We start from the raw sequence: 57,671 nt of genomic DNA, 5'->3' as shown, positions 1-57,671 counted from the left end.
TGAACAACTGGATGCGGCAGCCATCATGGCGCGCTGGCCAGAGATTCGTGTACCTGACAACTATATCGGTCTGTTTGAAGCAGAGTCCGGTTTTTTACGCAGTGAGTTAGCAATTAAAACCTGGATCCGTCTGGCGGAAGAAGCCGGCTGTGCGCAACTGTTTAAATGCCCGGTCAGCGCAATTCATCACGGTGATGATGGCATCACGGTAGAAACGGCTGACGGTGACTACCACGCGAAAAAAGCAGTGATCAGCGTCGGCACCTGGGTGCAGGCTTTAGTCCCTGAACTACCGATACAACCGGTGCGCAAAGTGTTCGCCTGGTATCAGGCCGATGGGCGCTACAGCGTTAAGAATAACTTCCCAGCCTTCACCGGCGAGCTGCCAAATGGCGATCAATACTACGGTTTCCCGGCAGAAAACGACGAGCTGAAAATTGGTAAGCACAACGGCGGACAAGTCATTCACTCTGCTGATGAGCGTAAGCCATTTGCCGCTGTAGCCAGCGATGGTTCTGAAGCCTTCCCATTCCTGCGCACAATTCTGCCGGGCGTTGGCTGCTGCCTGCACGGCGCGTCCTGCACTTACGATAATTCACCGGATGAAGACTTTATTATCGATACTCTGCCAGCGCACGACAACACGCTAATCATTACCGGGCTGAGCGGACATGGCTTTAAGTTTGCCTCTGTTCTGGGAGAGATTGCGGCAAACTTCGCTCAGGACAAACCGTCTGACTTTGACCTGACCCCCTTCAGGCTAAGCCGTTTTAAGTGATAATAAACGAATGGCCTCGACGGTGAGGCCATTTTTAATGACAGGAATAACGTCAATGCGCCGTATCTTTCACTATCTGGTTAATAATATTCGCGAGCATCTTATGCTCTACATTATTTTATGGTCGCTGCTGGCCATTATGGATGTAATATATATTATGTTTTTCTGATTCCTGCGCGCTGACAATAATTGACAAAAATTGAAATTAGCTTAATTTCATTGCAATAAACTGAACAATAATAAAAATCATAACTACCCATAAACCAAGCACTCCCACCTATTCTCACACTAATCCCTTGATGATTAATTCAATAATCAGTCAACTTTACTGAACAAAAAATAAATATCATCACCATTGTTATTTATTAGTTGCATTAATGTCTTATACACGCCATTTTCATTCACTTCTGAAATATAAATCGGTGTGCTTATGCAATTCAAAAATAGTTCACAGCGCTATGGCGTAGTGTCAGCCACATTACATTGGCTGGTTGCGATTGCTGTATATGGCATGTTCGCCTTGGGCTTATGGATGGTCACGCTTAGCTACTATGACGGCTGGTATCACCAGGCCCCTGAACTGCATAAAAGCATCGGCATCCTACTCATGATGGGACTGGTTATCCGCGTTATCTGGCGGTTGTTCTCCCCTCCGCCTGCTGCGTTGGCAAGCTACTCCCGTTTAACCCGCATCGCAGCGGCAATGGGTCACCTCGCTCTTTATTTGCTGCTCTTTTCAATTGTCATCAGCGGATATCTAATTTCCACCGCAGATGGCAAAGCGATAAGCGTCTTTGGTTGGTTCGACATTCCAGCCACCGTTGCCAACGCAGGTGCTCAGGCCGACCTCGCCGGTAGCTTGCACCTGTGGCTTGCGTGGACCGTGGTGATTTTATCCCTACTGCACGGACTGATGGCCCTGAAACATCACTTTATTGATAACGACGATACCCTCAATCGCATGTTGGGAAAATCGTCATCTGACTATGGAGCTTAAAATGAAAAAAAACCTGCTGGGACTTACACTCGCCTCTCTGTTATTCACCACCGGGTCGGCCGTGGCGGCAGATTACAAAATTGACAAGGAAGGACAGCATGCCTTTGTTAATTTCCGTATTCAGCATCTGGGTTACAGCTGGCTGTACGGCACATTTAAAGATTTCGACGGTACGTTTACCTTTGATGAGAAAAATCCCGCAGCCGATAAGGTTAACGTAACCATCAACACCAACAGTGTTGACACTAATCACGCCGAACGTGACAAGCATCTGCGCAGCGCAGATTTCCTTAACGTAGCGAAATTCCCGCAGGCGACCTTCAGCTCCACCAGCGTGAAGAAAGAAGGTAATGACCTGGATATCACCGGTAATTTAACCCTGAACGGCGTTACCAAACCGGTTACGCTGGACGCGAAGCTCATCGGCCAGGGCGGCGATCCTTGGGGCGGTACGCGCGCTGGTTTTGAAGCGCAAGGTAAGATTAAGCTGAAGGATTTCAACATTACCACCGATCTCGGTCCGGCGTCGCAGGAAGTCGATCTAATCATCTCAGTGGAAGGTGTGCAACAGAAGTAACGCATGAATGGCCGGATGGGGTTCAAGCCACCATCCGGCATAGCGACTATTGCGCAGGGTCTGGAATACCCAGTTTGGTATTCAGGTGACCACGTGATTTATTAAAGATTTTATTGCCATTTTCACGCCCAGCGCGACGACGCCGTTGTTCCTCTTCCGGCAACTCACTCTCTTCGCTACACAGCTCGCTACAGCAGCCATTATATTTCTGCGCACAAGCCGGGCACTGAATAAACAACAGATGGCAGCCATCATTTTTGCAATTAGTATGGCTATCGCACGCCGTGCCGCACTGATGGCAATGTGCGATAACATCTTCAGAGATTCTTTCGCCCATGCGCTCATCAAAGACAAAGTTTTTACCGATAAAACGCACCGGAAGTCCCTGCTCACGCGCCTTGCGGGCATACTCAATAATACCGCCCTCAATGTGCCAGACTTTGCTAAATCCATTGTGTTTCATCCAGGCGCTAGCTTTTTCACAGCGGATCCCACCCGTGCAGTACATCACGATTTTTTTATCTTTATGCGCCTGCATCATTTCAACAGCTTTCGGCAACTGATCGCGGAATGTGTCTGCCGGGATCTCCAGCGCATTCTCGAAGTGACCCACCTCATATTCATAATGGTTGCGCATATCAATGAATACCGCTTCAGGATCGTCAAGCATGGCATTCACCTCTGCTGCCTTGAGATAATCCCCCACGTTGCTGGCGTCAAAGTCTGGATCGTCAATACCATCCGCCACGATACGTTCACGGACTTTCATACGCAGTACCCAGAACGATTTACCGTCATCATCCAGCGCAATATTCAGACGTAAATCGTTCAATGCAGGATCAAACGCATAGAGTTGCTGGCGAAATGCCTCGACGTTGCTTTGCGGTACGCTGATTTGCGCGTTAATTCCTTCATGGGCAAGATATACTCGCCCGAAGACGTTCAATGCGGTGAACATCTGGTACAGTGCATCACGTGTGTGCTGAGGATTGGCAATGGTGAAATATTTATAGAATGAGATCGTCGTACGCGGCTCGGTCTCGGCCAGCATTTTGGCTTTGAGGGCGTCGTTCGAAATGCGGTTGTGTAACACTGGCATGGTGTACGTATCCTGCAAATAGGGAATAAATGAAAATCGGCGGCATAATAAAGCAAACATCGCCAATTTACATCCACACATTTTACGCTACATTTCATACTTCACTATAAAGTTGCAACAACAATTGCGGAATTAATCACCGTTCTCCCGTCACAAATTTTTGATACGCGCGAAAAAATGCGACAATACAGGGAATTGGTCGTTTGAAGACAGGATAGACATGACGAATTTACCCAAGTTTTCGGCTGCGTTACTGCATCCACGTTATTGGTTAACCTGGCTGGGTATTGGCATCCTTTGGTTAATCGTGCAGTTACCCTACCCCATCCTCTTTAAGTTGGGCTGTGCATTAGGTCGACTGGCGCTACGTTTGATGAAACGTCGGGCAAAAATTGTTTCCCGAAATCTGGAACTGTGCTTCCCGCAGATGAGTGAGCAGGAACGCCAGCAGATGGTCGTCAAGAACTTCGAATCCGTGGGCATGGGCGTAATGGAAACCGGGATGGCCTGGTTTTGGTCCGATAAGCGTATTTCACGCTGGACTGAAGTGATCGGGATGGAACATATCCGTGACGTTCAGGCGCAAAAACGCGGGATCCTGTTAGTGGGTCTGCACTTTCTGACTCTGGAACTGGGTGCGCGTCAGTTTGGTTTGCAGGAACCGGGTATTGGTGTGTATCGCCCTAACGACAACCCGCTTCTCGACTGGCTACAAACCTGGGGCCGTATGCGCTCGAATAAATCAATGCTCGATCGTAAAGACCTGAAAGGGATGATTAAAGCGTTGAAAAAGGGCGAAGTGGTCTGGTACGCGCCGGATCACGATTACGGCCCTCGTGCCAGTGTGTTTGTACCACTTTTTGCTGTTGAACAAGCCGCAACAACCTCTGGGACCTGGATGCTTTCACGCATGTCCAATGCCTGCCTGGTACCGTTTGTTCCTCGCCGCAAACCTGACGGTAAAGGGTATCAATTGATTATGCTGCCTCCGGAGTGTTCACCGCCTTTGGACGACGCAGAGACCACTGCTGCGTGGATGAACAAAATTGTTGAGCAATGCATCATGATGGCACCAGAGCAGTATATGTGGCTGCATCGTCGCTTCAAGACGCGCCCTGAAGGTTCTCCTTCCCTGTACTAAAACACTGTTGCAGTCCTGTGGGCTGCAACACCTTCCCTGCCTGCTTTAGGTTTAACTGCTATCCGCATTGCAGCAATTATCAACCAGGCGCATAATTAGCCTGCTTACTTATATTCAATCGATAGCGCAAACAGCGCGCCACAATGCGGAACGCTATGTCACCCTCAGATGCTCCCATAAACTGGAAACGCAACCTCACCGTTGCCTGGTTAGGTTGTTTTTTAACCGGCGCAGCATTTAGCCTGGTCATGCCTTTTTTGCCCCTTTACGTCGAGAGTCTCGGCGTCACGGGACATAGCGCATTGAATATGTGGTCAGGCCTGGTCTTCAGCATCACCTTTCTTTTTTCCGCCATCGCCTCTCCTTTCTGGGGTGGCCTTGCCGATCGCAAGGGGCGAAAAATCATGCTGCTACGGTCTGCATTGGGTATGGCTGTTGTGATGCTGCTGATGGGACTGGCGCAAAATATCTGGCAGTTCTTGATCCTGCGCGCCTTGTTGGGGCTGCTTGGTGGATTCATCCCCAATGCGAATGCACTGATCGCCACCCAGGTTCCACGCAATAAAAGCGGCTGGGCACTGGGAACGCTTTCCACCGGTGGTGTTAGTGGCGCACTGCTAGGGCCGCTAGCGGGCGGCCTCCTCGCGGATCAGTACGGACTGCGCCCCGTATTTTTCATCACCGCCAGCGTGCTGCTGGTCTGCTTCATCTTGACGCTATTTTTTATCCGCGAGCGATTCCAGCCAGTGAGCAAGAAGGAAATGCTGCACATTCGTGAAGTCGTGGCCTCTTTAAAGAACCCCAAACTGGTGCTGAGCCTGTTTGTCACCACTTTGATCATTCAGGTAGCCACCGGTTCTATCGCGCCAATACTGACACTGTACGTTCGAGAGTTGGCTGGCAACGTCGGCAATATTGCGTTTATCAGTGGGATGATAGCCTCAGTCCCCGGCGTTGCGGCATTAATCAGCGCCCCTAAACTTGGCAAATTAGGCGATCGGATTGGCCCGGAGAAGATCCTGATCGTCGCGCTGATCGTTTCCGTGTTACTGCTAATTCCAATGTCATTTGTCCAGACGCCCTGGCAGCTTGGTATTCTGCGCTTTTTATTGGGGGCGGCCGACGGCGCTCTGCTCCCGGCGGTACAAACGCTGCTGGTCTATAACTCGACTAATCAAATAGCTGGACGTATTTTCAGTTATAACCAGTCATTTCGCGACATTGGTAACGTAACAGGGCCTCTAATGGGGGCAGCGATATCCGCCAACTACGGTTTTCGTGCTGTATTCTGTGTGACCGCAGGAGTCGTACTGTTCAACGCCCTGTACTCGTGGAATAGCCTGCGCCGTCGTCGGAGTACAGAGGTCGTGGGATGATTTATATATTTATATTCTTAGGTTCAGAATAAAAATTATCTCACATGACATATATTTCAGTCTTAATGATAATAGTAACACACCTTATTTCTGCCAGAATTTTTGGCTTCATACAAAGCGGCATCAGCATATGAAACAACTTTATCCGCTGATTCATCATCAATTTTACTGCAATATACACCGATACTTATCGTCATTTTTTCTTTTAAATCATATGAATTTGGTATTGTCGTACCATTCTCGACATTTCGCCTAATTCGTTCTGCAACAACAATTGCCTCATCTTGATCGTTACACTTAAGAAGGATCGCAAATTCTTCGCCACCTACTCTGGCAAAAATATCCGTATCTCTGATTGATTTATTGATAATATCGACAATGCTGATTATTACTCTGTCACCTTCCTGATGACCGTAGGTATCGTTAATCCGTTTGAATTTATCAATATCCAGAACCATTACACACACTGCACCTTTTGCTAAGGATGATTTTAATGACTTATAGAATAATTTACGATTATATATTTTAGTCATTGCGTCTTTGATAGCTGAATCCGTTTCTTTTTTTAAGATGATGAAGGTGTTGTACATCAGTATTGAGATTATACACAGGGCACTTATCACCTCAATCCCCCGGCTAACATACCAAATATACATGCTATATTCATCCAGGCTCAGAAGTAGTACATTGGTCAATATTGCTGAGCAACACAGTAGCCCTATACTTTTCCACAAGATGTTGTGCGTTTTGGTTTTAATGATTAAATACAACAGGACCAGTCCCCAGGATACAATAAGCGAATAAATGTACCCAATATGCCAGTGCACCGTGACATTATCAGGCTTCAGGCTTGTTATCTCGAGTGTAAAATTAGGGTTGTAACTGGCCAGAGTGTGCGCCATCACCGCGATCACTAGCATAATTAAAAATGACAGAACGATATAGCAAGGTTCTCTTTCTTTGGTTTCAATAACTGTCGATGATATTTTATAAGATTTCAATGAAACAAATAGCAGAGCGATGAAACTAATCTGCCGAAAGTAATAGAATATAGCTATATCGTTAGTTCTTTTTTCGATTGATGCATGATCATTAATCAAGTCCTGAACGATGTAGATAGTCTCGACGAAAAATATGTTATTGCCAAGAAACGCCATGCCTAATATCATAAGGCAGGTGAGATCTTTTCTACAAAGATACTGAAATAACATAAACAGGAAAATTATTCCATATAAAAAGAACAACCCTACAATTATAATCAGATATACAGTTTGTGGGACACTTTGCATCGTTAATTTAAATTGTGTAAGACACAAACCACCAAGAACATAGCTAGCCAAACAGATTATATAGAAAGCCATTAACCTTCCATTATTTGAATTATAGTTATCCATAACAACCTTAAGGTAATTCTTAATTTTGCATTTTATATAATAAAGCATAAGATTTTGCAAACTATTATACCCGCACAATTTCAATAACATTAATTCATTTCTTATTTAATGGTTTCTTATAGATTTATAACCTTTGTCATTAATAATATTTTATTATGTATACTATTTTAGTATCACTCACACCATTCACAACCTCTATACACAAAAGACACTTTGTCACTTCCAGAGACACCACTAAGTTTAGCCACTTTCATTGATTACCTCTGCAACACTTCCGTATTGGGCATTAATTTTCTCCTTTACTTTGATTGAGTTATGCAATATTAATTCATAAGCGCTCGCATCCCCCCTCTAAAACACATAAAAAATGGTGTTTAAAACTGAAGATTTTCTAATATAACGCCAGATTTTATTTATTTGATTTTCATTACTGCATTGCAAACCACATACATTACTATTTTTTCTTGAATTTTTTTCCTGATATTACGTAGGCTTCAGTATCTGCCAATGTAAATTTTTTCATAAACTACCGAAGTTACTTTCACCTGCTCTCGTTGGCATTGCAGGCAGTAATCATCTGATTGAGTTAGCCACGCAGCTAACGGGTTTGACGCTCTGCGGATCGCCGTCTATAGATTGAATCATCCCCCTTTATTGTTCGCCTTAGGAGAAGAAATATGGCAAAGAATGACATGAATTTTTATGCCACGTTGGAAGAGGCTATTGATGCGGCTCGTGAAGTGTTTCTGGCTGATAACCCTGACCTTGAGTCAGACGATGCCAGCGTTCAACAGCTAAGCATCCAAAAATACGTGCTACAGGATGGCGACATTATGTGGCAGGCGGAATTCTTTGCTGACGAGGATGATGTAGATGGTGAATGTCTACCAATGCTGAGCGGAGAAGCGGCTCAGAGCGTTTTTGATGGCGACTATGATGAAATTGAAATTCGCCAGGAGTGGCAGGAAGAAAATACGCTTCACGAATGGGATGAAGGTGAATTCCAGCTGGAACCTCCCCTTGATACCGAAGAGGGGCAGACCGCAGCCGATGAATGGGATGAGCGATAATTACTCGTAAGGTCCATGATGTATGTCGAGCGGTAGCAGCAACGTATCAAACACCAGCGAAAATGGCAGATCGAGGATCGTGACGTAGCGCCATGCCGAGTCCCGAACATCCCATTGCACGCCAGGATAGTATTGATTTCCGTGTCCTTGCCCTGGGATGGTACGACTAATAATGCTGCCGCATCCGCTCAGGAAGAAGATCATTATTCCTACAGCCAATATTCGCACCTGCTACCTCACGACTCATTCTATTCAATATAAAAAAATACCGGCACCAGGCCGGTATTTTCACGTTACAGAACGCTTATTTTTTCCTGAGCGCCAACGGGTTCAGAGTCAACCCCTGATAGTAGTTCACCCACGAAGAATACTTATCAGGTGAATTCCAGACGCGATAATGTAAACGTGCCATGGTCACCGGATCGCTCAACAATACAAGGCGGCGATCGCGATTCAGTTTCTCCGGCGTTTCGTTCAGCGCCTGCTCCACATGGCGATCGCGTGCAATCTCCAGCACGTTGCTGGCGCGGTGGCGAGCAGTCGCCATGGCCGTGGCCAGTGCGTTAAACGACGGGTTAAACACCGCATGCATAAAGCCATCGTCCAGCGTACGTTTACGGTTCATCACCAGATAAGTATCGGTATCCACCAGCACCTGCGGCGGGGAATACTCTTCCGGGATCAGGAACAGCTTCCAGCGCTTGGTACGTAACCCCACCGTGGAACGACTGGAAATCACGGAAACAAACGGCGACAGGATCAGCGAGAAGACAATCGGTGCCAGCCAGAACAGGAAACGCAGATCCAGCCAGGCCATACCCACAGCCCACACCAGCCCCAACAGTAACTGAGAACCGTGACGCATAAACGCTTCACCCCATGGGGTGGAATCGTCATCGCGCTGCGGCGAATTCCACACCACTTCCCAACCGAGGAAAGCGCTCACGACGAAGACGGTATGGAACAGCATGCGCACCGGTGCCAGCAGCACGGAGAACAGAACCTCCAGCAGCAGCGACAGCGTAACGCGGATGAACCCACCGTACTCTTTCGTCCCTTTACACCAGATGAGCAAAATACTCAGCAACTTCGGCAGGAACAACAGCACCATCGTTGAAGCAAACAGCGCGATCGCCAGTTCAGGTCGCCATTGCGGCCATACCGGGAATAGCTGACGCGGTTGCAGGAAGTACTGCGGTTCCGTCAACGCATGTACCACCTGCAATGCGGTAGAGAGCGCGAGGAACATAAACCACAGCGGCGCGGACAGATAGGACATCACACCAGTCAGGAACACCGCACGGTGAACCGGGTGCATCCCCTTAACCAGGAACAGACGGAAGTTCATCAGGTTGCCGTGGCACCAGCGACGGTCACGCTTGAGTTCATCCAGCAGGTTCGGCGGTAGCTCTTCATAAGAGCCCGGTAGATCGTAGGCAATCCACACGCCCCAGCCAGCGCGACGCATCAAGGCCGCTTCCACGAAGTCATGGGAGAGAATCGATCCCGCAAACGAACCTTCGCCCGGTAACGGCGCGAGCGCACAGTGCTCGATAAACGGCTTCACGCGGATAATTGCGTTGTGGCCCCAGTAGTGCGATTCGCCTAACTGCCAGAAGTGAAGCCCGGCGGTAAACAGCGGCCCATAAACACGGGTCGCAAACTGTTGGCAGCGCGCATACAGCGTATCCATACCGGAAGCCTTCGGTGAAGACTGGATAATCCCGGCATTCGGATTCGCTTCCATCAGGCGCACCAGGCCGCTCAGACAGTCACCGCTCATCACTGAGTCCGCATCCAGCACAACCATGTAGCTGTACTGATTTCCCCAGCGACGGCAGAAGTCATCAATGTTGCCGCTTTTACGCTTCACGCGACGACGACGACGGCGGTAGAAAATCTGTCCTTCGCCCTGCACTTCGGCAATCAGCTCCATCCACGCTTTTTGTTCTGCCACGCAGATATCTGGATTGTAGCTGTCGCTCAGAATGTAAACATCGAAATGCTCAGCGTTGCCCGTTGCTTTGACCGACTCCCACGTGGCGCGAAGTCCCGCGAATACGCGATCAACGTCCTCGTTACAGATAGGCATAATCAACGCCGTACGGTGTTCAGGATTCAACGGTTCATCCCCGACCGTTGAGGCCGAGATACTGTACTTATCCCGTCCAATCAGCAATTGCAGGAAGCCCATCAGCGCGGTCCAGAACCCCGCTGATACCCAACAGAAAAGTACGGCAAACAAAATAAGAATGCCGGTCTGGAGCATGTAGGGCAGCAGTTGCATAAAGGAGACCCACAAATCCTGCCCCATCATGTCTGCAGGATTAATGAATGCCCACCCCTGATAAGGAAGGATCGTCTTCATATACCAAGTTGCAACGACCGTTTGCGCCAGCGTTAAGATCAACAGCGTATAGCGGCGGATGGTGCCTACGGTACGCCATTTTTGCTCGCTCTCTTGTTCTTCTTTCGTCAAACGCGAAAGATAACGCGGAGTCACATCGCGCCCACGCAGACGATCCCAAAAACGGCCAACCGGGTTGGTACGCCAGGGATCGGGGAACATAGAGGTACGCGTTGCTTTTGGCATCGCCTGTAGCTGATCGCGCCCCTCATCGTCCTTAACCAACTGCTCTTTAGCCAGAGAATCCGGCCATGCTTGCTCAAGACGAGCTTTTACAGAACCCTGCGGTGAATCATCTTCGCGCGAGTACGTACGATGCTCAGCATCCAGCGCCTGATGAACGGCGCGGATGTCAGTTTTCGGCAGTGCCGCTTTTTCGATATCCGAAAGCGGCATTGCGTCAATATACTCAGTTGTCTTATTCATTGGCAGGTAACTGGTAGCTCCAGGTTTCACTCAGCGTCTGATCGGCATTGACCAGGGCAGCACGCATTTCAGTGGTTTTCTTCACGTCTTTCACTTTCACGCGCAATACCAAACGCCAACCTTTAGTAACCGGGTTGTAGCGCACGGTGTTTTCAACGATTTCACCGTTGTCACCAATACTGGTTTGTGCGGTAACCGGCGTATCCTGCGGCAGCTTTTTCATATCGGTGCCGGAAAAGTCCACCACAAACGCGATGGTACCGTCAGGCTGACGAATGAGATTGGACTGTTTAACATCACCGGTAGAACGACGTGTCTGCTGTACCCAGGCGTTATCAGGCGCATGAAGCTTGTCTTCATCACGCGTGAACGTCAGGGTATATTTAAAGTTCATTTCTTTACCGGCTTCAGGCAGCTGATCCGGGGTCCAGTACGCAACGATGTTATCGTTCGTTTCATCGTTAGTTGGAATTTCAACTAACTCAATCTTACCTTTGCCCCAATCGCCTTTTGGCGTGATCCAGGCGCTCGGGCGCAGATCGTAACGATCGTCGATGTCTTCAAAACGCGAGAACTGACGGCCACGCTGCAACAGACCGAAACCTTGCGGATTTTCCATAGCAAAGCTGCTCACCGCGAGATGTTTCGGGTTATTCAGCGGACGCCAAATCCATTCGCCGTTGCCAGCGTGGATGGACAAACCGTTAGAGTCATGCAGTTCTGGACGATAGTTAGTCGTCAGAGAAGGCTGGTTAGGTCCATACAGGAACATACTGGTTAACGGTGCCACGCCAAGTTTGCCCACTTTGTCGCGCAGATAAACTTTGGACTGAACATCGACTACCGTGTCACGACCAGGAATGATGACAAAGCGATACGCTCCGGTTGCACGCGGAGAATCCAGTAAGGCATAAATGGTTAAACGTTTATCAGTTGGTTTCGGACGCTCGATCCAAAACTCACGAAAGCGGGGAAATTCTTCACCAGAAGGCAGAGCGGTATCAATCGCGAGACCGCGCGCAGAAAGGCCGTAGACCTGGCCTGCACCCAGAACACGGAAATAGCTGGCACCGAGCATGCTGACGATTTCGTCGTTTTTATCTTTGCTGTTGATCGGATACAGCACTTTGAACCCGGCGAAACCGAGATCTTTTACCGTGTCTTTATCATGCTGAACATCGCCGAAATTAAAGTAATCCGGGCTGTATTTGATTCTTTTCACCGCAGTAGCGGTCACTTCGTTGATTTTGACCGGCGTGTCGAAGTACATACCCTGGTGGTAGAACTCGAGCTTAAATGGGGTCTTGAGATTGCTCCAGTAGGCTTTATCGCGATTAAACTGGATCTGCTGATAATCCGCATATTTCATGTCGCGGAAAACGGAGGGCAAGTTACTTTTTGGCGCCTCATAGCCTTTATCGGCTAAGGATTGAGCTTGTTTTGCAACATCATCAATGCTGAATGCCCAGCTTGATGATGTGTACAGCGTTAACATGACTGCTGCACCCAACCAACGCATTTTCATCATTTGTAGTTTATGTTTCATAATTAGTAAGCACTTCCCCCTTTGTGTGCTTATATTGATCCGATCCATTTTAATGGATAATCGGGTATTCCGACAACTGAATCCCTGTATTGTTCGCGCGCTGGCTCATGGTTTAAGCAGGTTCGTCTGCCTGTTTTCACTTTGCGTGCTTATCCTGGAGACAGGTTGTTAGACTTCGTGTAGGGTTGCCCTCGAATGTAACCATTATTCGTCTTAGGGATAAGACGAAAAGTCTGAGAATACATAACTGTCTATGAGCTCTGTATCACCACCACGCGAATATTTTCTTGACTCCATCCGTGCCTGGCTAATGTTGTTAGGGATCCCGTTTCATATTTCATTGATCTACTCCACCCACACATGGCACGTGAACAGCGCAGAACCATCGTGGTGGTTGACCTTGTTCAATGACTTTATCCATGCTTTTCGCATGCAAGTCTTCTTTGTCATTTCGGGTTATTTTTCCTACATGCTATTTCTACGCTATCCGTTAAAGCGCTGGTGGAAAGTGCGTGTAGAACGCGTGGGGATCCCTATGCTGACCGCGATTCCGCTGCTTACGCTGCCGCAATTTATCATGCTGCAATACGTGAAAGGCAAAGCAGACAGCTGGCATACCCTCAGCGGCTACGATAAATACAACGCGCTGGCCTGGGAGCTGATTTCCCATCTGTGGTTTTTACTGGTTCTCGTGGTGCTAACGACCCTGAGCATGTGGGTGTTTACCCAGATGAAACACAGATTGACGCAAAGCGACGTCGGCAGCGCGCCTGCGGTGTCAATGACGAAGTTAACGCTGATTTTTGCAGTGCTGGGTTTCGGTTATGCCGCCGTCAGAAGGACGATTTTCATCCTCTACCCTTCGATTCTCAGCGATGGCATGTTTAATTTTATCGTTATGCAAACGTTGTTTTATGTGCCTTTCTTTATGCTCGGTGCGCTGGCGTTTATCAATCCTAATCTGAAAGCGCTGTTTACCACGCCATCGCGCGGCTGCACGCTGGGCGCCGCATGCACATTTGTCGCATACCTGCTCAATCAACGTTACGGCAACGGCGATGCCTGGATGTATGAAACCGAATATGTTATTACCATGGTCATGGGCCTGTGGATGGTGAACGTCGTCTTTTCACTTGGTCACCGTTTGCTGAATTTCCAGTCAGCCCGCGTAACCTATTTTGTCAACGCATCTCTGTTTATCTATCTGGTGCATCATCCGTTAACGCTGTTTTTTGGCGCTTACATCACACCGCATATCAAGTCGAATTTGCTGGGCTTTCTCTGCGGTCTACTGTTTGTAGTCGGGATTGCGGTAATACTGTACGAAATCCATTTACGGATCCCGGTGCTGAAGTTTCTCTTTTCGGGTAAACCACCCGTCAGGCAGGATAAAAACAAGGCCGTGGCCGGTTAGTTTTCCGCCAATCATTGTGTGGTTCAGAGCAACCACTCAATGGGTAACACGGACGCCAGCTTTACCAGAACCCGCTTCCAGAATCCTGTGGCGGGTTCTTTTTTCAGTACCTGTTCACTGCCAGAAAGTCTGTCGACCCAATTGATTCTTCCCCACCGATCAAGACGTAGTTGCCAAGCCATTTCACGCTGGCTTTGCATAAAACGTTTATGAATCAACTCGGCCAGTACTTCACTCTCAATCACAAACCCCATTTCCGTATTGAGCAGCGTTGAACGGGGATCAAAATTAAGCGAGCCGATAAACACTTTACAACCGTCAATGCTGAAGGTTTTCGCATGCAGGCTGGAGCCTGAATTACCGGTTAATCCCCGGTCATGTACTGCTGAAACGCGATCGCGAGTTGGTTTGAGCTCGTATAACTCCACACCGTAGCGCAAGAGCTTTTTTCGCCAGCGTGCATAGCCTGCGTGAACGACTGCGACATCATTCGCCGCCAGAGAATTAGTTAAAATCGCGATCTTAACGCCTTTTCTCACCAGTCTCAGGAGCTGCGCCACACCGGCGCGAGTTGGTACAAAGTAGGCGGAAATAATATCAATACGCTCGGTGGGAGATCCCATCACGTCAAACAAACGCTGCGGTAATAGTGAGTGGCGCGGCGCTTTCCCCTCTCCTTTTGCGGGATCATCACTCAGCAAGCGCGTTCTCGCCCAAATCAGCGGTAGCGACCTCTGATCGAGGTGGGTCATAAACTGGCTGGTTTCCAGCTTATGTAGATAGCGACGCGTGATGTCATCGTTATACCAGGATTCTGGAAGTTCGATTTTTTGCGTTGAAGCTGGCTCAGCCACCTCAAGTACGTTTTGCAATGTTGAAACCGAGCGGCAGTGCCAGTAACGCTCGAAGTCGTCAGCAACATCCTGGACCACCGGCCCGATAGCCATAACATCCAGATCGGAAAACAGCGGTTGTTCGCCTGTGCCAAAATAGGCATCGCCGATATTTCGCCCGCCCACGAGAGTTACGACGCCGTCAGCGGTATAACTTTTATTGTGCATACGTCGATTCAACCGGGCAAAATCGGTTAAATAGCCTAGTGCACGCAGGATACGAAAGGAAAAGGGATTAAACAGACGGATTTCTATATTAGGGTGATTGTCCAGCAAGCGCAGCGTGTCATCCAGACCTGGCGTGTTGTTATCATCCAGCAACAAACGCACCCGGACGCCCCGCTTCGCCGCGGCCAGCAAAACGGAATCTATGGTCACTCCCGTTTTTGCAACACCGATTTTGACGACAAGTTGGCTTGCTTGAATCTATCCGGCGTCTGAATGGGATTTTATTCCCGCGCCTCGATGAGTTCCGCGCCTGATGAACCTCCAGAAAATATACGGCTTCAATGAGCCTTTCCGTTTTACAGGTTCCTCAACAGGCCGGTGGGCCGTTAGTATCATCAATATCAGTATTCGCAAAACCAGATGAATGATTGTTTAAACTGGTGTATTTCTGCCTTTATGCTTCGTAAGTTTGCTGTCGCGCCGTCAGTGCCCAGGCTATTCTGGCCAGCTTGTTTGCCAGAGCACAGGTGACGACAAAGTTGCTTTTCCGACACAACAACTCCCTGACCCAGTCGGCCAACTTGCCAGACTGGTGTTCCAGTTTTTGTATGAATACCCTGGCACACTGAACCAACAAAGTTCGGATCTTTTTGTTGCCCCGCTTGCTAATCCCTAACAATGTCGTCCGACCTCCCGTGCTGTACTGTCGGGGTACCAGCCCTGTTGCCGCCGCAAAGTCACGGCTGCTGGCGTACTGCTTCCCGTCGCCAATCTCAGTTGAAATAGTACTGGCAGTCAGCGTTCCAACGCAGGGAATACTCAGCAAGCGCTGTCCAACCTCATCTTCGTCCAACTTTCGTTTCAACTGAGATTCCAGATCTTTAATCTGCTCAACAAGATAGTGATAATGCTGTTGTAATTTCAGCAGTAACTGGCTGAGATAAAGAGGCAAACTACTGTCCTCAAGAAGGGTACTCAGTCGACTAATAACGGCAGCACCTCGCGGAACGCTGATACCAAATTCCAGCAGAAAAGCATGCATCTGATTAGTTGTTTTCACCTTATCCTGAACCAGGGATTCACGGACACGATGCAGAGCTCGCATTGCCTGCTGAGATTCGGTTCTGGGCTGCACGAAACGCATAGATGGACGTGATGCTGCTTCACAGATAGCTTCAGCATCAACGAAGTCATTTTTGTTGCTTTTAACGAATGGGCGGACAAATTGCGGTGATATCAGCTTTGGAAAATGCCCTAACTCTGCCAGCTTGCGTGCCATAAAGTGAGAACCGCCACAGGCTTCCATCGCGATGGTTGTTGCCGGGCATGTCGCCAGAAATTCGATTAGCTTTGGTCGGGTGAATTTTTTACGGTAAACGGCCTTCCCACGATGATCCTGACAATGAATATGGAAAGAGTTCTTACCCAGATCGATACCAATAAGCGCAATGTTTTCCATGATGGTTCTCCGAATGAAAGCCTGTCCTCAGCATAGTACTGGGAAGGAGGGAGTGACCATCTCATTAAATAGTAATAGCCCGGACATGTCGCTTTCCCAGATGTAATACTGAACATCCAGGGTACGTTCCGCCATTTCCGTCAACCGATAGCGAGCAGCAAATGCATCCAGGCTGTCATCCAACGTCAGAATGCCGCATTCTCCCGGGTGGTTTTCACAAAGTGGCGTGATGGCACGCTCAAGTCGCGTCATATCAGTCCGTGCGTTCATCGCCTTGCTGGGTAAGTAATCTCTTGTATAGCCGAGCGTTTTCTTCATCAAAGCACACGAAGTATATTTGATCGGGAAGCGCACGTCGGGTGATAAATTTCAACACCGTTTTCACCGCGATCTCTGCCGCTGCAGCGCGGGGATAACCATAAGCCCCGGTGCTAATCGCCGGAAAAGCAATGGACTGATAGCCATTGGCTAAGGCCAGTTGCAAGCTATTAAAGTAAGCCTCTTCGAGGCGTTCAGCTTCATGATGATCGCCTCCCTGCCATACGGGCCCCACGGTGTGGATTACTGCCCTGGCGGGCAAGTTTCCCGCCAGGGTGATAACCGCATGACCGGTTGGGCATTCGCCCTGTTGCTGGATAACCTGTTTGCAGGCCGCCAGCAACTCAGGCCCTGCAGCGCGATGAATCGCTCCATCGACGCCACCTCCGCCCAATAGCGATGGATTCGCCGCATTGACAATCACATCAACAGCGATCGTCGTAATATCGCCATGTAACACATGAACACGTGATTGCATAAGTTCCCCCTGACCAAACACTATTTGTTAAGTGTACAGCAGGGTTTTCCCGGAAATCTCACTTTTTAACCAAACGTGTGCATATGTACGCCGGAATGATTCATTTATATTCAATGTTAAGAATTGCCATGTTTTTCTGTTCATTGAGATAGTGCATTTTGACTGTGGCAATTTGCTGCACATTTTGAGGGGAAGTCGCGACCTGTTGCTGATTGTAGAGACTATTACGGGTGGTGCCGTCGCGCATACATGACAATTCAATTTGCTGCTGCCGAGCGTTAACATCGCAAGGTGATTCAACTATTGCACCGCGAAAATGAATAACCCCGCCGGTTGAGATTTGTTGCGCCATTGCGGGGAGGGTAAAAAGAGAAATACTGCACAAGCTGATACTTAAAAAACGCTTTAATAATGTACACATAAGGGTTGGCTTTGTTGAATAAATCGAACTTTTGCTGAGTTGAAGGATCAGATCACGTATCTTCCCGACAACGCAGACCGTTCCGTGGCAAAGCAAAAGTTCAAAATCACCAACTGGCCCACCTACAATAAAGCCCTCATCAACCGTGGCTCCATAACTTTCTGGCTGGATGATGAAGCTATTCAGGCCTGGTATGAGTCAGCAACACCTTCTTCACGAGGCAGACCTCAGCGCTATTCTGACCTTGCCATCACGACTGTGCTGGTCATTAAACGCGTATTCAGGCTGACCCTGCGCGCTGCGCAGGGCTTTATTGATTCCATTTTTTCTCTGATGAACGTTCCGCTACGCTGCCCGGATTACAGCTGTGTCAGCAGGCGGGCAAAGTCGGTTAATGTCAGTTTCAAAACGCCCACCCGGGGTGAAATCGCACACCTGGTAATTGATTCCACCGGGCTGAAGGTCTTCGGTGAAGGCGAGTGGAAAGTCAAAAAGCATGGCCAGGAACGCCGCCGTATCTGGCGTAAGCTGCATCTCGCCGTTGACAGTAAAACACATGAAATCATCTGCGCTGACCTGTCGCTGAACAACGTTACGGACTCAGAGGCCTTCCCCGGGTTAATCCGGCAAACCCACCGGAAAATCAGGTCAGCCGCCGCCGATGGCGCTTACGATACCCGGCTATGTCACGATGAACTGCGGCGTAAGAAAATCAGCGCGCTTATCCCTCCCCGAAAAGGTGCGGGTTACTGGCCCGGTGAATATGCAGACCGTAACCGTGCAGTGGCTAATCAGCGAATGACCGGGAGTAATGCGCGGTGGAAATGGACAACAGATTACAACCGTCGCTCGATAGCGGAAACGGCGATGTACCGGGTAAAACAGCTGTTCGGGGGTTCACTGACACTGCGTGACTACGATGGTCAGGTTGCAGAGGCTATGGCCCTGGTACGAGCGCTGAACAAAATGACGAAAGCAGGTATGCCTGAAAGCGTGCGTATTGCCTGAAAACACAACCCGCTACGGGGGAGACTTACCCGAAATCTGATTTATTCAACAAAGCCAACTGCGTTATTACAGCATTTAAAACAATCGCTGGCGTTAACCGGAAAACTACATAATATTCAACGTTCTCTGGATGATATTTCCTCCAGCTGCATTGTTCTACTGGACATGATGGAGGCAGACAAAAAACTGATCCATTACTGGCAAGATAATTTGAGCAGAAAAAACAACAATATAAAGACGTTATTGTTGAATACCCCAGATGATTATCCTTATCGGGATATTGAAAACTGGCCGCATATCAATGGCGTATTCTACGCAACGGAAGATGAGCAGCGTGTCGTCAGCGGATTGCAAGGTGTGTTGCGTGGCGAATGCTACTTTTCACAAAAGCTCGCCAGCTACCTGATCACGCATTCCGGGAACTACCGCTATAACAGCACGGAGTCGGCATTACTTACGCACCGTGAAAAAGAGATCCTTAATAAACTGCGTATTGGCGCCTCAAATATTGAAATCGCGCGTTCACTATTTATTAGTGAAAATACGGTTAAAACACATCTTTATAATCTTTTCAAAAAGATAGCTGTCAAAAATCGTACGCAGGCGGTCTCGTGGGCCAATGATAACCTCAGGCGATAAAGCCATGAAAAGCTATTTGTCCTGGATTGTGGCAGCAAATTTGTTCCTTGCTGCCGGGAATCTACACGCTGCTGTAGAGGTGGAGGTTCCCGGACTGTTGACTGACCACACTGTCTCTTCCATTGGCCATGATTTTTATCGTGCCTTTAGTGACAAGTGGGAAAGTAAGTACACAGGAAACTTAACCATTAATGAAAGGCCCAGTGCACGTTGGGGAAGTTGGATCACCATAACTGTCAATCAGGACGTTATCTTCCAGACTTTTTTATTCCCGACGAAAAGAGACTTCGACAAAATTGTGGTCTTCGCATTGGCAGAAACTGAGGAAGCATTAAATCGTCGGCAAATAGATCAAACGCTATTAAGTACGAGCGATTTAGCGCGCGATGAATTCTAAAACATGATTTAGTCCGGAGGCTTTCATGCGTGTCAAACATGCAGTGGTTTTGCTCATGCTGATTTCACCATTAAGTTGGGCCGGAAATATGACGTTCCAGTTCCGCAACCCTAACTTTGGTGGCAACCCAAACAACGGCTCTTTTTTACTGAACAGCGCTCAGGCGCAAAACTCGTATAAGGATCCGAGTGCTGGCGATTACGGGATTGAAACCCCATCAGCACTGGATAACTTTACCCAGGCAATACAGTCGCAAATACTCGGTGGCTTGCTCACCAATATCAATACCGGTAAACCGGGGAGGATGGTAACCAGCGATTTTATCGTTGATATCGCCAACCGGGATGGGCAACTGCAACTGAATGTCACGGACAGGAAAACGGGGAGAACGTCGACTATTGAAGTGTCGGGTTTACAAAATCAGTCGACCGATTTCTAAATTATAGCCACGAAAGGAAAAAATCATGCAGCGCTTACTTATCATGGTGGCAGTAATTTTACTCAGCGGATGTTTAACAGCTCCGCCTCAAGAAGCCGCTAAGCCGACATTAATGCCCCGGGCCCAAAGCTATAAAGATTTGACGCATCTGCCTATGCCTACAGGTAAGATCTTTGTGTCGGTATACAACATTCAGGATGAGACTGGCCAATTTAAACCTTACCCGGCAAGTAACTTCTCTACCGCCGTCCCGCAAAGCGCCACGGCTATGCTTGTCACCGCATTGAAAGATTCTCGTTGGTTCGTCCCTCTGGAACGTCAGGGGTTACAGAACTTGCTGAACGAACGTAAAATCATTCGTGCTGCTCAGGAAAACGGTACGGTTGCGATTAATAACCGGATCCCGCTACAGTCCCTGACCGCGGCAAACGTCATGGTGGAAGGGTCAATTATCGGTTATGAAAGCAACGTTAAATCGGGTGGTGTCGGTGCGCGTTATTTCGGTATTGGCGCCGATACGCAATACCAGCTCGACCAGATAGCGGTAAACCTGCGCGTAGTTAACGTCAGCACCGGTGAGATCCTGTCGTCAGTGAACACCAGTAAAACCATTTTGTCTTATGAAGTACAGGCTGGAGTGTTCCGCTTTATTGACTACCAGCGTCTGTTGGAAGGTGAAATTGGCTACACCTCTAACGAACCGGTTATGCTTTGTCTGATGTCAGCGATTGAAACAGGCGTTATCTTCTTAATTAATGACGGCATCGATCGCGGATTGTGGGATTTGCAGGATAAGAAACAAGTTGATAATGACATTCTGGTTAAATACCGCCATATGTCGGTACCGCCAGAATCCTGATGGATCTTTACTGCATAAAAAGCGTGAGGAAAACCCTCACGCTTTTTTATTTACTGGTCAGCGTCGGCGATATTCGATTTTCACGGCGAGACGCCAGCCACAGACCACTGTTTTTCATCGCATAGCCGAATACCAGGCCCAGTACCAGTGAAGGTACAACCAGTCGCCAGTCGCCCTGCCCTGCAAATGTTGCACATGCGCCAATAAACGTGCCCGGTACAAATGAAAGCAACCATTGCTTTGCCTGGATACACATCAGAAACGCGACAATTCCCGTCATGACATAACCAATAATGTCCATATGCGGGGCAAGCGCGCTACCGTTAATAATCACCAACGCCCACACCACACCGCTTAGCAGCGTACACGCCGAGATCCACAGTCCTTTTAGCCCACCTTGCGGGCAGGCGAAATAGGCCGTGCAACCCAGAAAGCCAGCCCAACTGAGTAAGCCAAGAGAAACGGCCACCCATCCCCAGATCCCAGAGAGAATGCCCGTTGTGATTGCAATTGAGAGAAGTATGTTCATGCCGCGTATCTTAGCAGAAAAACGGCATAGGAATGAGATCGTGCACACAATTTATGCAAGCATGTAATTTGCGTTGCAGATTAAAGTGATTTAAATCACATTTATTCGTCAGTATCTTCCTGCAACTCATCCCACATTGCACTAATAGCATCACGTGTTAGCGGCGCCATGGTACGCCAGAACGGCGTGTTTGCGTGCGCCTCAACTTTGCCAAGGAACGTACCACACCAGGGCAGCAGGTAGTCTACAAACAAGGTTTCAAGCGCCTCACTTTCATCTTCCGCAGACTGGTCTTCAAGCCATGAAGCCGCCAGCAACAGCGTACCAATGTGATCTGCCGGCGTATCTGCCAGCGGCATACCGCGGGCAGAAAGAAATGCACGAACATCCGATTCTTTCGCCCCTTCTACCCAGGCGCTACGATAAGGCGGCACAGCACACTCTTCACCGACAAACAGCGCGTTGTAATCTGCAGCCAGTTGGGGCATATCGCAGTTCTTCTGCAGACGAGTGAGCAGTTCGTCCTGTTCCAGCGGCCAGTTGGCGGACAGTTTACCTTCACTAATTAAGGTAAACAGGGGAACCAGTAAAGGGTCCTGCGGTTGGCGATAAAACAGCGAGCCCAGTACACGACACAGGATAGAAAACTCGTTCATTGATATATTCCAGTTAGTAACAATTACAGTTCAGCAAATTCCGCGATTGGCTCCATGCCTCGCGATTCCAGAAACGCCAACAGGCGTTTAGGTGTGACGTTTAAAATTCTGTCTTCAGGGAAATTAACATCATCCAGGATTTTACGGCATTCGCCAAATTCTCCCAGCGTGAAAGCAGTATGTGAATCCGACCCTAATGCCACCCAGCCGCCAGCATCGCGCACAGCCGCAGCAACCGCACGACAATTATCCTCACTGCCCTTACGCGAATGCAAAAACGAAGAGTTATTGATTTCCAGTGCAACCTGGTACTTTGCCGCCGCCTGGGCAATTGCAGTAATATCAACCGGATACTTGGGATTTCCCGGATGGCTAATGATGTGCACATTACCGCTGGCCATCGTGGCTATCATTGCCTGGGTATTGGTTTCTTTATCGTGAGGTGCAAAAACTGGCTCATGGAAGCCCGCAATAATGAGGTCCAGAGAGGTAAACATCGGACCTGAACAGTCAATTTCGCCTTCAATATTCTTAATATTCGCCTCAATGCCGCGCAGGATCCCTACGCCATCTACAACACGTGGCCAAATACGCATATTGATAAAGTGCCAGTGGTGAGGCGCGTCCGCCATGTCCGGTCCATGATCGGTAATGGCAAACAGCTTGATGCCTTTGCGACGGGCTTCAGCGATGTAATCACTTAAGGTGCTGTAGGCGTGGGTGCTGGCGACGGTATGCATATGCAGGTCAACGGGATACATAACTCTCTCCTGTAGTCATTTTTCGTCAAGGATAGCAGGTATCGCCGCTATTTATTAGCTGAAACCCGGCATCCGCCGGGTTAGCATTAGTATCCCCGTACGCGATCGACCTGACCCGTAACGGATTTCCCGCTCTCAAGATCCAAAATCGTGCGGGAGATATAGTCCACCGCCTCCGCCGGGCGCGTTACCGCGGCAATATGCGGCGTCATTGCCACACGCGGATGTTTCCACAGAGGACTGGTTTCCGGCAGCGGTTCACGGCTATAGACATCCAGCATGGCACCTTTCACCTTGCCGCTGTCCAGCGATGCCAGAAGATCGTCTTCATTGAGATGAACACCACGCGCCAGGTTCAGCACGTAGGCGCCATCCAGCAATTGGCTAAGTAAATCAGCGTTAATAATACCTACGGTTTCTGCCGTATTAGGCAGGAGGTTGATAAGCACACGAGTTTGGCTCAAAAACGCGCCCAGTTCCTCAGTACCGGCGAAGCTTTCCACGCCAGACCAGGATTTACGCGAACGGCTCCAGCAGCGCAGTGGGAACCCCCATGCTTGCAGGCTTTCGGCAACTTTTGCGCCCAATACACCTGCCCCCATGATCCCGACGGTAAACTCCTCACGAGTATATTCTGGCAACGGTTGCCATTTTGCCTGATTTTTCAATGCCTGATAATCATCAAAGCGACGAAACCAGTGCAGCACCTGACTGACCGCATATTCCTGCATTTGCAGGCCCATACCCGTATCTTCCAGACGGAAAAGCGGGATCGACGCATCCAACATTTCCGGATGAGCATTGAGTTTACTGAGAATAGAATCGACGCCCGCGCCCAGCGCAAATACGGCTTTTAATTTTCGTCCTGCGAGCATTTCAACCGGCGGATGCCAGACCAGCGCATAGTCAGCATGTGCATTATCACCCGCTTTCCACTCACGTACGTTTGCACCAGGTATTGCCTTTGCCAACGCATTAATCCACCAGGTCGTATCGAATGTTGGGTGATAGAAAATTATATCCATAGTGTCTCCTGAACATTGTTATGCGGAACTTTCTCGCACTTATAATCATCATTTTTCGAGGGAACATCAGAGTAGCAAATTTTAGGATGCTGGCAAAAAAAACAATTCCCGCTTATTTATGCTCCATGTTGCTTGAAGTTTGTGTAAATGCACATTTTTTTCAAAAAGTTGATTGACGACGGGGCGGTGTTTCCCCTACATTAGCGCCCGTTCCGGTAGCACAGGAACAACAATATGGTGAGGTGTCCGAGTGGCTGAAGGAGCACGCCTGGAAAGTGTGTATACGGCAACGTATCCGGGGTTCGAATCCCCGCCTCACCGCCATATCTTAAGAAGAGCTCGTACGCAAGTACGGGCTTTTTTTTCGTATGTTGCACAGCATGGCGGGTATGAGAAGCCCGGACCGGGGTTCGACTACTGGCGCAGCCAGTTGGACAGACTGTGAGCACAGCGAACAGGCTGCCCGCAGGGCGAGCGAAGCGAGTCAATCCCCGCCTCACCGCCATATTTAAAGAAGAGCTCGTACGCAAGTACGGGCTTTTTTTTCGTATGTTGCACAGCATGGCGGGGATATCGCCCCGCTCAAGGTTTCTGCTCTACTTATCGCTGGTAGCGGCATGCATGAGACTTATCATGCCGGATTTCTTCATCAAATCACGCCAGATCCTCCGGTCCAGATTGCAGGTAATGACCTTCATAGCGGTTTACTCTTTCTCAAGCGACCAGCAGCGGAAGCCATCACCCATTGCCCAGTCCTGCGCAGTTTGCCCGCCAATACTCCCGGTTGTGCTGAGATATCAGCAAGCTGGTGGAGCATCGCTTTAATTTATTCCAGCGCGGCATTGCACCCGGTAATGATACGCTTAAGCAAGGAATGCTGGCCAGGTGTTGTGAGTCCGGCAGCATCACGAATGGTGTGTAATACAGGGGTGTAAGCATCGATCGATTTCGTCGATCGATTACGTAAAAATTGATCTGCAAAATGAATTATCCCGCATGATTGTCCCTGTGCCACAATCTCTAAAACGAATTTAACTGATTGTTTATAAATCTAATTCCTGTCTTATTTAGGAGCGAGCACCTTTTGTCCTGGAAGCTCGGCAGGGAAATAGCATAAAGGATGATGTGATGAAGAGATGCGCACGGTGTAATAAGAAAAGGAGCGTCTTTGAACAGTGGCTCTCACTCGATACAGAATTCTGCGACGAGTGCTTATTTGATATTGACGAGGAAATCAGGGAAAGGCAAATACTCCCCGTCAGACGTCTGAAAGATGATCCAGCCCGCAATACAAATCGGAAGTCTTCCCGTTGATTTTTATCATCATTTTATAGATACGATCATGATAAATTTCACCTTGTTTTTTATATCACCCTGACTGTAAATGAGATTGAGTACTGTAACAGCACACGTTTCTCTTAAGAGCAGGTACATGCCAGAGTGAAGGGTTGACAATGCTCTTCAGAAGAACATGTCAGTATGGCAAGCAAGGATACACATAAATGGTAAAGTTTCTGCGAAATGGACCCGCAGTTGTTGTTCTGGCATTTATATTATGGGGCCTGATCCCATTGTTTTATCAATATCTATCTGGCGGAGCCCTCGCTGAAATTTTGATGTACAGAGTTTTCTGGTCTATACCTCTATTACTGCCAATAAGATTATTATTTCGTAAGAGAACGTTTTTTCGCGATTTACTGAAAGATAAAACCTCCTTCATATCCTGCATGATAGCAGGCTTGCTAATGGTAATTTCGTGGTCAGCTTTTATTTATGCATTAACAAATCATAAGGTACTCGACGCCAGTCTGGGATATTTTATCAACCCACTTATTGTCATTTGCCTTGGCTGTATTTTTCTTAAAGAAAAACCATCATTATTTCAACTTATAGCAGTAATATCCGGCGTATGTGGTCTTGGCTATCAGATTATTTCCGCAAACAGTTTTCCTTCACTAGCGTTAATCATGGGGTTTTCATTTGCATTGTACGGACTGGCGCGAAAATTTATCCATTACGATGCAATAACCTCAATCACGCTTGAAACATTCTGGGCTCTACCTGTTGCTCTTTTCATCTTTATCTATACTGGCTCGAGTATAACTACATCATCTGACATCTCTCTGTTCCTTTATATATTAACCGCTCCCGTTACAGTAATTCCGTTAGTGTTATTTGCAGTAGCGCTAAATCGTACATCTCTTATTGTGACAGGTCTTGCTCAGTATATAGAACCATCTTTGCAATTTCTCATTGCCATACTTATATTTGGAGAAGTTATTAATTACTCCGAGCTATTTTGTTTTTCAGCGGTATGGTTTGGATTGTTGCTATGTATATTTGAGAGTCTTTACTATCATTACCGACGTAATCCTCCACGGTCTGAAAGTAATCATCCTGCAGGCACTTTACGGTGATGTACATGCAGAATATAAAACTCAGTACGCTTATTCGTTTCCCTGGAACACGCGCTCAGGTATGAATGAGTAAACAACTCGAGTTTGTTTATTCAAGATTACCACGTCATTTAGGTACATAGGACAGTTGACTGCATGTTCATGGTTAAAGCCGGACAAAAAAATTTTTCCGATACCTTTATACAGATTGGCACTGTTCATCACCGGTGAATCCCCCGGAACACTGCCGCACTGCAACCAGGCATCGAGCTAGTGCATTTCTCTGAGAACGTGAGTGACCAGAGAATGTTGCGGCCGATCGGTAAAGTCTCTGTATCCGGAAATATTCTTAACGGCAGTACCCTATTCGTGCGTCAGCCAGCGAATCAGGTGCCCCTTGGTATTGTTTTGCGGGCCTGTTTCATAACCATACAATGCAAACTCCTTTTCAGTACAAAAGGTTACCAAAAATATACTGGGCATTATATCTGGAAAGAAAGTCAGGAATGTGTATATCCCAATTTAAGTTATTCAATTTGACAATAATCCACGAAAACCGGCGTATTGCGCGGGAATACAGCCAATTGTGATAGCTGTCATCGTTCAAAATTTGTCCTGACGTTCAAAGTCGTGCGTTTTCCAAACACCCATGGCTCGCTGAATCACATGATTTACTTCGTTATGTGGTTGACAAGTCAACCTACCAGTTTACTCAATGAACATCGGTATGTTTGTAAAGTATACTTTGTTTAACAAATATATATGTTCTTCTCTGTAGAATGAAAAAAAATTTGTTTTCATCAGGATATGCAAACGAGAGAGCGCCTAATGATTATCAACAAAACTGGCATGTCAGACATGAATTTATTTTCAAAATGTTTCGCATTAACAAAACAGCGTCAGAGATTCCAGTATTTACACCCTGCACGTAAATAAATTTAAACACCCTGAATTAATAATGAATACTTATGAAAAACACATCATATCTAAGTTTCTTTAACCAAATTCTATTGGCACGTGGACCTTTGCATAGCAAATGGAAGAACAAAAAATTTCGACTCATGTATCTTTTACGATCTATGATAAGTCCTGTCTCCAGTATTCGGTATTATCAAGAATTACATTCCCTTAAATCAATTGATAAGATTTTAGAGATGCAACCTACGTTACCAGCCAAAATTCATCGTCCCTATTTACATAAAGGAGGGCTGGCATGGAATCGAAGGAAAAACATTATTGGTCACTACCGTTTTGTCCAGAGTTTACCAGTGAAACACCAGGCGTTATTATTACCCGACAGAGATGTGCTTTTGGTCCATTTCACCGGAAAAAATGGTGAGGATTTTGATATTCACTGTTCTTCAGGCGGTTTTGATCGTGAAGGAGAACTGATGTTATCTCTGAGTTTTAACAACACCCCGGTGGCCCGATTGTCCTTCTCGGTTATCCCGTCAAAAAAAGGACATTGTGCATTTATTGGCGGTCTGCAGGGGGCACCAAAAAATATTGGCCCAGACATTATTCGTGACGCTACTAAAGCCTGCTATGGACTATTCCCTAAGCGGATCGTTTTTGAGGTTCTTTGTTCATTGATGCGTTGCTGTGATATCACTAATATTTTAGCAGTTAGTGAACAGAGCCATGTTTTCAGGCAATGGCGATACCGGTACAAGAAACGTAAATACTTTGTTGCCCTGTACAGTGATTTTTGGGAATCAGTTGCTGGTCGTCCATACGGTAATTGGTATAAGTTGCCAATTTATGTAGAGCGTAAGTCATTTAATGAGCTTGCCAGTAAAAAACGCGCGGAATACCGGAGACGGTATGACCTGTTGGATCATATTAATGAGGAAATCATGATTCTTCTGCAAAATCAGATGTAACATAATGTCGTAACTCAGCTCAGAAACTGGCTGATGAATGCGACATCTCGATAAAAGCGTAGCTATCGTTCCGCGTTGGCGAATCATTACACGAACGTCCGCTGAGTGCTGTGAGCTCAACGGGTCGCTGATCCGCGAGACGCATTCATCACTGGATAAACGCATGAGTCTAAAATAAGGTGTTCTCTATTCCACAGTTCATAAATCAAGCTTTTGACATATCTCAAGTCAGGCAAGGTTCCCCCTCGACTTCAGATATCCTGGTTTCTACTCGTTTTCGATGTTCTATTTCATCAGAGCATACTATTTCAATTTCTAAAATTTACTTAATAACACACAAATAACAAAGCCCGGCTTCCCGGGCCTTGAAGACGGAGTACTTCTCAGTTGTAAGCGTTGAGCGTCCGCTGACAGAGCGCAGAGCGGACGCAATCGTCTTTATTGAAACGAACAATCCCAACCATATCATCTTCTTCGAAACGGGCCAGCGCATCGCTAAGCCCTGAGCGAACGTGAGCTGGAAGATCGCACTGGGTCACATCCCCATTCACAATCACCGTCACATTCTCCCCGAGGCGGGTCAAAAACATCTTCATTTGCGCAGCAGTGACGTTCTGAGCCTCGTCAAGAATGACCACTGCATTTTCAAATGTACGTCCACGCATATAGGCGAACGGCGCGATTTCCACCTTACCAATCTCAGGTCGCAGGCAATATTGCATGAAGGAGGCTCCCAGCCGTTTCACCAGCACGTCATACACGGGGCGAAAATAAGGAGCGAACTTCTCGGAAACATCTCCAGGTAAGAAGCCGAGGTCTTCATCAGCTTGCAGAACTGGACGGGTTACAATGATCCGGTCCACGTCTTTGTGGATCAGAGCCTCTGCAGCTTTTGCCGCGCTGATCCAGGTTTTACCACACCCGGCTTCACCGGTGGCGAAGATCAGCTGTTTACTCTCGATAGCATTCAGGTAGTGCGCCTGAGCTTCATTCCGCGCCGTGATTGGCGTGGCGTCGCGACTGTCACGCGCCATACCGATCGCTTCTACGCCGCCCATCTGCACAAGCGAGGTGACCGATTCATCTTCACGTTGCTTATGACTACGCGAATCCCGCCTCAGCACACGTTTTGCTTCACGACGAGCTTTGATCACTGCTTTTTGTCTTCCCATGGATAGCACCTTGAGTTGTAGGTATACATCACACGCGCCGTTGGCGGCACGATTATGCGCACGAACATCTGAGGGTTGGCTTCCTTGTAAGCCATTGCTTGCTTTCGGATAAGACGCCACACACGGCTACGCGCACCGTACAGGGCGTCAGTAACAAGGATAAGAAGTGAATGAGAGAGAGATTTAGCGGTGACGAGGTGGCTACCGGAAGAGAAACGTCCGCGTAAGGTACTGCTGTTACTGTGAAAAACGTGTCCAGTACAGGACTTTTCCATTCGCGATCTCCATAGTGAATGACTATCACCGCCGGGAACTACCGCTATTACTTATAATTACATCATAACCTTTCGCTAATGCAACAATATTTTTACTTATTGTTAACTTAAATTCTATCTTATCACCAGAGACAGTCTCTTGCAGAGAGATGACAGAATTATTTCAGTCGCATACCGATCATAAAAAATAGTTTGTTCCTTCATCAAGATGTCAGGAAAAACCCCGCTGTACTGCGGGGCATCATCATCAGGCTTCGAGCAGAGACTGTCCCAGATAATTGTCTGCTGTTTTAACGCCCGGCAAAGCAAAGAAATATCCCCCACCAATCGGTTTGACATACTCTTCGAGCGCTTCACCATTCAGACGTTTCTGCACCGCCAAAAATCCTTTTTCCAGATCGTGTTGATAGCAAACAAACAACAGCCCCATATCCAGTTGACCGGAATTGGTCACACCGAGCGAATAACTGTAGCCACGACGCATCATCAGGCTCGAGTCGGTCTCTTTCGTGCGCGGGTTTGCCAGGCGGATATGACTATCTAGCGCAATCACCTCACCTTCAGGATCACTGGCATAGTCAGGCACATCATGCTCATGCTGCATACCCAGCGGCGCGCCGGTGTGTTTATCACGACCAAAAATCGTTTGCTGCTCTTTCAGCGGCGTACGATCCCAGAACTCAACGCGGAACTGAATGAGCCTGACGGCCTGATAACTGCCACCTTGCGCCCAGGCAGGTTCGCCCTGCCCATCCGTCACCCACACCACGTCTTGCATCAACTTCGCATCCGTAGCGTCCGGATTCGCGGTGCCGTCTTTAAAGCCAAGCAGGTTGACCGGGGTCTCTTTGCCTTTGCTGCGCGCGGCGTGGTCAGAAATAAACCCTTCACGTTTCCAGCGCACGCTGAGGAGATCGGGCGTATGTTTAATAATATCGCGCAACGCGTGGATGACCGTGTCCTGGGTGTTGGCACAAATCTGCAGCAGCAAATCGCCATGGCACAGCGCCGCATCCAGCGAATCATTCGGGAAGCGGGTCATTTTTTGCAGCTTTTTCGGCATCTGCGATTTCAGGCCATAACGTTCATCGAACAGCGATGAACCAACCGACAACGTCATCGTCAGGTTGTCTGGCGCAATGTAAGCGCCGAGGATACCTGAATCCATAGGAGGGAGACGCGGATTGGGCGTATCCGGTGCCGGTCCACCGGTGGTCAGAAACGCAAATCGGCTAGTCAACAACCGGAATAAACGCTCAAGATCGGCCTTATCGCTGGCGAGAACATCGAATGCCACCAGCATCATTGATGCCTGCTGCGGCGTCAGGATCCCCGCCTGATGCTGACCATAAAACGGTTGCGTTTCACTACGCGCATCCGGAGACAGCGTACCCGGCGCGCTTTGTGGTTTTTGCGCGTGGGCAACCGGACACCCACCCGCCAGCGCCAGCGCCCCACCCAGGGCGCCCATCCCTTTCAATAAACGTCGGCGTGACGGTTCGCTCACGCCGTTTTCATTATCTTGCTGCATAGTGCTTAATCCAGACCCAGAACACCGCGTAATTGCGACAAGTCTTCCGCCAGCGTCGTGATTGGCCCTTTCAGCGCATTACGATCGGCATCAGTCAGTTTGTCATAGGTTTCAAAACCGTCTTTGGTACGGTACTTGCTCAGAATGGTATCGACCTTTTTGAAGTTCGCATCCACCTTTGCCAGCAGCTCAGCATTGGATTTTTGTAACTGAGGACGCAGGAGATCGACAATTTTCTGCGCGCCATCGACGTTAGCCTGGAAATCCCACAGATCGGTATGGCTGTAGCGATCTTCTTCCCCACTGATTTTGCTGGCAGCAACTTCTTCAATCAGTCCTGCTGCCCCGCCAACAACTTTAGACGGTGGGAAAGCCAGCTCGCTAATACGCGTTTGCAGGTCAAGAACATCGCTATTTAATTGGTCGGCGTATTTATCCATACCTTTGGTGGTATTGTCGCCAAACAGCGCTTTCTCCAGACGGTGGAAGCCGGTGAATTTTGGATCGGCGGCTTTTTGCTCGTAATCGTCTTCACGCGCATCGATGCTGCCGTCGAGATCGGAGAACAGTTCAGCAATCGGTTCAATACGCTCATAATGCTGACGGGTTGGCGCATACAGCGATTTCGCTTTTTCCACATCACCGGCTTTAATTGCATCAGTGAAGGCTTTAGTGCCCGCAACCAACTGCGCGGTTTCAGCTGTCACATAAGCTTTATATTCGGTAATCGCGCCGCTCAAACTCAGCAGAGCATCGCTCTGTGCGGCATCCGCCGTTGCGCTGCCTTTTACGATCAGTTTGCCTTTCGGGTTAGTCAACAGACCGCAGGTCATATCATATTCGCCTGGCTGCAGGTTAGCGGTCATTTTCTGGCTAAAGCCTGGTGCAATGTTTTCGCGCTCTTCAACCACCATAACGCCTTTAAGAATTTCCCACTCCAGCGCTTTCTGGCTGTGGTTCTGGATGATGAACTGCGTTTTCCCGGCGTTAACCGTGATCGTCATCGGTTCACACTGTTTGTCGTTAACCGTGACTTTCACCTGCGGAATATCGGCGGCTTGTGCAGAAAAAGCGGATGCAAACAGCGCGGCAATACCCAACTGCAGCGCACTACGGCGGAAATTAAACGTCATAACCTATCCCTATAAATAAGTATGTTGTAACTAAAAAGTATTCTGCATCGCGTCTTTATCAAGGTGCGGTACGCGATGCCGTAGTGCCTGAACGCGGCGGTAGTGCAAACATAATCAACGCCGGAATCAGGTAGATAAACCAGACAGCGACTTCACTAACGCTTGGCGCTTCCTGATAGCCGAAAATACCTTCCATCAATGTGCCAAACAGCGAATGCGTCGACAGCACACTGCTCAGGTCAAACGCCACATCCTGAAAATGATTCCACAACCCAGCTTCGTGGAAAGCGCGGATCGCCCCAGCGGCAAGACCGGCAGCTACCAGCAAAATGAACAGGCTGGTCCATTTAAAGAATGCCCCGAGGTTGAGGCGAATGCCGCCGAGGTAAATCAGGTATCCCAGTACTACTGCGGTAGCCAGTCCCAGCATCGCGCCTAACGGCGGCCAGATGCCTACATCCTGCTGGAATGCCGCCAGCAGGAAGAACACCGATTCCAGCCCTTCTCGCGCAACAGCAAAAAAGACCATCATCACCAGCGCCCAGCCGTGATGATTACCGCGTTGCAACGCGTTATCGACAGCCTGTTCAAGCTGGACTTTGACGTTGCGGGAAACTTTACGCATCCAGAACACCATCCAGGTGAGGATCACCACGGCAATGACCGCCACGATGCCTTCAAACAGCTCCTGTTCTTTTTGCGGAAATTCACCGGTGGTTTCGTTGATGAAAATCCCTAACGCCAGGCATAACGCCGCCGCCAGCAGAACACCAATCCACATAACACCAATCCATCGACCACGCTGAGTCCGTTTCAGGTAGCTGGCAATCAGGCTGACAATCAGCGCGGCCTCTAACCCTTCGCGCAACATAATTAGAAATGGAACAAACATGCGAAGAACCCTTAAACGTTATTCTCGGTCAATTGATGAAAAGAAAAGTAAATTACAGTGATAGTGATTATCATTACAGCAAAGAAAAACTCAAGCAGAATGTTTTGAGAATGATGACTTAATGTAAACAGTTAGGCGGGTAATGGTTATGCAGGTTTGCGGGGGCGCAATAAAAAGCCCGCGCACGACGGGCTTCAGGGACAGGAGATAAATTATTCTGCCTGTAAACGCGATGGCGGAGCTGAGTGATAATGCGCGTCAGCCTCGGCAAAACGTTGCTGCATAGCAGTTGAAGGTGCTTTACCCAACAGGCTGAAGACCACAATACCGATGCTGCCGAAAACAAAGCCCGGGATGATTTCATACAGACCCAGCCAGGCGAACTGCTTCCAGACGATTACCGTCACCGCACCGATGATCATCCCTGCCAGCGCGCCGTTGCGGGTCATACGCGACCACATTACCGAGAACAGAACCACAGGGCCAAACGCCGCGCCGAAGCCCGCCCAGGCGTAGCTTACCAGACCCAGCACGCGGTTCTCCGGGTTCGCCGCCAGCGCGATGGACACCAGCGCCACGACCAACACCATGATGCGGCCAATCCATACCAGCTCTTTCTGGCTGGCATTTTTACGCAGGAATGCTTTGTACAAGTCTTCGGTGATTGCGCTGGAGCACACCAGCAGCTGGCAGCTCAGGGTCGACATAACCGCAGCGAGGATCGCAGACAGCAGAATACCGGCAATCCACGGGTTAAACAGGATTTGCGCCAGTTCAATAAACACACGCTCGGCGTTCTGGTTAACGGCACCGGCAAGCTGCGGGTTGTTGTTAAAGTAAGCAATACCAAAGAAGCCCACAGCCACGGCACCCGCCAGACAGAGGATCATCCAGGTCATACTGATGCGGCGAGCATGAACAATGCTATGGTGGGAATCTGCAGCCATAAAGCGCGCCAGAATATGCGGCTGACCAAAGTAGCCCAGACCCCAGCCCATCAGGGAAATGATGGCAACAAAATTCAGCCCTTTGAACATGTCCACGTTCTCAATGCTCTTTTGTTTAATCACTTCCAGCGAATCCTCGAACCCACCCACACCAATAATAACCATCACCGGCGTCAGGATCAGGGCGAAGATCATCAGGCTGGCCTGGACGGTATCGGTCCAGCTTACTGCCAGGAAACCACCGATAAAGGTATAGATGATCGTCGCGGCCGCGCCCGCCCAAAGTGCTGTTTCGTAGCTCATGCCAAAGGTACTTTCAAACAGACGCGCCCCTGCCACAATCCCTGAAGCACAATAGATGGTGAAAAACAGCAGAATAACCAGCGCGGAGATAATACGCAGAATTCGACTTTTATCTTCAAAGCGACCGGTAAAGTAATCCGGTAACGTCAGCGCATTGTTATTGTATTCGGTGTGTACGCGTAAACGTCCGGCCACCAGCTTCCAGTTGATCCAGGCGCCCAAAATAAGGCCGATGGCGATCCAGCTTTCTGAAATGCCCGACAGGAAAATTGCGCCAGGCAGACCCATCAGCAACCAGCCGCTCATGTCAGATGCCCCAGCGGATAACGCGGTCACGAACGGACCCAGACTGCGTCCCCCCAGAATGTAATCGTCAAAGTTTTTGGTTGAACGCCATGCAATAAACCCTATCAATATCATGCCGAAAATATAGACACAGAATGTCACTAACATCGGTGTGCTAATAGCCATCAAAACTCTCCAAAATTATGTATCAGCAATGCCGTGGCTTGCCGTTTTATTACCCTGCCGGAACGTGGCAAAGATATCTATGTTGACCAGGGCGACCGTATCCTGCCGGAAGCGATGGTTATTCACAATCGATTTAACACACCATTTACATCAAATTTGATCCAGAGTAGATAGCATTTTTCTGTAGGTTGCACTCTCTCACATTTTTTTCGGTTGCACCTTTTAAAAGTGTTAACTACCGCAGAGAAAAAGATTCTGTAATTTTTACAGCCCACATCATAAGACTCATATTTATTAACATCTCATTCATTTCCAAGCTTGCAAACCAAGTCACATTTAACACGGTTGCACAAAGTTGCAACATAGTGGATATTTCTCGGTAACTATCAGACCCGTATTTCAGTACAACAGGAGTAAACGGCATGGGAACCACCACGATGGGGGTTAAGCTGGATGACGCCACTCGCGAGCGTATTAAAACAGCAGCATCACGAATCGATCGCACGCCACATTGGCTGATCAAACAAGCCATCTTTAATTATCTCGAAAGACTGGAAAATGACGACGCGCTTCCTGAACTACCGGCCCTGCTGGCGGGTGCCGCGAATGAGGGTGAGGAGTCAACCACGCCGCAGAATGAAGCGCATCAGCCTTTCCTGGAATTTGCCGAACAGATCCTGCCGCAGTCAGTTTCCCGCGCAGCAATCACCGCCGCGTACCGCCGCGCCGAAACCGACGCAGTGCCGATGCTGATGGAGCAGGCTCGTCTGCCGCAACCCATCGCTGAGCAAGCGCACAAGCTGGCGTACAGCCTGGCCGACAAACTGCGTAACCAGAAGACCGCCAGCGGCCGCGCCGGGATGGTACAAGGTTTATTGCAGGAATTCTCCCTTTCTTCACAGGAAGGCGTCGCGCTGATGTGTCTGGCGGAAGCCTTGCTGCGTATTCCTGATAAGGCAACCCGCGATGCGTTAATCCGCGACAAAATCAGCAACGGCAACTGGCAGTCGCACATTGGACGCAGTCCGTCACTTTTCGTCAACGCAGCGACCTGGGGGCTGTTGTTTACCGGTCGTCTGGTTTCTACGCATAATGAAGCCAGCCTTTCACGCTCACTCAACCGTATTATCGGCAAGAGCGGTGAACCACTGGTGCGTAAAGGCGTCGACATGGCAATGCGCTTGATGGGCGAGCAGTTCGTCACCGGAGAGACTATCGCCGAAGCGCTGGCTAACGCGCGTAAACTGGAAGAAAAAGGTTTCCGCTACTCTTATGACATGCTGGGCGAAGCGGCTCTAACCGCCGCTGATGCCCAGGCTTATATGGTTTCGTACCAACAGGCAATCCACGCCATTGGTAAAGCCTCAAATGGTCGCGGCATCTATGAAGGGCCGGGCATTTCTATCAAGCTGTCGGCGTTGCATCCGCGTTATAGCCGCGCGCAGTATGACCGCGTGATGGATGAACTCTATCCGCGTCTGAAGTCGCTTACTCTGCTGGCCCGCCAGTACGACATCGGTATCAATATCGATGCTGAAGAGGCAGACCGACTGGAGATCTCCCTCGATCTGCTGGAAAAACTGTGTTTTGAACCTGAACTGGCGGGCTGGAACGGTATCGGCTTTGTAATCCAGGCCTACCAGAAGCGCTGTCCGTATGTCATTGATTATCTGATTGATCTGGCTACACGCAGCCGCCGTCGCCTGATGATCCGCCTGGTTAAGGGCGCCTACTGGGATAGCGAAATCAAACGTGCGCAAATGGACGGTCTGGAAGGTTATCCGGTCTATACCCGTAAGGTGTACACCGACGTTTCCTATCTGGCCTGTGCGAAAAAACTGCTTGCGGTACCGAATCTGATCTACCCGCAGTTCGCCACCCACAACGCCCATACGTTGGCGGCGATTTATCAATTAGCCGGTCAAAACTACTATCCGGGTCAGTACGAGTTCCAGTGCCTGCACGGTATGGGCGAACCGCTATATGAGCAGGTCACCGGTAAAGTTGCCGATGGCAAACTGAACCGTCCATGCCGCATTTATGCACCGGTAGGCACGCATGAAACGCTGCTTGCGTATCTGGTGCGTCGTCTGCTGGAAAACGGCGCCAACACTTCATTCGTCAACCGCATTGCAGACACTACCCTGCCGCTGGATGAACTGGTAGCCTGCCCGGTCGAAGCCGTTGAAAAACTGGCGCAGCAGGAAGGCCAGGCTGGTCTGCCACATCCGAAGATTGCCCTGCCGCGTGACCTGTACGGTAAAGGCCGCGAAAACTCAGGCGGACTGGATTTAGCTAACGAACATCGTCTGGCCTCGCTGTCCTCCGCCCTGCTCAACAGCGCGCTGCAAAAATGGCACGCTAAGCCAATACTCGAACATCCGGTTGCTGACGGTGAAATGACGCCAGTCGTCAACCCGGCCGAACCGAAAGATATTGTCGGTTACGTGCGTGAAGCGACTCACAGCGAAGTGGAACAGGCATTGCAGAACGCAGTAAATAACGCGCCGATCTGGTTCGCCACACCGCCACAAGAGCGCGCCGCTATTTTGCATCGCGCCGCCGTTCTAATGGAAGGCCAGATGCAGCAATTGATTGGCATTCTGGTGCGCGAAGCAGGTAAAACCTTCAGCAACGCCATTGCGGAAGTGCGCGAAGCGGTAGACTTCCTGCACTATTATGCCGGTCAGGTCCGCGATGACTTCGATAATGAAACCCATCGTCCGTTAGGGCCTGTAGTCTGTATCAGCCCCTGGAACTTCCCGCTGGCTATTTTCTCCGGGCAGATTGCCGCCGCGCTGGCGGCGGGCAACAGCGTACTGGCAAAACCCGCGGAACAAACCCCGCTGATTGCCGCCCAGGGTATTGCCATTTTACTCGAAGCAGGTGTACCGCCAGGCGTGGTGCAACTGTTGCCTGGTCAGGGCGAAACGGTCGGGGCGCAGCTCACTTCCGATGAGCGCGTACGCAGCGTCATGTTTACTGGCTCAACGGAAGTTGCCACGCTGTTGCAACGCAATATCGCGACCCGCCTGGATGCTCAGGGACGTCCAATCCCGCTTATCGCCGAAACCGGCGGGATGAACGCCATGATCGTCGACTCCTCCGCGCTGACGGAACAGGTGGTGGTCGACGTCCTGGCTTCTGCCTTTGACAGCGCCGGGCAGCGCTGCTCTGCGCTTCGCGTCCTGTGTCTGCAGGACGATGTAGCCGACCATACGCTGAAAATGCTGCGCGGCGCGATGGCGGAGTGCCGCATGGGTAACCCGGGCCGCCTGACCACCGATATTGGACCGGTTATCGATGAAGAAGCCAAAACCAATATTGAGCGCCATATTCAGGCCATGCGCGCCAAAGGGCGTCCGGTGTTCCAGGCCGTGCGCGAAAATAGCGACGATGCGCGGGAATGGCAAACCGGTACCTTTATCGCCCCGACGCTTATTGAGCTGGAAAGCTTCGATGAATTACAAAAAGAGGTGTTTGGTCCGGTACTGCACGTCGTGCGTTACACCCGTAATAATCTGGGCAGCCTGATTGAGCAAATTAATGCCTCCGGCTACGGTCTGACGCTGGGCGTACACACCCGTATCGATGAAACCATCGCCCAGGTCACGGGCTCAGCACATGTGGGGAACCTGTATGTTAACCGCAATATGGTCGGCGCCGTCGTCGGCGTGCAGCCATTCGGTGGTGAAGGCTTGTCAGGAACCGGGCCAAAAGCGGGTGGGCCGCTGTATCTGTACCGCCTGCTGGCAAACCGTCCGGAAAATGCGTTAGGCATTACCCTTGCCCGCCAGGATGCAGACTACCCGGTCGATGCGCAGCTTAAAGCCGCACTCGTTCAACCGCTGGAAGCGCTCAGCGAATGGGCAACCGACCGTCCAGCACTGCGTGCGCTCTGCCAGCAGTTTGGCGAACTGGCGCAGGCCGGAACGCAACGCCTGCTGCCAGGCCCCACCGGCGAGCGCAATACCTGGACGCTGTTGCCGCGCGAACGCGTTCTATGTATCGCCGATGATGAACAGGACGCACTGGTACAGGTTGCCGCTGTAACTTCCGTTGGTAGCTTAATCCTGTGGCCAGATGATACGTTCCATCGCGACCTGGCAAAACGCCTGCCAGCCGCGGTCTCCGGGCGCATTCAGTTTGCCAAAGCGGACAACATCGCCACGCAGCCGTTTGATGCCGTTATTTTCCACGGCGATTCCGATCAGCTTCGCGCACTGTGTGAAGCAGTGGCGGCCCGCGAAGGGGCGATTGTGTCGGTCCAGGGCTTTGCCCGTGGCGAGAGCAATATTCTGCTGGAGAGGCTGTACATTGAACGCTCCCTGAGCGTCAATACCGCCGCAGCTGGCGGGAACGCCAGCCTGATGACAATCGGCTAAGGTTGTGGTTAATTAAGGCTCCGGTAACGGGGCCTTTTTTTTATGAAGCCAGAGGGAAGCATGAAACGAATCGTACTGACATGTGCAGCGCTGCTGCTGAGCGGCCAGGCGCTGGCGGATGACTGCGCCAACGCGAACACGCAGATGGAGATGAACACCTGTGCGGCAGAGCAGTATAAGGCGGCCGACGCCAAACTTAATGAAACTTATCAGAATGCGCTGAAGCGCGCCGCTCCAACCCAGCGCGATTTACTGAAAAAAGCGCAAATATCCTGGATAACTTTGCGCGATGCGGACTGTGCATTACTCAGTTCTGGCACCGAAGGCGGTAGCGTTCAGGCGATGATTTCCAGCCAGTGCCTGACGGATAAGACCAACGAGCGCGAAGCGTTTCTCGCCTCGCTCTTGCAGTGTGAAGAAGGCGATTTAAGCTGCCCTTTACCACCGGCCAGTTAACGCACGCGGATCCCTTCAATAATCATCCGCTGTACGCTCTCGACCGTTTGGTTAAAAAAGGCTTCATCACGCAGCGTTGCGCCTGTCACCGCCTCTACCTGTGGGGCAAAGTCGGCGTAGTGCTGAGTTGAAGCCCAAATCATAAAAATCAGATGATGCGGATCGACCGGAGCCAGTTTTTCGCTTTTGATCCAACCGGCAATCAGCGCGGATTTCTCATCAATTAGCGTTTTTAGATCCCCCTCCAATTCTGCCATCAATAAAGGCGCTCCGGCCAGCATCTCCATACAAAACAGCCGTGATGCCTGAGGGTAATCGCGCGACACTTCCAGCTTAAGGCGAATGTATTCTTTAATGGCCACCAGCGGCGCAAAGTCTTCGCGAAAAGCTTTCAATGGAGCCAGCCAGATGTCGAGGATCTGCCGTAAAACGGCGATATAAAGCACCTCTTTTGACGGGTAGTAATAAAGTAAATTGGTTTTTGACACGCCCGCCTGCTCTGCCACCTGCTCCAGGCGCGTGCCGTGGATCCCATATTGGGAGAAGATATTTAATGCCGCGGTTAATATGGCCTGGCGTTTTGCACTGACGGCCTGCGAACGCTTACCTGTTTTTTTCTCTGCGCGTTGGACCATGCGCCCTCTCCTTCTTGTGAGGGCGTCAGCATATCAAATCACGCGGTGAATGGTTAAATTAAAGCGATTCCGGAGGCGCCTCTTGCGGCTGCGCTTTTTTCTTTTTGAACTTCAGTTCGCTGACCAGCACGCCAACAATAATGAATGCCGCGCCAAGCAATGCAAGTAGCGGTAAGCGTTCACCCGCCAGACGGCCAAAGATCCCCGCCCACACCGGCTCACCGGTATAAATAACCGTCGCGCGCGTCGGCGAAACACTACGCTGCGCCCAGTTCATGGTGACCTGAATAATCGCGCTGAAAATCCCCAGCCCCAGCGCCACCACCAGCAATCCGGTAGACATTGGCGGTACGGCCTCTCCGGCTGGTCCCATCGCAATAAACGCCACTATCGAAGCAGTTGCCAGTTGCACTACCGTTACCCGCCGTACATCCACTTTTCCCGCCCACGCGCTAATCAGGATAATTTCTGCCGCAATCGCCACCGCACCGGCGAGCGTGATCCACTCGCCTTCGCCTAAAGCCAGTAAATTACCTCCCGGTCCGGCAAGAAAAATCAATCCGATAAAGGCCAGTACAATACCGACGCACGGCATCAGTCCAGGCATGCGCCCCAGACACAGCCATTGTAAAAGCGGTACCAACGGAACGTACATCGCGGTAATAAACGCCGATTTACTGCTGGGAATAAACTGTAGCCCCCAGGTTTGCAGGCTATAACCCAGCGCAATGGCGATACCGATTGCAACCCCTGCTTTGACTTCCAGCCATGTCAACTTATGCAGTGTGTGTAACGACAAAAGCGCGACCGCCAGTGCGGCAGTGGCAAAACGCACACCGACAAAGAAAAAAGGCCCGCTCAGGGTAACGGCATATTGCACCGCCAGAAACGTGCCACCCCAAAACATGGTGATCACAATGAGGATCGCTTCCTGAGGTTTAACAGAAAAGGAATAACGAGAGAGTAATGACATGAGATACCCGATTAACTGAATGTCATTAGTCTGCGTTGCGTTTTGTTACAGTTCAACCTTGCAGACAAAAAAAACCGCCGGAAGGATCCGGCGGCGGTGGCTACGTAACGTCTGTCTCTGACGCTCAGGCGTCACGACATATCTGACAGATAGCCCGACAATTACGATTTGTTGTTGCCGTGGCTATTTTTGCCCCCTTTTTTGCCTGCCTCTGAAGCGCGTTGCGGGTCATTCTTAAAGTTGCCCCCGCTGTGCTGGCCACCTTTTCGACCTGCTTCTGATGCTCTTTCGCGGTCTTCCGCAAAGTTGCCGGAACCGCCCCGATGGTTTGCCATTACTGACCTCCGTCATTGATTAGACATCATATTGCATAGGTACTGAGGAGTGATACCTCACGCAGCGTTACGGGCGGGGCCCTGAAAATAACTGCGTGGGATTAAGCATAGTGAAGCGTGGACTGGGCAGACGCTAACTGTAATATCCTGCAACAGGATCAGGAGTGCCAAAGAAATAATCACCCTAAGAAATCAATAAGTCTTTCTTATGACTACCGAATTCACTCCAGTTAAATATGTATCATTTTGCTACAAAGCAGGTTGTTATAAAAATTGTTATAAATCAAAGAAGTGATTGTGAAATTTGCACTCCTGACAGTACGTCATATCTTTAAAGGTAGGTAGCGAGTCGCTACGGACACGGTTAACTCGAGGAGTAGTGTAAAATGGCAAAAGTTCTGGTGCTTTATTATTCCATGTACGGACACATTGAAACTATGGCCCATGCAGTCGCAGAAGGCGCAAATAAGGTAGATGGCGCGGAAGTGATTATTAAGCGCGTACCAGAGACCATGCAGCTTGAGATTTTCCTTAAGGCTGGCGGCAAAACACAAAACGCACCAGTCGCAACCCCGCAAGAACTGGCTGATTACGACGCCATCATTTTTGGTACCCCCACGCGCTTTGGCAATATGTCCGGTCAGATGCGTACCTTCCTCGACCAGACTGGCGGGCTGTGGGCCTCTGGTGGTCTGTACGGCAAACTCGCCAGTGTATTCAGCTCAACGGGAACCGGCGGCGGTCAGGAACAAACCATTACCTCAACCTGGACTACGCTTGCCCACCATGGGATGGTGATTGTGCCTATCGGTTACGCGGCGCAAGAGCTGTTTGATGTCTCTCAAGTTCGCGGCGGTACCCCTTACGGTGCAACCACCATTGCCGGAGGCGACGGCTCCCGCCAGCCAAGTCAGGAAGAATTATCTATCGCCCGCTATCAGGGTGAATATGTCGCAGGTCTGGTAGTAAAACTCAACGGCTAATCTTCAACAGGAGGATTCGAATGCCAACTCAAGAAGCGAAAGCCCATCGCGTCGGCGAATGGGCAAGTCTGCGCAATACATCGCCGGAAATAGCCGAAGCCATTTTTGAAGTCGCACATTATGACGAGAAACTGGCGGAAAAAATTTGGGAAGAAGGTAGCGATGAGGTACTCATCAAAGCCTTTGAAAAAACAGACAAAGATTCGCTCTTTTGGGGTGAACAGACTATCGAACGTAAAAACGTCTAGCGCTCAGACTCCCCCGCGAACACGGGGGAGTTTTTCTTTTATTTAGCCGCCTCATTCAGCACGCTGTCGAACTTATCTATCGGGCAAAAACCATCCGCATCTATCGGACATCCTTTAAGCTCAAGCGTAACGCGCTGCGCCGGGGATTTCAGCGTCAGAACGTCTGCATTACGCAACTGCAGCGAGCTCTGATACACATACTCGATTTTCATCAGATCACGATTTGCGTTGCTGTCATGCCAGCGCTGAAAGACAATCTTCCCGCCAATCGGCGTACGCTCGTTCTGATCGTGAAGCTGGTATGGTTTGAAATCCAGCGCGGTGAGCAGCGAAGCGATGTTTGAGTCATGTCCCACCAGCACGGTTATTTTCGGTGCTTTCGCGCGTTCCGTAACCAGCGCATTATCAATATATTTCACCAGAGGTTTGGCGACGTTCTGCGCCACTTCCGGGGAGGTGAACAGGCTGTCCTGATAGCCATTTTTCAGCTTCGACAGAACCTTCCACTGCTGATCCGATTTAATCTCGCCCCAGGCAACCTTGTCCATCGGGAAGCCTTCGTAATACTGCAGCGTGAAGGCATCGACCAGCGAATTCCCCACCTTCAGCGGCCCCGATACGCCTGGCTCCTGCTGGTATTTCGCGCTGAACATATCTTTGGCATCGGTCAGGGAACACTGCTGTTTTTCTTTACAGGATGGAGAGTCTTTGTAGTCGGTCATTTGCTCAAGCAACTGATAGCTATCGTTGAGCTGCATTTTACTACGCTCTTTCTCCATGGCCTGAACGGCCTGCTGGCTGAAGGCGGCGGAATCATCGGTGATCACCGGATTAAAGGTGGGATCCATGGTGCCCATTTTTTCCTGATGATGGACCGGAACGTCGCAACCAGGGAAGGCACCGGTGACAAAGAACTGCGCCGTAGCAACTGTACGCTGCAGACTGTTAGCATAGGTATACACCGTATCCGGTGCCGGACATTCGCCCGATTTCACCATCCCCTGCTCTGCCAGCCACTCTCGCATGTAGTGACCCATATAGATTTCCAGCACACCGCCTTTGGTGGTGAGTTGTCCGCCGGGGACATCCCACTCTGGCCATTGCTTGGGGGTGGACTGTTCAAGAACGCTGCCATTATTGGCTAATGGTGCACGTAAGTTATGCCGACTCATCATCAATACTTGTTGAAGCTGATACCCTTCCGGCGCGGTCTGCGCCTGCGCGGCGGTTGACAATAATACAGCCCCTGCCACGGCTGCGGCGATTAACGATTTATTCATCCCTACGACCTCTTGTTGTTATCAATCACAACAGAGTGTGACAGAAATATGACATATTTCCGGGAACGCTTTCGCAAAACAGACCATCTAGCGTGTCGTTTTAACACCAAACTCGGTTTCGAGTTTACGAATGCCAAGAGGTGTGAAGATGACGTGGCGGCTGCCCTGTACTGTTTTTATCCATCGCTGTTCACTGAACCAGCGCAGCAGCGTTGCGCCAAGCACACCACCAGGATGATAACGTCGCTCGCTCCAGTCCAGACTACCGCAGGTTAACTTCCGCCGGGATGAACCCGCCGCCAGGACAATCCCCATCTGGGCCAGCTTTTCCTGGCCAAGAGGAGTCAGCATTTCACCATCCGGCGTTAACCACTGACGGGAAACCAACGTATCAAACAACCTCACCGCGACCTCTCCGGCGAGATGGTCGTAGCAGGTGCGGGCATGCCGCAAACCTGGCGGCGTTGTGATTCTCCGGGGCATTGATGTCGCCCACGCAACGCCCATCAGGCGTTCCAGCAGTTCAGCGATATCGGGACTCGCAAGGCGAAAATAACGATGTCTGCCCTGCGCAAGCGCCACAACAAAGCGTTGTTCGCACAGACGCGCCAGATGCGCGCTGGCGGTCGACGCAGACACATCCGCCACAGCGCTGAGCTCGGTCGCGGTCCAGGCACGGCCATCCATCAGGGCGCACAGCATACGCGAGCGCGACTTATCGGCCATCACTGCCGCAGTAAGCGCCATTCTCGACTCCAGATCGCCCTCTTCTTCATGTAATATCACGGATGCCATAACGACCTCATTGCCCCTGAATCTCTGAATTAACGATGCCATGAAAGTCGCGCAAAGTCACCGAACCGGTCACATAGCACGCAGCATCATCTCTGTACCCAACCCGACCAAACAAAACAGAAAACAGCGTTTAAACACGAGCGGAGAAATAACCCTTCGCACACGGGTTCCTATCCACTGGCCAATAAGTGCAGGAACAATGGCCAAAGCCGACAAGCTTAAAGATTGTACGGGCAGCGCGTTGTGCCACCACAGACCCAGCGCCAATGCCAGGGTCGAAAAGGTAAAAGAGATCCCGAGCGCCTGTACCAGTTCATCTTTCTCAAAGCCCAGGGACTGGATCCAGGGTACGGCGGGTATCACAAACACCCCGGTTCCGCCGGTCAATAAGCCGGTCACAAATCCAATAACGAGGGAGTACGGTTTTTCACGCTGCGGGGCCACCGCAATTTTCTTTCCTGCCAGCGTCCAGATAGCGTAGGCCACCAGCGCCACGCCGAGTGCAAACTGAGTTCGGGTGGTGTCGCCCCCGGTAATCCAGGCGCTGGCAAGCAGAGTCGCCACTACCACTGTCAGCAGCATTGGCCACAGTCGTTTGAGTAATTGGCGTGTATTTCCACCACTGCCAAACTGGAACAAATTGCTTATCAGCGAAGGCAATAGCAGCATAGCCGCCGCGGCAACCGGTGAAATAAGCGATCCGAGGATCCCCATTGCCACGGTAGGTAACCCCATACCCGTAACGCCTTTCACCATCCCGGCGAGGACAAATGTGGCGGCAATCATCATCACCAGGGAGGATTCAAATGCGTATACATTGGCCATTCTTTATTTTCCCACAAAAAAAGATAAGCCAGATTAAACGCAACTATGAATACTTGCTTCGTCGGTTGACGAAATATGCCATTCAATTATTCGCAGATAATCACTTCGCTGCGGATATTGCGTGCACAATATAAGGTTCCATCTGTCAAATACAATTGATGAAAGCGCGTGTTATCTGGGATGTTGTGTAAAAGGGAACGCTCAGTATCAATGAACTCTCGTTGTATCCGATAATGAACCGCATCATCAGTTTCAAAGGAAACGTATTCCCGTTTGGTATATGGTTTACTTTTTAATTTCACATACACAATGTATTGCACCGTACTGAATGTCAGTCCAGTTTTTGCAGCAATCTCTTTCAGATTTAGTGGTTCAGAAGACGTATAGAGTGTTTGTACCTGTTCAATACGTTTTTGATTGTAGGCGGATACCCGCAAGCTGAGTTTCAGTCGATACGCCATATTGCGCACAACCGTAATATTAGTGTGAAGCATCCCCGCAATCTGCTCCGCCGTGAAAACGCCTGCGTTTTCACGCAGGACGGCCAGACTCTCTTTATTCCACCTGAATGCCATATAGTGTTTCTCTTTGTATCGCGTTCATCGGGCGGCCAGTCGCGCAAACGTTGCATCTAACTCAGGCGGTTTCCGCATCCCCTGGTGTAATTCCAGTACACGACCATCCCTGTCAATTAACACAGAGGTTGGCGTGCCGATGACCTGATAGCGTTCCTGGGAAATCTTAAGCTGATCGCGGAGTACCGGGTAAGAAACCTGATGTTTCGCCAGTAAGTCATCTATGTTAACCGTTGCCGGATCGGTATTCACAGCCACGACCACAACGTTATCGCCCCACTTTTTACTTAGCGCTTCCAGCGCGTCCATTTCGGCAAGACAGCCACCGCATCCCGCCGACCAAAAGTTTAGATAAATAGCCTTTCCACGCCAGCGCTCAAGCCCAGCCTTCCCCCCCTGCAGGTCGAATGTTGCCAGCGCCGGGGCTTGCTGCCCAACCACCAACTTCTCTTCTTTACATCCACTAATCAGAACCAAAATGGCGAAAGTTAATACGTTAATCCAGCGCATGTTGATTAGCCTCCTCACCGTGATATTTGCCATGCTGCAAACGGATAATACGATCGGCAAATAACCCCAGCGCCGGATTATGCGTCACCATCACAATCGTGCGCCCCTGCCGATGCAGGTCAGTGAGTAGATCCAACACCCGCTGTTCATTCTCTTCATCGAGGTTACCCGTAGGTTCATCGGCAAAAATCACCGGCGGCTCATTGACCAGCGCCCGGGCAATGCACACCCGTTGCTGCTCTCCCCCAGAAAGTTGACTCGGCAGGTGCGTTACTCGATGCCCAAGACCGACTTGTTCCAGAACCTTCCTGGCCGCCGCTTCATCTACCACGCTATGGTAGTGTTGCGCCAGCATGATATTCTCCAGCGCGGTTAAAAACGGGATCAGATGAAACTGCTGGAATACCAACCCTATTTTCTCAGCGCGAAAACGGCGACGCCCCTCTTCATCCAGTGCGGCAGCATCAATCCCATCTAAAAACACCTGACCTTCTGTCGCGGTGTCCAGGCAGGTCAGAATATTCATCAGTGTCGTTTTACCCGAACCAGAAGCGCCCATAATCGCGACAAACTCCCCCTGCACTATTTGCAGGTTGATGTCATCTAAGGCGGTAACATCGCCGAACCGTTTATATAAATGGCGGGTTTCAATCGCCATTGATGGGGTCTGCACAACGGACATGGCGTTACTCTCCTTTCAACACTTTTGCGGGTTCGATGCTAACCGCGCGACGGACCGGAACAATCGCCGCCAGAATGGCGACCAGTAAAGATAATGTCAGGGTGATGGGCAGCACTGGCCAGCGTAGCGATATTGCGGCATTGAATACAGTCAGTCCCAGTAGTTGGGCCAACATGTACCCTAAGATCCACCCACAAACCACTGCAGCCAGCGCGATAATGCAGGTTTCAAGGAGAATTTGCCGGACAATATCACCGTTGCTAGCCCCCAACGCTTTTTGCAGCGCAAATTCCCTTGCCCGCTCACCCACAATGGCCATCAACGTGGTATTCACACACAAAGATGACAGCGCAAGGATCACAACCGATACCAGCCCCATTAACCCTTTTATTTTATCCAGTACCTGTCCTTCTGATGCGGAGACTTTCCGTATTGGACGGATCTCCAGATCCGGGTATTGAGCCTGCAATCGGCTGGCATAGTTTTCCACCTGACCGACATCGTTACTGACACTCAGCAGCCCATGGCTGATTTTATCGGGCTGATGCAACCACGCCTGCGCCACTTCAAGACTCACAATTAGCATGTTATCTGTCGCATCACCGGCTTCAACAATGCCTTTTATCTGTAAGTTTTTGCGCTGATTGTGATCCACCAGGATGATGTTATCGCCCGGTTGGACGTTAAGACGCTCAGCCAATTTGATGCCAATCATCGCATTGCGATCGTCAAAGCTGACACCAATCCAATTCCCCTGAACCTGCCAGTACGGCACCAGCTTTTGCAAGGATTCAAACCACACGCCGACAATCACCACCTTCTCCAGCTCGGTACGCGCCATACCGTAAAGCCAAGGACTGGCTCCGTGAACCAGGCCTTGCGGTGCCTGATCTAAAATAGTCTGCAACGCTTGCTGCGGCATGCCGGAGCCATGGCCTGGCCCGATGTAGAAATTTGCGCCAAAGGTCCGCAATTCTTCACTCATTTTGGTATTGATGTCGAACCACACCGCAGATAGCGCGGTCACAATGGTCGCCCCGACCATCAATGCGGCAAATACTACGCTAACTCGCTGAAAACGCAGACGCAGTGCCCGCCATACCAGCAACCAGAGCATCGTACGTTTAGCGGCCATACAGCACCTCCACAGGATACAGGCGGGCAATACGGCGGGCCGGGAACCAGGTGCCAATCAGGGCAATCAGGACCGCAATAACCAATACACATGGCACCACAATCCAGGCAAAATTCAATGGCGCATCAAATAGCATCAGGCCAATCGCTTTCGCCATTCCCCATCCAGCAACACATCCCAATGCCCCTCCGGCCAGTCCACTGGACGCGGCTTCAAGATAGAACAACAGCATGATTTGCCACTGATGCGCGCCAAGCGCCTTCATCAGGCCGATCTCTTTAGCGCGTTCCATAATGGTGCTGGTCATAAGTGACGCAATTCCCATAGCCGAAGCTGCCAGTGCTGCGACGGTCACTACGGCCATCAGCAACTGAATTTTATCGATTACAACCCCCTCAGATGCAGCAACCTGCCACACAGGGCGAACTTCTGCACCGGAAATAGCCTCCTCCAGTTGATGAGCAATGGACGAGACATAGGCAGTGCAGTACCAAAGGTCGTACTCTTCAGCATTCAGTGCATCGAGATTTTCACGCGCCCGACGCGACAATTCATTTTCCGGCACCGTCAGCGCTGAGACACGAATGGCCTGTACTTTGCCGGGTAAATCCAGCAACGTTTGCGCCGTGCTCAACGGCATAACCAGTTGGTTATCCTCGTCCCCGCCGCTGGAGAGAATGCCGCTGACGGCCACATTCAACGTTGTATTGCTGGTACGGATCACCAGTTTATCGCCTGGCTTCCAGCCCGTTTGTCGTGCCAACGCATGCCCTACCAGTGTTTGAGGAGCATCACCAGCAGGCTCTTGCGGCCAGTGGCCTGTCACTTGCCAGAACGGGCTTACCGTTTTTTGCCCCGTCTCAAACCCTTCTTCATCTGGAATATCTACCGGTTGGCTGAAGAAGGTGCCGAGAATACGTACTTCTTTGCCGTTAACGTCGACATCACCGCCAAGCATAGGGGCAAAGCCGACAATGTTGTTGCGCCAGAAGATATCCTTAATGTTGGGGAGTTCCGCTTCATCAAGGAAATCCTGTCCTGATAGTGGATTACTGTTTTCACTGAAAAGTGCAGGAAGCGCCGCCTGTCCGGCAGGTTCAATCAAAATATTGGCACCATAGGACTTCAATTCTCTGGACATTTTATCGCCAATATCAATCGACACCGCCAGCAGGGCGGAGATAAGGCTGGACGCAAGAAAGACGGTCATAATAGCCAGCCCCTTGCGTCGGAGATTACGCCCCCAGGATTGTCGTAACATTCTCCACAGCATTGTTACTCCTCCCTCAATTCAGCAGGGACGAACTGTTCCGGGGTTTTACGGAAGCGATCGTAATTGGCCTCGGACGAGAAAAACCAGGTTTTGCCACCATAGCTGTATTTGTAGTCAGCAGAAGTATTGGTCAATGTGGAACCATCAACCGGGTCGGTCACCTTGATGGTCATGACCGTCGAGAAGTAATTCACGCCAGCAGCCAGCTCTTTACCTGGGATCACCAGCTCTTTCTCATCATTACGCCAGTTTTCAATTGGCACAGGATTGCAACCACCAGGTTTACCAATCGAAGGAATGAAAATGTGTACCCCGCATGCCACGCAGATAACCTGATTACCTTCCATCACGTAACCCTGATCGCCGCACAGTAGACAGGCATCAAAAACTACCCCCAAACGCAACTTGTCGGGATAACGGTTAATCACGAAAAAACGTACCGCTTTACCATCATCAGCCACCCAAACAAAGCGGTGCAGCTTGCCATCACGGAGTCGTTCTATTGGCAGATGAACCATGCCATCACTGGCAAGTTGTACCGGAATGGCTTCTGACAACTGCGGCGGTTGAGAGGCGACTTTTTCCCACCACAGTTGTCCGGCGATCACCACCACCGCACAACCTAGCGTGACCAGCCAAAGACGAAACGCATTTCGACGATGCGCCAGCGCCAGTCGATAAGCAATCGGCTCATCGGCTTTACGCGTCTGGCGGAACGCGCATAACAACGCCGGTACCCAGCACAGTGCCAGAGCAAGTAATAGGGCGGCCCCCAACCAGTTATACATCGCCGCGTTGTTTGTCACTTTGGCCACGAAACTCAATAGCGATTTCGCCAGCGGTAGCACCTGCAGTTTCATTAGCAGTAGCAACAAATTACCGCTTAATGGCAGCCAAATCATGACCATCAGAATCAGCGTCAACGGCCAGTAGAGTCCACGAATACGACGCAACAGCATGGCGCTCAGTACCCCAACCAGGCAGAGGATCGCAAATGCCAATAGCATTGCCGTCAGATTCAACAGCAGATCGGTATTTAGCACATGGGTACTGGTTAATCCGCCGAGATTGGGATCCAAAGCCCAATGTCGGGCTGCGCCAAACACCAAAATCCCCTGCCACAGGTAGCGAATGCGCTTTGATACCCACCAGAAGCTCAACACAAACAGCAGCGTAATCATCACTTCTGTGCCAACCAGCAACAATTGCACTGGCTGCGAGCCACGGAGGGTCAGTCCCACCAGCACGCCAACGATTAAACCTGTGAGTAAGGTCCAGACGAGTGGGCGCAAAGAAGGGGGATCGATGCGACTCCAGAGAACCCCGGAGAGCAGCGCAATGCAGAAAAAAACCTGTAGCGTCGTGACAAAAAAATAACTCATAACATCGACTCTGTACGGCGGATTGAATGATGTAACTATCCAGGTACATCGATAATTTAGAGCCAGCCCATCAGGGGGATAAGTTCGCGGTCAGTTAAGACATGAGCAGCGCAAAACAAATCGTGGGTACACTTCGTACGTAAGATTGTGAGCACTGCCCGGTCCAAAATGGCAAATCAAGCAGCCTGATGGAAAAGCGCTTAGTTCAGGCCGACGTATTTAAATTCATAACTCACGTCAAATGGTTTCCACCAACGACCAACGCCGGTCTCACTGTCTGTATGACGGTGCATACCTGCTTTTGACGGCGGTTCGATGTGATAGGTCACTTTATAGTTACCCACCCCCATCATTTTGATGTTCGCACCGTAATGAGGGCCATCGCTGGCAACCATCGGCATGAACGTACCTTCTTGTTTTTCACCCGTATCACTGTTAATCAAGGTGTAACTGATAGTCAGATAAGGGATCCACTCGCCTGCGCCAAAACCATTTTTACTGCCTTCCACGGCATGAATATCCGCCTCAAGGTGAATATCGGCTTTTGCTGCCGGTAATCCCATGCCACGCGGTTCCATATCGATTGGCTGCAGGTAAACAGCGGCCAGTTCCATCTCATTCATGGTGACAGGCTCACCTGCCGGATACTCCTTAAAGGCAAACGCTGCCGGAGCAGTGAAAATACCGGCCATCACTGCACTGGCAATCAGGGTTTTCTTCATGGTCATCAGACATATCCTCTCGTCTCAAATAACAGCTATAGATTAGTTTTTATCGTTTCCCCAGGAACAGTGCTTTTCCTCCGCATCACCCACAGCGCCGCCAGCGCCGCAAGTAGCAATATGGCCTGCGGTAATAACGTTTCCACGTAGGGATAAATTCCCAACCAACTGATTTCGGGGAAGCCGTTAATCAACGTTGGCTGGAACAGCTTACCTTCCACCAGTTCCAGAACCCCTTTGCCCGCAAATACAAAGGCCATCAGGTACATAAAACTGCCGGTAAACATAAAGAACGGCTTCAAAGGCAGGCGTACAACCGAGTAGCGCATAATGAGCCAGGCGACCAGCAGAACAACACAGCCGATAACAAAACCTGCCGCAATCGCCATATGCCCAGAAATATCATTCGCATCCCCGATCAGGGCGTAGTAAAACAGCACGGTCTCCGCCCCTTCGCGGTAAACCGCCAGGAAACTGGTAAGCCACAGTCCAACCAGTGAACCACGGGAAAGTGAGTGGGACAGTTTCCCTTCCAGCCATGCTTTCCAGTGGCGAGCCTCGACTTTAGACAGTAACCAGTAGCTCATGAAGAACAGCATGACGACGGCAATCAGCATCGTTACGCCTTCCAGCAGTTCTCGGCTGGCGCCGGAATTCGTGAACAGGAGTTGGAATATCACAGCGGTAATGACGCTGGCGAATAATGCAACAATCACCGACTGGCGAATTAACGGAAGCTTATCCTGGTGATTGTTTTTCACCATATAAGCCACGATGGCCGCCACAATAAGCAGGGCCTCCAGTCCTTCGCGGACAATGATCATCAGGCTGTAGAGCAGCAGGCTCCACTGGGTTTCTACTCCTTCTCCCAACATCACCACCGCTTTTTGTAAATCCTGCTCCAGTGCGCTGGCTTCGGCGTTGAGTCTTTCCACTGGCTGACCCGCTTTCATCAGACTAACCAGACGCGTGAAGTAAGCCTCCAGCGAGGTTTTAAACGCCGAATCGCGAGAACCGATTTTGTTTTCCATACCGCTAGCTTCAAAGCGGTCAAAATAACTGTCTTGCACATCCAGAATGGCATTCTTCGCATCGCCCTCCTGGTAACGGGCAATCGCTTTCTGAATACTTTGATGGATACCCAACGAGACGGCAGCCCAGTCTGCGCGGGCTATATCATCCTGTGCCGTGGGCGTATTCCCCGTATTTTGCACCGCCGTGACCTGCTGTTCGTCACGGGTAGTAGGCAAACCAGGCAGAAGATCCTCAATATCCTGTAACAACGTAGTGACCTGATAAGAGACATCATTAAGGCGATCTGGCTCTGCGGTGAGCGCAATCAACGCAGAAAATTGCTGGTTAATCGCAGCAGCGTCTTTTGCCGATCGATTCTGTCTGACCGACATTTCCATCTCTGAGTTTTTAAAACCCTGATAGTGCGCTTGTTGAACGTTTTGGCTGGCTACGCTTAAATTCCCGGCCTGATAGTTATTTACTGCCTGGGCCAACAAATCGTCGATAACACGAAAACTCTCTTGCCAGTGTACGGCGATATCTGTCCTGGAAAACGCATTGTGCTGCTCTTCGGCAACCAGGCGATGTCCGCCATCTAACACAGGTTCAACTTCGCGCAGCGAGGCTTTGAGCCAGTCGATTTTAGACTGCACGTCAGAGAGCGATTTTTTTGCGCCAATCATGCGACGGATCTCACCAAAAGCGCTTTCCATCTCATAACTTTTGCTGGCGGAAATGTTGATTCGAATAGGACCTTCAAGGTTTTCAAATACCTCAAAGTAGGCCATTTGCACCGTTCGCCGCGCTTCATCAGTTTGTTGCTGAGAGTAAAGTTCTACTGTTTTATCAAGACGTTGCTCAATATCCTCAATGAATGGAGCATAGTTTGTTGCGGCCCATACATGAAGGCTTACAAGCAAGCTACACAAAGTGGTCAGCAGGAAAACACAGAACTTACGCACGGTACGCATCCCGTAAAATACAAATGATAATTATTATCATTATCGATTTTAGCTTGCGTTGTACATGACCTGGATCATAAAAATGTCAACGGGTAACAAGTTATGTAAATTTATCTCATGAAAATGTGATGAATACGAAACTGAGACATTTGGGATTGATTAGTGATGCCGTCAATACAGGAGAATTTATCGGTGATATGGAATAGAGTTGCCCCATACTCACTGACGCAAATGAGGCCAACAGTGAGTATGAAGATAAACGTTATTTAAGACAAAAGTGATCAGGGAACTATTATATCAGGACCACGAGTAATCCGTTGCAAAAAACGGCCGTAACCCTGTTCGCCTGTCCAGTAGTTGATGCTTCTCTCAACCCCATTCGATGTCAGGGTCGCGCCAGAAATACCATCCACTGTATATTCATCGATATTCTCTGGTTTCTCCTGAGTTATTCTTAGCGCTGGCATCCAGTTATTATCAACCACTTTTTTACCCGGCCATTGCTTGCGCCAACTTTCATCTTCCACTCTGGCTCCCAAAAAAGGAGTTTCCCGCTGCTGATAGTAATACAGGTTTTTAACCGTACGTCCGTCTGGGTCAAGAGCCAGAAAGGCATACATCATTGACTTCGCACCCTCACCGAAAACAGGGAGTATAATTTGTTGAATTTTATTACTTTTATCTTTTACAAGATATACATCTGCAATAGTACAGCGCTGATGGATCTTCGCGGGATCATGTTCCGGAGCGAGTTTTTTACATCCCTGCGTCTGGACGTCATCAGCTACCCATTCACCGGAATCCAGATTAACCTTACGCGCTAAAATATAACGTTGATACAAATTTTTAATTGTTTTTTTATCGTGCTCATCTGATTTCAACAGGCCTGAAGCATGCAGAATGGCGGCATATTTCTCTTCACTGGTAGGTTCAGTGAGTTCCCCCTGATACATCATAAACCAGACAATAGCAGCAATAAAAATAAGGATACAAAAAAACATCATTGATATAACAATAACTTTACCCTTGCGCATTATTCTATAATCCCTGCGAGAAATAAGATATTTAAAACATCATCAGATATGCCATTATCCTTGTGAATTTGCAACTACAGAAAAAAATCAAAAATATATAACTATTAGTGTGTAGCTTTAGGATCAAATATCAGAACAACATGTTTTTCTTACCTTTTTATCGTAAAAAAATGCCGGGTTCCCCCGGCACAAATATCAGAATATTTTCGCCCACCACAGCCGAAGTTTCATGCCCCAGTAGCTGGTCCAGCCGCTGGTGGTTGATACCACCCGACCTTCTGACATCACCACCAGCGTGGGCGTGACGCTAATCGCCCAACTGCGGGAAATAGCCCCGTTCGCATCATTGATGACCGGAAATTCCACGCCTTTACGCAACAGCCAGCGTGATACCTCAGCTTCATTTCCGGAGCGTAACGCAATGGTCATCACATTTTCCCCTTCCGAACGCAGCCTGTCGACTTCCGGCGTCGTGAAGCGGCATACGCCGCACCAGCTCGCCCAGAAATAAAGCAACACTGGCTCGTCTTTGCTGAGCGCTGCCAGCGTGACGGTTTCACCATCCAGCGTTTGTAAAGGCGTGCTGTCAAAAGAGGCAGGGAGCTGCGGCGCGCGCCAGGCATCCATCAGCAACATCGCCCCCGCTAACAGTGCCAGTAAGATCAGCCCTTCGCGCAACCAGCGGCGCAGTTTACTGAGCATTGGCCGCCGCCAGTTTTTCTTTTACCACTTCCTCAAGGGTTTCCCACGGCACCGCACCGGGAATAAGTTCATCGCCAATGATCGTTGCGGGGGTTCCCTGTACACCCACCAGTCGCGCCAGTTGCAGGTTAGTGCTCAGCGTTTCAGCACTTCGGGCGTCCAGCGTCACCGGACTGGCCCCCGCTTTTTCCTGCGCCTGTTTGATACTGACATCTGTATGGTAGCCCTTCTTCTGCATCAGTTTTTCATGTAGCGCCAGAAACTGCTGCGGATGCTCATGCCATGTCGTCAGCACGGTCCGCGCCGCCAGTTCCGAGCTTTCACCTTTAAACGGCAACGGTTTGATCACTACCGCCACGTCAGGATATTTCTGCACAATTTTTTCCAGCATTGGATCCAACTGCTTGCAGTATGGGCAGTTGTAATCGGTGAAGTTTATCAGGGTCAGTTTTGCCTGCTTTGCGCCAATCCGCGGGCTGTTGGGATCGTTAAACAGGGCTTCCTGAATTAATGCTTCAATTTGCTTTTCCTGTTCCGGGGTAAACGGCGCAGGTTCTTTCGCGATACTGACGGCAGAAAACAGGGTTAACAGCAGAACAATCATCATCTTCATGGGGTAACTCCTTTGGCATCGTTCAACGTTTGCAGTACCGCATCGCGAGTTAACAACGTGGGTAACACCTGGCCTTCCGGCAGACCGGGGCCATAAATTTGGTTATACGGCACAGCAACCTGGCCGCGTTTTTTTAGAAATTCGGTAATGGCTTCAGAAGGGAGTGTCCAGTCGCCACGCAGCGCCACCACATCCGGCTGTTGCAATGCGGCCTGGACGTCATCTTTATGCAAGACGTTGAACTTGTTTACCTTACAGGTGATGCACCAGTCTGCTGTGACGTCAATGAACACACGCTTATGTTGCGCCAGCGCATCCTCAATAGCTTGCTCGCTTAGCGGTTGCCAGTTCACGCTCTCTTTGCCGGTGCTTTGCCCTACGAACCCGAAATGCGGGAGCAGCAACGTCGCAAGCCAGATAGCGGAACCCAGCATCATCACGCCGAGCAGACGCCGCAACATATTCATCCAGCGTCCTGGCCGCGGCAAACGCAGCGCCAGACCGGGACGCAGAGCCACCAGCAGCCACGGTAAGCTCATTCCCAGCCCAAGTGCGATAAACAATCCCCACAATGTCGGCAGCGAAGCGGTCAATGCCACCGCCACCGCCGTTCCAAGGAACGGGGCACTGCACGGCGTAGCAAGTAGTGTCGCAAATGCACCTTGCCAGAAATGTCCCGACAGACCGTTGCCGCCGTGAGTCGCCAGCGTGGTAGTCATCGCAGAAGGGAGTCGGAATTCAAACCACCCGAACAGGCTGGCGCTGAACGTCAGCATCACCAGTACCATGACGCCAATGAACCATGGATTCTGAAACTGGATCCCCCAGCCAAGCGCCTGATTGGTTAAACGCAGCACCGTCATCAATAGAGCCA

At 49.9% G+C, this 57,671-nt stretch carries 55 protein-coding genes, 1 tRNA gene and 3 pseudogenes (2 of these 59 only partly in view); 20 read left to right on the top strand and 39 right to left on the bottom strand.

The genetic code is table 11. The features are described from left to right. The 4 genes from solA to C2U41_RS06040 form a co-directional block, all read left to right on the top strand. On the top strand, positions 1–778 hold the 3' portion of the coding sequence (solA, locus tag C2U41_RS06055; RefSeq protein WP_103849068.1) for an N-methyl-L-tryptophan oxidase. Its footprint begins 338 nt before the window's first position; the window shows 778 of its 1,116 coding nt (coding positions 339–1,116); its start codon lies off the left edge, out of view; its stop codon occupies positions 776–778. Positions 779–833: 55 nt separating this feature from the next. Further along, positions 834–947 (top strand): YceO family protein, encoded by a 114-nt coding sequence (locus C2U41_RS06050; RefSeq protein WP_003036148.1) that lies wholly within the window; start codon positions 834–836, stop codon positions 945–947. 261 nt (positions 948–1,208) lie between these two features. Beyond that, positions 1,209–1,775 (top strand): cytochrome b, encoded by a 567-nt coding sequence (locus C2U41_RS06045; RefSeq protein WP_044700695.1) that lies wholly within the window; start codon positions 1,209–1,211, stop codon positions 1,773–1,775. Between the two features lies 1 nt (position 1,776). After that, on the top strand, positions 1,777–2,352 hold the full coding sequence (locus C2U41_RS06040) for a YceI family protein (protein WP_003832130.1): 576 nt from the start codon (positions 1,777–1,779) through the stop codon (positions 2,350–2,352). Positions 2,353–2,398: 46 nt separating this feature from the next. On the opposite strand, the gene trhO is transcribed toward C2U41_RS06040, so the two are convergent. After that, on the bottom strand, positions 2,399–3,451 hold the full coding sequence (gene trhO / locus C2U41_RS06035) for an oxygen-dependent tRNA uridine(34) hydroxylase TrhO (RefSeq protein ID WP_044700698.1): 1,053 nt from the start codon (positions 3,449–3,451) through the stop codon (positions 2,399–2,401). Between the two features lie 220 nt (positions 3,452–3,671). Between trhO and C2U41_RS06030 the strand changes: the two genes are divergently transcribed. Both C2U41_RS06030 and mdtG read left to right on the top strand, forming a co-directional pair. Further along, the gene (locus C2U41_RS06030; RefSeq protein ID WP_003036136.1) at positions 3,672–4,592 is read left to right on the top strand and encodes a Kdo(2)-lipid IV(A) acyltransferase; all 921 of its coding nucleotides are present in this window, start codon (positions 3,672–3,674) and stop codon (positions 4,590–4,592) included. Positions 4,593–4,747: 155 nt separating this feature from the next. Beyond that, complete coding sequence (gene mdtG / locus C2U41_RS06025; protein WP_044711570.1) at positions 4,748–5,968, top strand: multidrug efflux MFS transporter MdtG; 1,221 nt, start codon at positions 4,748–4,750, stop codon at positions 5,966–5,968. Positions 5,969–6,030: 62 nt separating this feature from the next. On the opposite strand, the gene C2U41_RS06020 is transcribed toward mdtG, so the two are convergent. After that, positions 6,031–7,362 carry a sensor domain-containing diguanylate cyclase gene (locus C2U41_RS06020; RefSeq protein WP_174775158.1) on the bottom strand — a complete coding sequence of 444 codons (1,332 nt, stop codon included), beginning with the start codon at positions 7,360–7,362 and terminating at the stop codon, positions 6,031–6,033. 692 nt (positions 7,363–8,054) lie between these two features. Between C2U41_RS06020 and C2U41_RS06015 the strand changes: the two genes are divergently transcribed. After that, a complete protein-coding gene (locus C2U41_RS06015; RefSeq protein WP_032936472.1) occupies positions 8,055–8,432 on the top strand; it encodes a MysB family protein in 378 nt (125 codons plus the stop codon). Here the strand turns inward: C2U41_RS06015 and C2U41_RS06010 are convergent, their stop codons facing one another. From C2U41_RS06010 to mdoG, 3 genes are all read right to left on the bottom strand, one after another. Beyond that, the gene (locus C2U41_RS06010) at positions 8,433–8,636 is read right to left on the bottom strand and encodes a YceK/YidQ family lipoprotein (RefSeq protein WP_003036125.1); all 204 of its coding nucleotides are present in this window, start codon (positions 8,634–8,636) and stop codon (positions 8,433–8,435) included. Between the two features lie 100 nt (positions 8,637–8,736). Next, positions 8,737–11,265 carry a glucans biosynthesis glucosyltransferase MdoH gene (gene mdoH, locus C2U41_RS06005; RefSeq protein ID WP_003036122.1) on the bottom strand — a complete coding sequence of 843 codons (2,529 nt, stop codon included), beginning with the start codon at positions 11,263–11,265 and terminating at the stop codon, positions 8,737–8,739. Beyond that, on the bottom strand, positions 11,258–12,793 hold the full coding sequence (gene mdoG / locus C2U41_RS06000) for a glucans biosynthesis protein MdoG (protein ID WP_103849079.1): 1,536 nt from the start codon (positions 12,791–12,793) through the stop codon (positions 11,258–11,260). The genes mdoH and mdoG overlap by 8 nt, the downstream gene beginning before the upstream one ends. Before the next feature lie 271 nt (positions 12,794–13,064). On the opposite strand from mdoG, the gene mdoC reads away from it, so the two are divergent. Continuing rightward, entirely contained in the window at positions 13,065–14,225 is a 1,161-nt protein-coding gene (mdoC, locus tag C2U41_RS05995; RefSeq protein ID WP_057063362.1) for a glucans biosynthesis protein MdoC, read from the top strand. Between the two features lie 23 nt (positions 14,226–14,248). Here mdoC and C2U41_RS05990 read toward each other — a convergent pair. The 5 genes and pseudogenes from C2U41_RS05990 to C2U41_RS05970 all read right to left on the bottom strand — a co-directional run. Further along, positions 14,249–15,484, bottom strand: a pseudogene (locus C2U41_RS05990) (phospholipase D family protein); the annotation flags it as partial. Between the two features lie 256 nt (positions 15,485–15,740). Further along, complete coding sequence (locus C2U41_RS05985; RefSeq protein ID WP_000427614.1) at positions 15,741–16,745, bottom strand: IS110-like element IS5075 family transposase; 1,005 nt, start codon at positions 16,743–16,745, stop codon at positions 15,741–15,743. A 54-nt stretch (positions 16,746–16,799) separates the two neighbouring features. Then, positions 16,800–17,066 (bottom strand): annotated as a pseudogene (locus C2U41_RS05980) (phospholipase D family protein); the annotation flags it as partial. Next, positions 16,999–17,541, bottom strand: coding sequence for an O-acetyl-ADP-ribose deacetylase (ymdB, locus tag C2U41_RS05975; RefSeq protein WP_103849483.1), 543 nt, complete (start codon positions 17,539–17,541; stop codon positions 16,999–17,001). The gene ymdB and the pseudogene C2U41_RS05980, both read right to left, overlap by 68 nt. Before the next feature lie 100 nt (positions 17,542–17,641). After that, positions 17,642–17,962: a type 1 fimbrial protein gene (locus C2U41_RS05970; protein WP_103849484.1), complete on the bottom strand. Its 321-nt coding sequence runs from the start codon at positions 17,960–17,962 to the stop codon at positions 17,642–17,644. 84 nt (positions 17,963–18,046) lie between these two features. Here C2U41_RS05970 and C2U41_RS05965 point away from each other — a divergent pair, with 84 nt between their 5' ends. From C2U41_RS05965 to csgG, 5 genes are read left to right on the top strand one after another with little or no spacing between them, the layout of a single operon-like run. Beyond that, positions 18,047–18,970, top strand: coding sequence for an IS5-like element IS903B family transposase (locus C2U41_RS05965; protein WP_001118619.1), 924 nt, complete (start codon positions 18,047–18,049; stop codon positions 18,968–18,970). A gap of 36 nt (positions 18,971–19,006) precedes the next feature. Beyond that, the gene (csgD, locus tag C2U41_RS05960; protein WP_103849150.1) at positions 19,007–19,609 is read left to right on the top strand and encodes a biofilm master transcriptional regulator CsgD; all 603 of its coding nucleotides are present in this window, start codon (positions 19,007–19,009) and stop codon (positions 19,607–19,609) included. Positions 19,610–19,613: 4 nt separating this feature from the next. Beyond that, complete coding sequence (gene csgE, locus C2U41_RS05955) at positions 19,614–20,006, top strand: curli production assembly/transport protein CsgE (protein ID WP_003036087.1); 393 nt, start codon at positions 19,614–19,616, stop codon at positions 20,004–20,006. Between the two features lie 25 nt (positions 20,007–20,031). Beyond that, positions 20,032–20,445, top strand: a complete 414-nt coding sequence (gene csgF, locus C2U41_RS05950) for a curli production assembly/transport protein CsgF (RefSeq protein WP_003036084.1) — start codon at positions 20,032–20,034, stop codon at positions 20,443–20,445. A gap of 25 nt (positions 20,446–20,470) precedes the next feature. After that, positions 20,471–21,304: a curli production assembly/transport protein CsgG gene (gene csgG, locus C2U41_RS05945; protein WP_003036082.1), complete on the top strand. Its 834-nt coding sequence runs from the start codon at positions 20,471–20,473 to the stop codon at positions 21,302–21,304. Between the two features lie 46 nt (positions 21,305–21,350). Here csgG and C2U41_RS05940 read toward each other — a convergent pair whose 3' ends face one another. The 4 genes from C2U41_RS05940 to ghrA all read right to left on the bottom strand — a co-directional run bounded on the left by C2U41_RS05940 (position 21,351) and on the right by ghrA (position 24,275). Next, entirely contained in the window at positions 21,351–21,833 is a 483-nt protein-coding gene (locus C2U41_RS05940; RefSeq protein WP_008320293.1) for a DUF1097 domain-containing protein, read from the bottom strand. A 101-nt stretch (positions 21,834–21,934) separates the two neighbouring features. Further along, a complete protein-coding gene (locus C2U41_RS05935) occupies positions 21,935–22,489 on the bottom strand; it encodes a TorD/DmsD family molecular chaperone (protein ID WP_046670454.1) in 555 nt (184 codons plus the stop codon). Positions 22,490–22,512: 23 nt separating this feature from the next. Continuing rightward, a complete protein-coding gene (locus C2U41_RS05930; protein ID WP_003836800.1) occupies positions 22,513–23,250 on the bottom strand; it encodes a phosphatase in 738 nt (245 codons plus the stop codon). An 86-nt stretch (positions 23,251–23,336) separates the two neighbouring features. Further along, on the bottom strand, positions 23,337–24,275 hold the full coding sequence (gene ghrA, locus C2U41_RS05925) for a glyoxylate/hydroxypyruvate reductase GhrA (RefSeq protein ID WP_016149909.1): 939 nt from the start codon (positions 24,273–24,275) through the stop codon (positions 23,337–23,339). 236 nt (positions 24,276–24,511) lie between these two features. On the opposite strand from ghrA, the gene C2U41_RS05920 reads away from it, so the two are divergent. Then, positions 24,512–24,599, top strand: a tRNA-Ser gene (locus tag C2U41_RS05920). Positions 24,600–24,877: 278 nt separating this feature from the next. Here the strand turns inward: C2U41_RS05920 and C2U41_RS29645 are convergent. Beyond that, positions 24,878–25,086, bottom strand: a pseudogene (locus tag C2U41_RS29645) (DUF4942 domain-containing protein); the annotation flags it as partial. A 691-nt stretch (positions 25,087–25,777) separates the two neighbouring features. Between C2U41_RS29645 and rarD the strand changes: the two are divergent. Both rarD and C2U41_RS05895 read left to right on the top strand, forming a co-directional pair. Beyond that, positions 25,778–26,692, top strand: coding sequence for an EamA family transporter RarD (rarD, locus tag C2U41_RS05905; protein ID WP_003036060.1), 915 nt, complete (start codon positions 25,778–25,780; stop codon positions 26,690–26,692). Positions 26,693–27,639: 947 nt separating this feature from the next. Further along, a complete protein-coding gene (locus C2U41_RS05895; RefSeq protein ID WP_008320289.1) occupies positions 27,640–28,554 on the top strand; it encodes a VirK/YbjX family protein in 915 nt (304 codons plus the stop codon). A 383-nt stretch (positions 28,555–28,937) separates the two neighbouring features. Here C2U41_RS05895 and phoH read toward each other — a convergent pair whose 3' ends face one another. The 6 genes from phoH to putP all read right to left on the bottom strand — a co-directional run bounded on the left by phoH (position 28,938) and on the right by putP (position 35,278). Continuing rightward, positions 28,938–29,726, bottom strand: a complete 789-nt coding sequence (gene phoH / locus C2U41_RS05890; RefSeq protein ID WP_003036052.1) for a phosphate starvation-inducible protein PhoH — start codon at positions 29,724–29,726, stop codon at positions 28,938–28,940. Then, positions 29,705–30,001, bottom strand: coding sequence for a hypothetical protein (locus C2U41_RS29475; protein ID WP_008320287.1), 297 nt, complete (start codon positions 29,999–30,001; stop codon positions 29,705–29,707). Before C2U41_RS29475 ends, phoH begins: the two co-directional genes overlap by 22 nt. Positions 30,002–30,248: 247 nt before the next feature. Continuing rightward, on the bottom strand, positions 30,249–31,532 hold the full coding sequence (gene efeB, locus C2U41_RS05885; protein ID WP_003836807.1) for an iron uptake transporter deferrochelatase/peroxidase subunit: 1,284 nt from the start codon (positions 31,530–31,532) through the stop codon (positions 30,249–30,251). A 5-nt stretch (positions 31,533–31,537) separates the two neighbouring features. After that, positions 31,538–32,665: an iron uptake system protein EfeO gene (efeO, locus tag C2U41_RS05880; RefSeq protein ID WP_044700715.1), complete on the bottom strand. Its 1,128-nt coding sequence runs from the start codon at positions 32,663–32,665 to the stop codon at positions 31,538–31,540. Between the two features lie 58 nt (positions 32,666–32,723). Further along, a complete protein-coding gene (gene efeU / locus C2U41_RS05875; protein WP_003036041.1) occupies positions 32,724–33,557 on the bottom strand; it encodes an iron uptake transporter permease EfeU in 834 nt (277 codons plus the stop codon). Between the two features lie 212 nt (positions 33,558–33,769). Then, positions 33,770–35,278: a sodium/proline symporter PutP gene (putP, locus tag C2U41_RS05870; RefSeq protein WP_032936247.1), complete on the bottom strand. Its 1,509-nt coding sequence runs from the start codon at positions 35,276–35,278 to the stop codon at positions 33,770–33,772. Between the two features lie 422 nt (positions 35,279–35,700). On the opposite strand from putP, the gene putA reads away from it, so the two are divergent. Beyond that, complete coding sequence (putA, locus tag C2U41_RS05865; protein WP_103849148.1) at positions 35,701–39,663, top strand: trifunctional transcriptional regulator/proline dehydrogenase/L-glutamate gamma-semialdehyde dehydrogenase; 3,963 nt, start codon at positions 35,701–35,703, stop codon at positions 39,661–39,663. A gap of 60 nt (positions 39,664–39,723) precedes the next feature. Next, positions 39,724–40,119: a lysozyme inhibitor LprI family protein gene (locus tag C2U41_RS05860; RefSeq protein ID WP_087879500.1), complete on the top strand. Its 396-nt coding sequence runs from the start codon at positions 39,724–39,726 to the stop codon at positions 40,117–40,119. Here C2U41_RS05860 and rutR read toward each other — a convergent pair. The 3 genes from rutR to C2U41_RS05845 form a co-directional block, all read right to left on the bottom strand. Continuing rightward, positions 40,116–40,754 (bottom strand): HTH-type transcriptional regulator RutR, encoded by a 639-nt coding sequence (gene rutR, locus C2U41_RS05855; RefSeq protein ID WP_032936252.1) that lies wholly within the window; start codon positions 40,752–40,754, stop codon positions 40,116–40,118. The two genes, C2U41_RS05860 and rutR, sit on opposite strands and share 4 nt — an antisense overlap. Before the next feature lie 58 nt (positions 40,755–40,812). Beyond that, positions 40,813–41,727, bottom strand: coding sequence for a DMT family transporter (locus C2U41_RS05850; protein ID WP_032948964.1), 915 nt, complete (start codon positions 41,725–41,727; stop codon positions 40,813–40,815). A gap of 161 nt (positions 41,728–41,888) precedes the next feature. Beyond that, positions 41,889–42,062 carry a general stress protein gene (locus C2U41_RS05845; RefSeq protein WP_003036022.1) on the bottom strand — a complete coding sequence of 58 codons (174 nt, stop codon included), beginning with the start codon at positions 42,060–42,062 and terminating at the stop codon, positions 41,889–41,891. Between the two features lie 386 nt (positions 42,063–42,448). On the opposite strand from C2U41_RS05845, the gene wrbA reads away from it, so the two are divergent. After that, complete coding sequence (wrbA, locus tag C2U41_RS05840; protein WP_103849147.1) at positions 42,449–43,045, top strand: NAD(P)H:quinone oxidoreductase; 597 nt, start codon at positions 42,449–42,451, stop codon at positions 43,043–43,045. Between the two features lie 20 nt (positions 43,046–43,065). Continuing rightward, positions 43,066–43,293: a YccJ family protein gene (locus tag C2U41_RS05835; protein ID WP_003036015.1), complete on the top strand. Its 228-nt coding sequence runs from the start codon at positions 43,066–43,068 to the stop codon at positions 43,291–43,293. Between the two features lie 38 nt (positions 43,294–43,331). On the opposite strand, the gene agp is transcribed toward C2U41_RS05835, so the two are convergent. The 15 genes from agp to C2U41_RS05755 all read right to left on the bottom strand — a co-directional run. Continuing rightward, the gene (gene agp, locus C2U41_RS05830) at positions 43,332–44,573 is read right to left on the bottom strand and encodes a bifunctional glucose-1-phosphatase/inositol phosphatase (RefSeq protein ID WP_103849146.1); all 1,242 of its coding nucleotides are present in this window, start codon (positions 44,571–44,573) and stop codon (positions 43,332–43,334) included. 87 nt (positions 44,574–44,660) lie between these two features. Beyond that, the gene (locus C2U41_RS05825) at positions 44,661–45,368 is read right to left on the bottom strand and encodes an ArsR/SmtB family transcription factor (protein ID WP_103849145.1); all 708 of its coding nucleotides are present in this window, start codon (positions 45,366–45,368) and stop codon (positions 44,661–44,663) included. Positions 45,369–45,437: 69 nt separating this feature from the next. Beyond that, positions 45,438–46,193, bottom strand: coding sequence for a sulfite exporter TauE/SafE family protein (locus C2U41_RS05820; RefSeq protein ID WP_103849144.1), 756 nt, complete (start codon positions 46,191–46,193; stop codon positions 45,438–45,440). An 86-nt stretch (positions 46,194–46,279) separates the two neighbouring features. Next, positions 46,280–46,768: a hypothetical protein gene (locus C2U41_RS05815; RefSeq protein ID WP_103849143.1), complete on the bottom strand. Its 489-nt coding sequence runs from the start codon at positions 46,766–46,768 to the stop codon at positions 46,280–46,282. A gap of 24 nt (positions 46,769–46,792) precedes the next feature. Further along, entirely contained in the window at positions 46,793–47,278 is a 486-nt protein-coding gene (locus C2U41_RS05810; RefSeq protein WP_003036003.1) for a TlpA family protein disulfide reductase, read from the bottom strand. Continuing rightward, positions 47,265–47,960 carry an ABC transporter ATP-binding protein gene (locus C2U41_RS05805; protein ID WP_003836817.1) on the bottom strand — a complete coding sequence of 232 codons (696 nt, stop codon included), beginning with the start codon at positions 47,958–47,960 and terminating at the stop codon, positions 47,265–47,267. The genes C2U41_RS05810 and C2U41_RS05805 overlap by 14 nt, the downstream gene beginning before the upstream one ends. A 4-nt stretch (positions 47,961–47,964) precedes the next feature. Then, positions 47,965–49,095, bottom strand: a complete 1,131-nt coding sequence (locus C2U41_RS05800) for an ABC transporter permease (protein ID WP_003836818.1) — start codon at positions 49,093–49,095, stop codon at positions 47,965–47,967. Continuing rightward, entirely contained in the window at positions 49,085–50,368 is a 1,284-nt protein-coding gene (locus C2U41_RS05795; RefSeq protein WP_003836819.1) for an ABC transporter permease, read from the bottom strand. Before C2U41_RS05795 ends, C2U41_RS05800 begins: the two co-directional genes overlap by 11 nt. A 2-nt stretch (positions 50,369–50,370) precedes the next feature. Next, positions 50,371–51,750, bottom strand: coding sequence for a Fe-S-containing protein (locus C2U41_RS05790; RefSeq protein WP_016149897.1), 1,380 nt, complete (start codon positions 51,748–51,750; stop codon positions 50,371–50,373). A gap of 200 nt (positions 51,751–51,950) precedes the next feature. After that, positions 51,951–52,478 (bottom strand): iron transporter, encoded by a 528-nt coding sequence (locus C2U41_RS05785; protein WP_003035987.1) that lies wholly within the window; start codon positions 52,476–52,478, stop codon positions 51,951–51,953. 29 nt (positions 52,479–52,507) lie between these two features. Continuing rightward, a complete protein-coding gene (locus tag C2U41_RS05780; RefSeq protein ID WP_103849142.1) occupies positions 52,508–54,457 on the bottom strand; it encodes an FTR1 family iron permease in 1,950 nt (649 codons plus the stop codon). 272 nt (positions 54,458–54,729) lie between these two features. Then, complete coding sequence (gene nqrC, locus C2U41_RS05770) at positions 54,730–55,482, bottom strand: NADH:ubiquinone reductase (Na(+)-transporting) subunit C (RefSeq protein ID WP_003035981.1); 753 nt, start codon at positions 55,480–55,482, stop codon at positions 54,730–54,732. Between the two features lie 195 nt (positions 55,483–55,677). Then, entirely contained in the window at positions 55,678–56,184 is a 507-nt protein-coding gene (locus tag C2U41_RS05765) for a protein disulfide oxidoreductase (RefSeq protein WP_103849141.1), read from the bottom strand. After that, positions 56,174–56,797, bottom strand: a complete 624-nt coding sequence (locus C2U41_RS05760) for a DsbA family protein (protein WP_061548778.1) — start codon at positions 56,795–56,797, stop codon at positions 56,174–56,176. Before C2U41_RS05760 ends, C2U41_RS05765 begins: the two co-directional genes overlap by 11 nt. Continuing rightward, a protein-coding gene (locus tag C2U41_RS05755; protein WP_044700733.1) for a protein-disulfide reductase DsbD family protein crosses the window boundary here: on the bottom strand, positions 56,794–57,671 show its 3' end. It continues 1,003 nt past the right edge of the window; 878 of the gene's 1,881 nt are visible here — the last part of the coding sequence; the start codon falls outside the window, past its right edge; it ends in the stop codon at positions 56,794–56,796. Before C2U41_RS05755 ends, C2U41_RS05760 begins: the two co-directional genes overlap by 4 nt.

Source organism: Citrobacter freundii complex sp. CFNIH4 (assembly GCF_002934505.1).
Taxonomy (GTDB): domain Bacteria; phylum Pseudomonadota; class Gammaproteobacteria; order Enterobacterales; family Enterobacteriaceae; genus Citrobacter; species Citrobacter freundii.
The sequence above is the reverse complement of the archived record's forward strand: the minus strand, read 5'-3'. Positions and strand labels throughout refer to the sequence as shown.

What these genes read in the sequence shown, in the direction of transcription:
- C2U41_RS06050 (WP_003036148.1), top strand. Translation starts at nt 834, where the DNA reads ATGCGCCGTATCTTTCACTATCTGGTTAATAATATTCGCGAGCATCTT.
- C2U41_RS06045 (WP_044700695.1), top strand. Translation starts at nt 1,209, where the DNA reads ATGCAATTCAAAAATAGTTCACAGCGCTATGGCGTAGTGTCAGCCACA.
- C2U41_RS06040 (WP_003832130.1), top strand. Translation starts at nt 1,777, where the DNA reads ATGAAAAAAAACCTGCTGGGACTTACACTCGCCTCTCTGTTATTCACC.
- trhO (WP_044700698.1), bottom strand. Translation starts at nt 3,451, where the DNA reads ATGCCAGTGTTACACAACCGCATTTCGAACGACGCCCTCAAAGCCAAA.
- C2U41_RS06030 (WP_003036136.1), top strand. Translation starts at nt 3,672, where the DNA reads ATGACGAATTTACCCAAGTTTTCGGCTGCGTTACTGCATCCACGTTAT.
- mdtG (WP_044711570.1), top strand. Translation starts at nt 4,748, where the DNA reads ATGTCACCCTCAGATGCTCCCATAAACTGGAAACGCAACCTCACCGTT.
- C2U41_RS06020 (WP_174775158.1), bottom strand. Translation starts at nt 7,362, where the DNA reads ATGGATAACTATAATTCAAATAATGGAAGGTTAATGGCTTTCTATATA.
- C2U41_RS06015 (WP_032936472.1), top strand. Translation starts at nt 8,055, where the DNA reads ATGAATTTTTATGCCACGTTGGAAGAGGCTATTGATGCGGCTCGTGAA.
- C2U41_RS06010 (WP_003036125.1), bottom strand. Translation starts at nt 8,636, where the DNA reads ATGATCTTCTTCCTGAGCGGATGCGGCAGCATTATTAGTCGTACCATC.
- mdoH (WP_003036122.1), bottom strand. Translation starts at nt 11,265, where the DNA reads ATGAATAAGACAACTGAGTATATTGACGCAATGCCGCTTTCGGATATC.
- mdoG (WP_103849079.1), bottom strand. Translation starts at nt 12,793, where the DNA reads ATGATGAAAATGCGTTGGTTGGGTGCAGCAGTCATGTTAACGCTGTAC.
- mdoC (WP_057063362.1), top strand. Translation starts at nt 13,065, where the DNA reads ATGAGCTCTGTATCACCACCACGCGAATATTTTCTTGACTCCATCCGT.
- C2U41_RS05985 (WP_000427614.1), bottom strand. Translation starts at nt 16,745, where the DNA reads ATGGAAAACATTGCGCTTATTGGTATCGATCTGGGTAAGAACTCTTTC.
- ymdB (WP_103849483.1), bottom strand. Translation starts at nt 17,541, where the DNA reads ATGCAATCACGTGTTCATGTGTTACATGGCGATATTACGACGATCGCT.
- C2U41_RS05970 (WP_103849484.1), bottom strand. Translation starts at nt 17,962, where the DNA reads ATGTGTACATTATTAAAGCGTTTTTTAAGTATCAGCTTGTGCAGTATT.
- csgE (WP_003036087.1), top strand. Translation starts at nt 19,614, where the DNA reads ATGAAAAGCTATTTGTCCTGGATTGTGGCAGCAAATTTGTTCCTTGCT.
- csgF (WP_003036084.1), top strand. Translation starts at nt 20,032, where the DNA reads ATGCGTGTCAAACATGCAGTGGTTTTGCTCATGCTGATTTCACCATTA.
- csgG (WP_003036082.1), top strand. Translation starts at nt 20,471, where the DNA reads ATGCAGCGCTTACTTATCATGGTGGCAGTAATTTTACTCAGCGGATGT.
- C2U41_RS05940 (WP_008320293.1), bottom strand. Translation starts at nt 21,833, where the DNA reads ATGAACATACTTCTCTCAATTGCAATCACAACGGGCATTCTCTCTGGG.
- C2U41_RS05935 (WP_046670454.1), bottom strand. Translation starts at nt 22,489, where the DNA reads ATGAACGAGTTTTCTATCCTGTGTCGTGTACTGGGCTCGCTGTTTTAT.
- C2U41_RS05930 (WP_003836800.1), bottom strand. Translation starts at nt 23,250, where the DNA reads ATGTATCCCGTTGACCTGCATATGCATACCGTCGCCAGCACCCACGCC.
- ghrA (WP_016149909.1), bottom strand. Translation starts at nt 24,275, where the DNA reads ATGGATATAATTTTCTATCACCCAACATTCGATACGACCTGGTGGATT.
- rarD (WP_003036060.1), top strand. Translation starts at nt 25,778, where the DNA reads ATGGTAAAGTTTCTGCGAAATGGACCCGCAGTTGTTGTTCTGGCATTT.
- C2U41_RS05895 (WP_008320289.1), top strand. Translation starts at nt 27,640, where the DNA reads ATGAAAAACACATCATATCTAAGTTTCTTTAACCAAATTCTATTGGCA.
- phoH (WP_003036052.1), bottom strand. Translation starts at nt 29,726, where the DNA reads ATGGGAAGACAAAAAGCAGTGATCAAAGCTCGTCGTGAAGCAAAACGT.
- C2U41_RS29475 (WP_008320287.1), bottom strand. Translation starts at nt 30,001, where the DNA reads ATGGAAAAGTCCTGTACTGGACACGTTTTTCACAGTAACAGCAGTACC.
- efeB (WP_003836807.1), bottom strand. Translation starts at nt 31,532, where the DNA reads ATGCAGCAAGATAATGAAAACGGCGTGAGCGAACCGTCACGCCGACGT.
- efeO (WP_044700715.1), bottom strand. Translation starts at nt 32,665, where the DNA reads ATGACGTTTAATTTCCGCCGTAGTGCGCTGCAGTTGGGTATTGCCGCG.
- efeU (WP_003036041.1), bottom strand. Translation starts at nt 33,557, where the DNA reads ATGTTTGTTCCATTTCTAATTATGTTGCGCGAAGGGTTAGAGGCCGCG.
- putP (WP_032936247.1), bottom strand. Translation starts at nt 35,278, where the DNA reads ATGGCTATTAGCACACCGATGTTAGTGACATTCTGTGTCTATATTTTC.
- putA (WP_103849148.1), top strand. Translation starts at nt 35,701, where the DNA reads ATGGGAACCACCACGATGGGGGTTAAGCTGGATGACGCCACTCGCGAG.
- C2U41_RS05860 (WP_087879500.1), top strand. Translation starts at nt 39,724, where the DNA reads ATGAAACGAATCGTACTGACATGTGCAGCGCTGCTGCTGAGCGGCCAG.
- rutR (WP_032936252.1), bottom strand. Translation starts at nt 40,754, where the DNA reads ATGGTCCAACGCGCAGAGAAAAAAACAGGTAAGCGTTCGCAGGCCGTC.
- C2U41_RS05850 (WP_032948964.1), bottom strand. Translation starts at nt 41,727, where the DNA reads ATGTCATTACTCTCTCGTTATTCCTTTTCTGTTAAACCTCAGGAAGCG.
- C2U41_RS05845 (WP_003036022.1), bottom strand. Translation starts at nt 42,062, where the DNA reads ATGGCAAACCATCGGGGCGGTTCCGGCAACTTTGCGGAAGACCGCGAA.
- wrbA (WP_103849147.1), top strand. Translation starts at nt 42,449, where the DNA reads ATGGCAAAAGTTCTGGTGCTTTATTATTCCATGTACGGACACATTGAA.
- C2U41_RS05835 (WP_003036015.1), top strand. Translation starts at nt 43,066, where the DNA reads ATGCCAACTCAAGAAGCGAAAGCCCATCGCGTCGGCGAATGGGCAAGT.
- agp (WP_103849146.1), bottom strand. Translation starts at nt 44,573, where the DNA reads ATGAATAAATCGTTAATCGCCGCAGCCGTGGCAGGGGCTGTATTATTG.
- C2U41_RS05825 (WP_103849145.1), bottom strand. Translation starts at nt 45,368, where the DNA reads ATGGCATCCGTGATATTACATGAAGAAGAGGGCGATCTGGAGTCGAGA.
- C2U41_RS05820 (WP_103849144.1), bottom strand. Translation starts at nt 46,193, where the DNA reads ATGGCCAATGTATACGCATTTGAATCCTCCCTGGTGATGATGATTGCC.
- C2U41_RS05815 (WP_103849143.1), bottom strand. Translation starts at nt 46,768, where the DNA reads ATGGCATTCAGGTGGAATAAAGAGAGTCTGGCCGTCCTGCGTGAAAAC.
- C2U41_RS05810 (WP_003036003.1), bottom strand. Translation starts at nt 47,278, where the DNA reads ATGCGCTGGATTAACGTATTAACTTTCGCCATTTTGGTTCTGATTAGT.
- C2U41_RS05805 (WP_003836817.1), bottom strand. Translation starts at nt 47,960, where the DNA reads ATGTCCGTTGTGCAGACCCCATCAATGGCGATTGAAACCCGCCATTTA.
- C2U41_RS05800 (WP_003836818.1), bottom strand. Translation starts at nt 49,095, where the DNA reads ATGGCCGCTAAACGTACGATGCTCTGGTTGCTGGTATGGCGGGCACTG.
- C2U41_RS05795 (WP_003836819.1), bottom strand. Translation starts at nt 50,368, where the DNA reads ATGCTGTGGAGAATGTTACGACAATCCTGGGGGCGTAATCTCCGACGC.
- C2U41_RS05790 (WP_016149897.1), bottom strand. Translation starts at nt 51,750, where the DNA reads ATGAGTTATTTTTTTGTCACGACGCTACAGGTTTTTTTCTGCATTGCG.
- C2U41_RS05785 (WP_003035987.1), bottom strand. Translation starts at nt 52,478, where the DNA reads ATGACCATGAAGAAAACCCTGATTGCCAGTGCAGTGATGGCCGGTATT.
- C2U41_RS05780 (WP_103849142.1), bottom strand. Translation starts at nt 54,457, where the DNA reads ATGCGTACCGTGCGTAAGTTCTGTGTTTTCCTGCTGACCACTTTGTGT.
- nqrC (WP_003035981.1), bottom strand. Translation starts at nt 55,482, where the DNA reads ATGCGCAAGGGTAAAGTTATTGTTATATCAATGATGTTTTTTTGTATC.
- C2U41_RS05765 (WP_103849141.1), bottom strand. Translation starts at nt 56,184, where the DNA reads ATGCTCAGTAAACTGCGCCGCTGGTTGCGCGAAGGGCTGATCTTACTG.
- C2U41_RS05760 (WP_061548778.1), bottom strand. Translation starts at nt 56,797, where the DNA reads ATGAAGATGATGATTGTTCTGCTGTTAACCCTGTTTTCTGCCGTCAGT.